Origin of the sequence: Psychrobacter sp. Marseille-P5312 (assembly GCF_900291405.1) — a bacterium.
Lineage (GTDB): Bacteria > Pseudomonadota > Gammaproteobacteria > Pseudomonadales > Moraxellaceae > Psychrobacter > Psychrobacter celer.
On the sequence record NZ_OLML01000001.1, the window covers coordinates 346,030 to 403,700 of the forward strand.

Consider the following 57,671-nt stretch of genomic DNA (forward strand, 5'->3'; position numbering starts at 1 on the left):
TCTCTTGTGTTAAGCACCAAGCCATGGCGGGCTCTGACTTAGGTGATGATCACAAAGAAATCTTCTCAGGTGACAACGCGCTAAAAGCTGGCGGCGAAAAGAACACCATGAACCAGTTCTAATCATCGACTACTTTTAAGTATAGCTGATACAAAAAGCCGTTCTACATACTGTAGGGCGGCTTTTTTATCATCCAGCGCCTGATATCTACATTCTTCTAGGGCGTGGATATCAGGCGTCAGCCATTGTCGCCCAGTATGGCGAACCCCTTGATACCCAACTGTATTAATATCATAATGATTCCATGAAAACGCTCAAGCTACGCATCAAAGACAAACATGCTGCTCAGCTCAATATCTTGGCTGGGGCAGTTAATTTTGTCTGGAATTACGTCAATGAGCTAAGTTTTAAACATTTACAGCGCACTGGCAAATTCTTTTCAGCCTATGACTTGGCCGCTTATACCAAAGGCAGTGGCGAGTATTTAAACTTGCACAGCCAAACCCTACAAGCCATCTCTGAGACCCATGCCAAGGCTCGTAAACAATTCAAAAAAGCCAAACTCAACTGGCGTACCAATAATCCAAAGGCCAAGAGAAGAAGTTTGGGCTGGATTCCTTTTAAAAAGACAGCCGTAAAACACCTATCAACCCGTCAATCAGGCAAGAAAAGCCTTAAATCTACGATTCAGCTAAGCCTCGCTAAAGGCAAAAAACTTACTATAGATCTATGGGACAGCTATAACCTAGCCCTGTACAGCATCAACACCTGTGAGTTGGTACAAGATGCACGAGGCAGATGGTACGCCTGTATCACCGTTAAAGAATTTCCAAAGATTAAGTGTGGTACTGGCGAAGTCGGTATTGATTTAGGCTGTAAAGATTCAGCAGTCAGTAGTAATGGCGATGTTCTAACCACTAAGCTGACCCATCAATATGCTGAAAAACTGGCCACCGCCCAACGTGCTAAAAACAAAAAGCGGGTCAAAGCCATTCACGCCAAGATCAAAAATACCCGTCAAGATCTGATCCATAAATTCACATCAAAGCTTGTTAAAGCCAACAGCCTAATCGTTGTTGGTAAAATCAAATCAACATCATTCACTTCAAGCAAACTGGCCAAATCCGTCTATGATGCTGGTTGGTTTGAAATAAAACGGCAACTGGATTATAAATGCGCGAACGCAGGTTGCCACTATATCGAAGTCAATGAAGCGTACAGCACCCAAACCTGCTCGTGTTGCGGCTCTCGCCAAGACAGTCCGAAAGGTAGATCAGGGCTTGGTATAAGAGTATGGTTTTGTCGTTCTTGTAAAACGACCCATAACAGAGATGTTAATGGAGCAAAAAACATTCTCGTGGTCGGGCTTGGCCGTCTTTAGTAGGAATCCCCTCTGTTTAGGGAGGGGAGGAAGTCAATGTCCTATCATCACGCATAGGATGGTAAACTAATAATCATTCGTCGTCATTATTAGGAGTCATTATGCAAGAGATCGAACTCAAGTTTTTGGTCCCAGAGTCGCGGCTGAAAGGCTTGATGCGTCAAGCAAAAGTCAAATCCTCTCAAACCACACAAATGGCTGCCCACTACTATGACACCCCTGATCAGCAGTTGGCGCAAGCAGGGATTGGCCTACGCATTCGTAAAGAAGGGGATACATGGGTGCAAACCATCAAAGCTGGCGGCGATGGTCTGGCAGCTCGCCTAGAGCACAACGCCACCTTAGACCCTGAGCATGTACAAGCCATGCTCGCTAACAATGCGCTTATGCCTGATTTGAGTATATATAAAGACACCGCCATCGCCCCTGCTCTTGCCGCCTTTAAGCTCAAAAAACTCATCAAACACCTCACTCAGCTGTATGTCACTGATGTCGAGCGCACCACCCGCCTGTTGGTAGAAGACAATGATGAAGGCGCAGACAATCAGCTGGAGATGGCCTATGACTATGGAGAGATTGTCCACGGTAATGATGATGCGCTGCGTGATCGTATTCAAGAAATTGAGTTTGAGCTGGTGTCAGGCGATATTGATTTTTTATTTACGACAGCCAAAGTCTGGTGTAAGCGTTATAAGCTGTGCTTATCTACCATCACCAAAGCCGAGCGCGGTGGTCTATTGATTACAAGACAAGCGCATAACCCCGCTGTCACTGCTGATACTCAGCTTTCTCATATCGACAACCATACCAGCATGCCTGCGTTTGTACGGGCGGCGGTGCATCATTGCCTATTACATATACTGCCTAATAGCAGCGCCATCGTCTCTGGGCGCTATGATGACGCACATGTCTTGCAGCTAGCGATTGGTATCACTCGCCTGCACGCTGCTCTGCAAGCGTTTGCCAGCTTCTCTGATGAACTCAACCCTGATTGGTCACCCATACTGCAGCAAACTCAAGCGCTACTCAGTGACTATCAGCACCTTACTCATCTGGCCTCTACTGTAGAGCCACATTTACAGCAATATGGCGCGCCTGCTGTAGAATGGACGGCTGATATTGATGCTATGAAGGTACGGCCCATGGACGCTGTCTGTGCCAATGACTTTCAATTAGCCTTACTGGAGCTGATTGCTTTTGCAATGAGTGATCCAGCACTTGAGACGCACGCGGACAAAAGCGCAAAAGAGGCGCTAACAGCCGTGCTCCTCAAGCAGCAAAAAGCATTTGTGCAAGCCGAGGAGCGGCTACAACATAAAAGATACACATGCTTAGATGGCTCTGAGTCAGAAGAGAGCGACACCGACGATGCCAAGAAAAACGGCAGCGCCCAAGAGATGAAGGGCGCCCAAGACATGCAAGAGGGTCAGCAAGCCCTACTAGCGTTAAACCAGCAGGTGACGAGCTTATATTATTTCCATGAATTTGCCGCGCCTTTGCTCAAGACAGGCCACAAAAAAAAGAAAGTAACAAAGAAGCTCAAGCGTCAGCGTAAGCACTTGCTCAAAGCAAAACAGGCACTGAGCCACTATGACGACGCCATGCGTTATGGCCAGCACTATCAGCAAAAATCAGCGACAGAGACGCGTGCGCTATTTGGTGCAGGCTGGTTTGCTGCTACCCTAAAGACCCAACATAAACCTCTTAAGAAACGTTTGGCCAAAGTCAAAAAATCGCTGATATCAATCTAAACCATTATGCTACATACAAAAAAACAGCTCATGGTCGATGAGCTGTCTTTTTATCATTGATATTGGTAACACAAGGCCACGTTATCATCAGGCAGGCCTAGGGCGTATGAAAGTACTGGCTCTCTTATAGGCCCAGTACTTTCATACGCTCATTGACCGGCTGATAGGTTTTTTCGCCAGCAGGGGCTTTGATATTACCAAATGGCATCTGCGCTATCAGCTCCCAACTGTCCGGAATAGCAAACGCTGCCGCGGCATCTTCATCTACCAGTGGGTTATAATGCTGTAGGTTGGCACCGATATCCAGCGTACGCAGCTCTGTCCACATGGCATACTGGTGCATGGCTGAGGCGTGCTCTGCCCAAATAGGGAAACGCTCAGCATATAAAGCAAACTGCTCTTGTAATGATTTGATCACGTTTCGGTCTTCATAAAACAAGACAGTACCCGCCGCCGCTCGAAAGCCGTCCAGCTTTTGCTGACTGCCTGAAAAGTCACCGTCGCCGACCGCTGCCCGCAGTTTTTCTTCAGCGATGTCCCACAGCTTTTGGTGCTCGTCACCAAACAACACCACCAGACGCGAAGACTGCGAGTTAAAGGCTGAAGGTGTATGCAAAAGCACTCGCTCTGCCATGTTGATAATCGCTTGCGGCGCGACTGGTAATTCATTGCCCAATGCATATACCGAACGGCGCTCATCAAAAGCTTGTTGCAACGTGACTAGACTTTCTTGAGACATGATCATTATCCTTATCGTAAAAGACATCATAAGTGAGCGATATCTGGCACGACACGCTCACTTTTAATAAGGCAAATATTATATCAATATGCTAAATAATATCTAGTCTCTATAAAGTTAATTTTATCAATCATTCTATAAAGTTATTCTGCTTGATGTTACAATGTATCTGACACGCTTGATTGATCAAAGCCATTATCTGCCCATCTACGCTGCCACGATAGACACAGGCGTACCTTCCTTGACTTGCGCAAATAACGCTACGATGTCGTCATTACGCATACGCACGCAGCCATGCGAGCGCGCAACGCCCATCGGCTCGGTGTCAGGGGTGCCATGAATATAGATATAGCGCTGATAGGTATCACAGCCACCTTGGGCATTACAGCCTTTATTGTACCCTTCCTCGAGACCACTTAACCATAGAATGCGGCTTAGTATCCAGTCGCGCTCAGGATATTGCTTTCCGAGCGCATCATCATAGATCTCCCCAGTTGGCACCCGTCCGACAAACACAGCATTGATCGGCGCATTGCCACCTATTTTTTGAGCAATGACATGCTCGCCAAGCGGCGTACAACCGCTATCTTGCTGGCTGCCGATACCGTTTTTGGCGGTAGATACGGCGTATTGCGCTATTTTTTTATCATATTGGTAGAGTGTTAAGGCTTGCTGAGCAATATTAATCACCAAATGCATATCAAGGTTTTCATGATTTTTCATAGGATATATCCAGCGGTCAGTCATCTAATTGATATCTTTGCCAACCGCGTTGTAAGTCAATGGATTGAATTTTTCTATTGTTAAGGGATTGTGCCGAGACATTTGGCACCGTAATATAGGGGCACACTTTTTGATGCTAGCAGATTATGACGACTATTTCACCGACACGTGTGTCGATGTATGATTTTTTATATCATGATACCCAGCCGATGGTGTCACTTTTGGCAGATGCCGCCCAGCTTTCACTACCGCAGGCGCGTTTAGCGATGGATGCCAGCCTACAAGCTATTGTCAGTGCGCTCCTCGCCTATCAGCAGCGCTATCAAGGACAGGCGGTCAGCAAAAAGCTATTTGGGCGCGGCGCGGTCAAAGAGCTACGCCAATACAACTCGATGAACTTTGCGACGTTAGGGGCGACGTTGTACCATCGCCACGACGCTGCCGATGCGATATTTGGCGATAGTGCCCGAGTCATCAAAGCCAGTGAGCGCATTGCTTCTCAGATAAAAGCCACCTCGCCACAAGTACAAATTTTGCTCACGTCTTTGTGCGTGATTGCACTACGTGAGCTGGCTATCTTAGCAGATTATAGTCAGCTAGATAATGATGAGATCGATAAGTGGTTTGCGCTGCAGCCGCAGTTTTTAGCAGCTGAGCGTTTTGCACAGGCTCATACGTCTAAGACAGTCGCCGCACAAGCGCCGAGCCAACATGACAGTGTAGACACGCCGTCTGCTGCGACAGAAGCATCACCTGTAAATGCCGCCGAGCGCCGTCTATTGAGTAGCGCGCCGCTATCTAGCGTGCCCCCAATTTTTGACCCTTATTGGTATGAGCTGACTGGGTTTAGACCTGACAATCAAAGCCCTGTACAAGATATGCAGCTGGCCACTGGCAACTACCTTAAGGCCATCGGCCGCTCACCTGAAAATGTCCAGCAAGGTCATCACAATGATATGCTGGTCTTTGCCCAAATGCCTGCCATCGCGCTACCGCATCAGCGCTGGCTATTACAGCTAGCAAAGATATCTGATATCTATTTGAGCCGCAATCGCCTACGCATAACTTCCGAGCCTGCCAATCCACCAAAGCCGCCTTTGGTCAGTTTAGGGTTAATCGGCGGTAATAATGACAACACCCCAGCCACCATCAGCGAAAAACCAATTGAATATGACGCGCCCACACCACTTTGGAAAAACCCCGTTATCCTTTTGATCGTCGCTGTGATCGGTGTCCTTGGCGCTCTTGCGATGCTCAAGTATCAAAACCAAAAGTCAGACGGTATGGTGCTGGCAACCGAGGAAGTCATAGAGCAAGACCTCCTAAAAGAGCGTCAGCAGCAAGATGTCGCCATTGTTCGAGTAGACGATGAGGAGACTGCACCCGCAAATGATCAACAAACCAAATAGACAATATTTTTTATGACCACCCCCATAACATCTTCATAATACTGTCATAAAAAAAACAGAGGCCGCTATCGATAGCGGCCTCTGTTTTATATTTTATATAATGACGTGCTTTTTGATGATCAAGTTATCAAAAGCAGCGTAAGCGCTTATTTTGATAAATCACGACCGCGGCTGGCTTCGATGGCCAAACGCAAGCCGTTTAGACGGATAAAACCTTCTGCGTCTTTTTGATCATATGCGCCCGCATCATCTTCAAACGTGGCGATTTTTTCATCAAATAGTGAGTCATCTGACTTACGACCAACCACGCTCACCGCGCCTTTATACAGCTTCACACGTACCGTACCATTGACATACTCTTGTGATTTGTCAATCAATGCCTGTAGCATCATGCGCTCAGGGCTAAACCAGTAGCCGTTGTAGATGATTTTTGCATAGCGCGGCATCAGCTCGTCTTTTAGATGCGCCGCTTCACGATCTAAGGTCAGCGACTCGATACCGCGATGCGCTTTTAGCATGATGGTACCTGCTGGCGTCTCGTAGCAGCCGCGCGACTTCATACCGACATAGCGGTTTTCGACGATATCCAAACGACCGATACCGTGCTTGCCGCCTAGCTCATTTAGCTTAATCATCACTTCATATGGCTTGAGGCGCTCACCATCAATCGCAACGATATCGCCTTTTTCATACTCTAGCTCTAAATACTGTGCCTCGTCTGGGGCATCTTCTGGGCTGACCGACCAGCGCCACATATCTTCTTCTGCCTCGGCGTATGGGTCTTCTAAGATACCGCCTTCATAAGAGATATGCAGTAGGTTGGCATCCATTGAGTAAGGCGATTTTTTCTTATTGCCAGCATAGTCAATGGCAATATCATGCTCTTTAGCATACTGCATCAAGCTCTCACGGCTTGACAAGTCCCACTCACGCCACGGCGCAATGGTCACAACATCTGGCGATAACGCGACCGCACCAAGCTCAAAACGTACCTGATCATTCCCTTTACCTGTCGCACCGTGACTAATGGCATCGGCGTTGTGCTCTTTGGCAATCTCAACCAAACGCTTGGCGATGAGCGGACGAGCAATAGACGTGCCGAGTAAGTACTCGCCTTCATAGATGGCGTTGGCACGGAACATCGGGAAGACATAGTCACGCGCAAACTCTTCGCGCAAATCTTCGATATAGATATTTTTGATACCCATGGCTTGGGCTTTGGCACGGGCCGGCTCAACTTCTTCGCCTTGACCGATATCAGCGGTAAAAGTAATCACCTCAGCATCATAAGTTTCTTGCAGCCATTTAGCGATGATGGAGGTATCAAGACCACCTGAATAAGCCAATACGATTTTATTAATATTTTTTGGATCAAGTTGAGCCATGAATAACTCCTATTATAAAGTTTTGATGATGAGAATTGAGTGGGGATAAAAGCGCTAATCGTAGACAAAAAATAAACCACCTGCTCAGTGTACATCATATTTACTATGGGCAAAAGTACCACTGCCCCGTGCGGCGCGCTTTTGCGTTAAATCTCAAATAAATATATTTTGGCGGTAGTTATTTGGCATGCCAGCTAGGTCGTTGCCCGCCTGTCTCTTCTATTGACTATATCTGGTCACATATTTAGTCAAGTAGGCAAATCTGTTATGATAGTCGGGCAGTATCACTCCCTTTTATTTCCCGTATATGACGATATAGAGCGCGACGACCTTATGACTGATTCGATTAGAGAGTTGACCATTCTTCAGCCAGACGATTGGCACATTCATTTGCGCGACGGCAAGGCACTGGGCACGACCGTGCCACATGCTGCAGGTAGCTTTAACCGTGTCATTTGTATGCCAAACCTTGTCCCCCCTGTCAAAACTGTCGATGATGCCCGCGCGTATCGTGAGCGTATCATGACGCACTTGCAAAACAGCGACATAAGCGCTGAGCGCATTGCAGCGTTTGACCCCCGCATGACGTTATACCTCACAGACAACACCACGCCACAAGACATCGAGATGGCCGCAAAATCCGGTATCGTCCAAGCGGTCAAGCTTTATCCAGCAGGAGCCACGACCAACTCGGCTGATGGTGTCACTGACATCAGTGCGTGCGTCGATGTGTTTGAAGCGTTAGAAAAATACGACTTACCGTTATTGTTACATGGTGAGGTGACGCAAGATCATGTGGATATTTTTGACCGCGAAAAGCGGTTTTTAGACGAGGTATTGGCACAAATCATCGTCAAATTTCCCACCCTAAAAATCGTCGTCGAGCACATTACCACCAGTGACGCCGCTGATTTTGTCTTGGCACAAGGCAACCATATAGCCGCGACCATTACCCCGCAGCATCTGATGTTTAACCGCAATCATTTGCTGGTCGGTGGTATCAAGCCGCACTTTTACTGCTTACCTATCTTAAAGCGTGAAAGCCACCAAAAGGTACTGTTAGACGTGGCAACAAGTGGCAATCCAAAGTTCTTTTTGGGCACCGACTCTGCCCCGCACGCAACCGACAAAAAAGAAGCCACGTGCGGCTGTGCCGGCTGCTATAGCGCCTCTATCGCTTTACCATTATATGCCACCGCCTTTGACAGTGTCGGCAAGATAGACAAGCTAGAAGGATTCGCCAGTCGTTTTGGCGCGCAGTTCTATGGTCTGCCTGTCAACCAAAGCACCATCACCCTTGTAAACACTCCAATGCAAGTGCCAAACGCTTATCCATATTTTGACGGCACTTCTTTGACACCGCTGCTAGCGGGCGAGACGCTCCCTTGGTCGATTAAAGACTAATTCGACTAAAGACTAATTCGATTAAAGACGAAGCCAACTCAAGAATAAGTGGCAGCGGACGCCAAAACCCGCGCTTTTATTTGCTATCCGACGATATCGACGCTACCTTGTTACCTAAAGCGTAGCTGAGATCGTAGGATGGTTTTTTAGTGATTATTTATTCAATATAACAGCACGACTGACAAAAGTGATTTAACGTGATATGACCATTCAAAACGATACCGCCTTACCCCGCAACCCTGAGCACACACCGGCGACTAGCGCAGATAGCACTGCAGGTTCGTCAGATGAGCAAGCACCACTGAGCCTAAAAGACCGGTTTCGTAAATTTTTGCCTGTCGTCGTCGATGTGGAGACAGCGGGGTTTAACGCGCAAACAGATGCGCTACTAGAGATTGCCTGCATCCCTATCTTACTTAATGAGCAGGGCGTGTTTTATCCAGGAGATGCGCTCAACGCCCATATCGAACCCTTTGAAGGAGCAAACCTAGAGCCAAGTGCGCTGGCATTTACCGGCATAGATCCCAAAAATCCCATGCGCAAAGCCATCGCCGAAGACGAAAAGACTGCCTTGCGGCGTATCTTTAAAGGTTTAAAAGAGGTCAGACGCGCAGAGGACTGTCGTCAGTGCGTGCTCATCGGTCACAATGCCCATTTTGATTTGGCGTTTTTAAATGCCGCAGTGCTACGTACCAATAGCAAAAACCACAATCCTTTTCATAACTTTTCGGTATTTGACACCGTGACACTGTCGGCCCTTGCTTTTGGTCAGACGGTACTGGCACGAGCCTGTAAAGCGGCAGGGTTAGAATTTGATGGTAAAGATGCACACTCAGCGCTATACGATACGCAAAAAACTGCCGAGCTTTTTTGTCATATCTTAAACAGCTACCCCATGCTCGCAAACGCTATGGCTACTGAGCCTACCGAAGCTGACACCGCTACGCAAACTGACAAATAAGCCTTTAATCACATATCCTATATTGTTATGCCCTGATAATAATGCTATTGGTAAGACTAGCTGACTTTACCCTCTTGGTGTTTTAGTCGAAAAGGATATGAGAATAAAAAACAGTACGCTGACGAGCCATACCAGCCTACTGCTTAGTGGTCTTATCACCCTACAGATGGTCAAAGTCGCCCACACGTCCTTGCAGTATGTGAGTCATCACTGCAAGGCTTGATAGGAGGGACTCTACTATGGATCCACAGCTTAAGTTATGGGGCACCATCCTCGGTTATATGCTACTAGCCCTGACTATCAGCGCTTGTACCTCTCTATGGATTCGGCATCATTTAAAGCGCAAAGACCTGCATCCGCGCCGTGCTATCAAAAAAAGATATTTAATTTTAAAAAGACGAAGAAAAAGGCTTGACAGAAAACGCAGACGCCATTAAAATACGCACCACTTCAGCATAAATGGTGAAAGCAGCTGAGGTATTGTTACTAGTCCCCATCGTCTAGAGGCCTAGGACACCGCCCTTTCACGGCGGTAACGGGGGTTCGAATCCCCCTGGGGACGCCACTATAAGGCGTCACTTATTAGCCCTTTTGCTTAGCATAACTTTTACTTAGCATAAGATAAGACTGATAAGCGTACCACCAAAAAGCCTGACTCATAAGATATTATGAGTCGGGCTTTTTTTATGTTTGTTTTTTGACTCAATGACTTAGTTTAGCCAAGCCAAGCAAGCCACACCCTTTCCTTCTAACGAGCTACCCTTTTTCTAACTTTTAAGCTCTAGACTCGACGTACTCCCACCATCAAAATCAAACGCTATCTGTCTGATAGATAGTCACAAAAAAGCCAGCAATGGATGCTGGCTTTTTTGTGTTTGCAAGTTTAAAGTTGGCTACACACTGCTTATAGTCCGGTCAAATAAATAAGATATAGCAAAGCTGGGATAAAGGCTGGTATAAATCTTTGCCGTACCCGTCGGCGCAGGCTAACTTCCTACCAGATTTTATCTGATAGCATCAGCCACAACAATGCGACGACTATCATCGAGCCCAATACCGTTTGAATCAAAAAGAACGCTTGGTGTTGACCGACTACTTTACTTAAGGTTACCCCTAAGGTACTGTACTTGATCGGCTGGGCATCAGTATTGCCTGTTCTGATTTGTTCTTCGTAGTAGTTTTGCAAGATATCCAAAAACCTGTGCCACTCATCCACACTCCAGCTATAGGGCTTAAACGGCATCAGCTTTTTCAACACAGGGTCTCTCGTCATCCAGCGCTCAAGTGTGATAGAGCGCAGCGACCAGCTCGAAAAACGGCGCTCATCAATCGCTGAAAAATCCAAAATTTCCATGTCTTTGTGTCGCTCATCTGCCAACAAGCGATTTTTTAGATTGGTCAAAGCTTGCTCCGACCCCTCTACACATTGAAAAAAATACCCATTGCCATAGCAAAGGATACCAGTAATCTCATCCGTTTGGTTACGTTCAATCGCAATCTCTGAGATGTCATTAAGTGTACTGGGACTTGACAGACCAGTCGAAGTAATCCGGCTGATGTACACCAGCTGGCAAAGATCCGTCGTTACTGGATTTGTCGAATCATTGATTATTGACAATCCGCTTCTCCCTATATTTAGGTTAATGTAGCTAAGACAACCATACTAACGTTGAAAAAAATCTAGAGACAAGACAATCAAAAGTCATCAATTGACTTGTTATATTATTGATTTTATAAGTTTTATATCAATTGTATTAAGTTAGTTACATCATAGGCTAGTTTCGTCATTAAAGCAACCTATGTTTACCTTATAAGTTTGGTTATAGATAAATAATGATATATTAGGGTGTGTTGACATATATAGAATAATTGATAATCATAGCGTTATGACTAGATTAACCCTAAGTGATGCCCAGTGGTCAAAGATAGCACCGTATTGTGCAGGTAAAGAGACCGATGTTGGTAGAACAGCCGTAAATAATCGACTATTTATCGAAGCTGTTCTATGGATTGTCCGTACAGGTAGACCGTGGCGAGATTTACCCCCTGAATTTGGTAACTGGAACAGTGTTTATAAGCGCTACCGTCGATGGGTAAAAAGCGATAGATTCAGCAAGCTATTTAATGCTCTGAATGACTCAGATTTAGAGTATGCCATGACTGATGGCACTATTGTTAAGGTACATCGTCATGGACAAGGCGCAAAAGGGGGGCTTGTCATCAGGCAATTGGCAAATCAAGAGGCGGTATGACCACTAAAATCATGGCAATGGTTGATGCGTTAGGCAACCTTGTTGATTTTACTTTATTGAAAGGACAACAGCACGACACGGCTGGCGTTAAACCTTTAATTAAAGATAAAGAGTTTGGTGCACTGCTTGCCGATAGAGCCTTTGACACGGATTGGCTACTGCTAGACTTAGAAGAGCGTGGTAGCAAAGCGGTCATACCCCCTAAACGCTCTCGTTTAAAGCAACGAGATTTCGATAAAGAAATGTACAAGTGGCGTCACTTAATCGAGAACTTCTTCTGTAAGCTGAAAGATTTCAAGAAAATTGCCATGCGTGCTGAAAAAACGGATGAGTCGTTTGCTGCTAATATCTATTTAGCAGCGACGATTATCCATTTACGGTAATTGTCAACACACCCTAGTATGCCATTANTCTTCTGTAAGCTGAAAGATTTCAAGAAAATTGCCATGCGTGCTGAAAAAACGGATGAGTCGTTTGCTGCTAATATCTATTTAGCAGCGACGATTATCCATTTACGGTAATTGTCAACACACCCTAGTATGCCATTATATCCACTAAGACAAATATAATAGAAGTATCGCTTTGTATTTTTTGCAGCGATAATAGACGGTTGTATCAAAAATCAAGGGGGTTAATAAAACTGATGGTTCTAGCGTCTACGTAAAAGCTATCAAGGTAAAAGCTATCAAGTTTGTAGACTCAAGATAGCAGAGAGCAAGGCGGCATCATCAGGATACGTCAATTTGATATTTTGGCGACTGCCAGCCACCAAGCGGATGGGTAACCTCAGAGACTCAAAAGCACTGGCTTCATCCGTGATTGCTATCTGCTGTTCACTGACATGCTGTAGGACTTTTTGTAATTGGTCTAGTCGAAAGACTTGCGGCGTTTGTGCTTGCCATATATTGCTGCGATCAAGCGTTTTCGCAATATAAGTAGGCAGCCCCGCGTCTTGTCCATAGGAGTGTTTGAGGGTATCAGCGACTGGCGTCGCTAAGATGGCGCCATACGGCTCATGCATCGCCGCCGTAATGACCTTATCAATATCACAACTGGGCACCGCTGGGCGCGCAGCATCATGGATTAAGACCAAGTCGGTGTCTGCAGCACCTGACTGCCGAATGGCCTCCACGCCCGCCTGCACCGACTGCCAACGCTCAGCACCACCAGTGGCGTACTGTACCGGCAAGGCAAAATTGAGCATTTGCGCGGTAGTGTCGTCCGCAGCGATGACCAACCAGCACTGCTCGATAAAGGCACTACAAGCGAGCCGCTCCACGCTATGCTGCAGCAATGTCTGGCCTTGAAACAAGGTATACTGCTTGGCCATAGACGCACCAAAGCGACTGCCGCGACCAGCAGCAACGATCATGGCATGTATGCGAGGAGTGGTATTCATGAGCCAAGGCCTATCAAAGAAAAATCACGGGGAGCCATGAGGTGGCACTAAAAAAGGGGAAAAGATAAAAAGAGAGAGATTGAAAAGTGTCTGAATGTCATCGTGGTTATAATGATAATGACAAGACCAAGGTATCGCCAAACGACTGGGCTTAATGTGCCTGCCTTAATAACGACTGTGCGTCGTCGGCGCCGTGGATACCTGTACAAAGGTTTCATTGGGTTTGATAAGACCTAAGTCTAAACGAGCATGCTCTTCTACCGCCTCAAGACCGTTTTTTAAGTCATGAACATCCGTACGCAACAAGTTATTTGCTGATACTTGATTGTCATTTAAGCGCTGCTGCTCTTCGATCTGTGTCAGCAGTTTTTGATGCTCAAAATGGCCATTTTCACCCAGCCAGTACTGATATTGCAGACCTAAGAGTACTGCAACGGCTAAGGCAAGTAGCATAAATTGGCTAAAGTATTTCATAAAGGGTTTGCGCCAAACAAGACAGAGAGGATCAACACAGCTCAGTATGCTGAACGATACCGCAAAAGCAGCCTATCGTCCAGCACACACTTACTTATCGACTGCAACTATAAGAGCGTTTAGCCACGTAGGCCAATGAACTCTTCACGGCCACGGTAGCTGGCGCGTACTTGCTGCTCGATACGTAGCAATTGGTTGTACTTCGCTACGCGGTCTGAACGGCATAGTGAGCCTGTTTTGATTTGACCGGCTGCGGTACCGACTGCCAAGTCTGCAATGGTACTGTCTTCTGTCTCACCTGAGCGATGCGAGATAATCGTCGCATAGCCATTTTTCTTCGCCAGATAAATGGCGTCTAGGGTTTCTGACAGCGTGCCGATTTGGTTAAATTTAATCAAAATCGCATTGGCAATGTGCTTGTCGATACCTTCTTGCAAGATAGCAGGGTTGGTCACAAACAAATCATCACCAACCAACTGAACTTTATCACCGATTTGCTCAGTTAAGTACTTCCAGCCGTCCCAATCTGACTCATCCAGGCCATCTTCGATAGAGATGATCGGATATTGACGCGTCAGGCCTACAAGGTAGTCTGAAAAGCCTTGGCTATCAAAGGCCTTGTTGCCCTCACCTGCCAAGACATATTGTCCGTTTTTATAGAACTCACTGGCCGCACAGTCTAGCGCCAAATGAATCTCTTCACCAGCCTTATAGCCGACCTGCTCGATCGCTTGCATGATGACAGTAATGGCTTCTTCGTTGCTACGCAGGTTGGGCGCAAAGCCCCCTTCATCACCAACCGCAGTATTGAGACCTTGTGATTTTAGGACAGACTTTAGGCTATGGAAAATCTCTGTACCTGCGCGCAGGGCTTCTGAGAAGCTGGTAAAACCAACTGGCTCAATCATAAACTCTTGGATATCAACGGTGTTGTCGGCATGCTCGCCGCCGTTTAGGATATTCATCATCGGTACCGGCATGGTCAATGATGTCTGATTGCGCAAGTTGGCAATGTATTGATGCAGTGGCAAGCTTTGTGACTTAGCAGCGGCTTTTGCCGTGGCAAGAGAGACCGCGAGCATGGCATTTGCGCCAAGGTTGTCTTTGTTTTCTGTACCATCTAATGCAATCATCGCATCATCAATGGCTTGCTGCTCGGTGACGTCTTTGTCCATAAGCGCACTACGGATCTGGCTATTGACGTTGGCCACGGCTTTTTTGACACCTTTGCCCATGTAGCGATCTTTGTCGCCATCACGTAGCTCGAGGGCTTCACGTGAGCCAGTAGACGCGCCACTGGGTGCAGCAGCACGGCCGATAGTACCATCAGCCAAAATGACGTCAGCTTCGATGGTTGGGTTACCGCGCGAGTCTAAAATCTCACGGGCGCGAATGTCTTTAATTGCGGTGACGTTGGTGGTTTCTTCAGCGTACATAATGTCTGTTAATTCCTTTGGTCATGCCAAGTTTGTGGGATAAATAACGGCAACTAGAATACAAAAAAGATAAAATAAAATATCGTATAGCGCAGGTTCAAACCTATCTTGCCTACTTAGTATAATCGGCTGGGTTTGGACAAAACCAAGCGTTTATTTACGGCTTTCATGAGCGGCTATCGTACGTAGCATCATAGCATAAATTTCGCCAAACTTCCCTTCTCTTGCACCGACTGACGCTCATAAAGTCATACAAACGCTCGGTTATCCGCCTATCTGGCTCACGGCGATATCGGCGAAGGTGACTGCTCTAGCAGACTTAGGCACTTGGCAAGCGCTTATCCTCAGTGTGATGAGTAGAGACGGTATTATCTAGCTCAACCTCAGTGCGAAAACGTGTCAAACGTAGCGCGTTCATCAAGACAGAGATGGAGCTCAGCGCCATTGCCGCCGCGGCAATCATCGGGTTTAAAAACCCAAACGCTGCCAGCGGTATGCCCAACGTATTATAAAGAAACGCAAAAAATAAGTTTTGCTTGATATTGCGCAGTGTGGCGTTAGCGATTTTCTGTGCCGCATCGATATGCATCAGCGACTCGCCCATCAAGCGAGCGGAGGCGCTATGCTGCGCGACATCAGTACCCTCAAACATGGCAAAGCTGGCATCGGCAGTGGCCATCGCTGGCGCATCATTGACGCCATCACCTGCCATGGCCACTTTATGGCCGGCAGTTTGCAACAGCGCGATTTGACTAGCTTTATCCCGCGGGCTCATTTGGCCATATGCCTTGTCGATGCCCAGCTGGCCTGCCACGTGATCGACCACAGACTGCTTATCACCACTCATCAAGATGACATGGATGCCGCTCTCTTGTAACGCCGCTATCGCCTGCGGGGTATCTGCCTTTAGATCATCTGCCAAGGCAAAAGCCCCGAGCGGTTCATCATTGATACTAAGCGCTACGGTACTGGCGATTTGCCATACTTTTGGCATAAATTTGGGCAAAGTTAGATTGGCAAATTCTGCCGTGCCGACTTTTACCAGACCCAAGCCTTCGATATTGGCTTGGATACCCGCGCCTTTGATGACGCTGATGTCAGTGACAGTCATCAGTGGCAAATGACGCTCGGCCGCAGCATTGATCAAGGCGGTCGCTAAGGGGTGACTGGCATGCGCCTCAACGCTTGCCGCAATTTGTAGCACATCATCGACAGCAATGGAGCTGTCCACCATGACATGATCGACGATAGACGGCTTACCGACAGTCAATGTGCCGGTTTTATCAAGCACGACCGTGTCGATATTGCCTGCCGCCTCGAGGCTTTGCGCGTCTTTAAACCAAACGCCATGGCGCGCGGCCACGCCCATGCCCGCCATAATAGCCGCAGGCGTGGCCAGACCGAGCGCACAAGGACACGCGATGACCAATACAGACACCGCATGCATCAAGGCGGTATCCACCATGCCGGTCAGCCACCACGTTAGCCCAAAAGTAGCCAAAGCGATGGTCACCACCACTGGTACAAAAACAGCCGTTACTCTATCAGCAAGCCTTGCCAATTCAGCCTTTGAGCCTTGGGCGTCGCTAAGGGCTTTGACCATATCGCCAAGCTGGGTATCGCTGCCTTTGGCACTGACGCGATACAGCAAACTGCCGTTTTCGACCAATGCCCCTGCCAGCAGCTCATCGCCTATTTGTTTTTTTAGGGGCACAGACTCACCCGTCAGATGACTCTCCACGCACCAGCCGCCGCCATCTATGACCACCCCGTCGGTTGCCACACGGCTGCCTTGCTTGGCACGCAGGATGTCACCGACTTGCACCGCCTGCAATGCGACATTATGAAAGTCGCCGTTGGGCTGCTGCTGCTCTACTTCATCTGGCGTCAATGATAACAATAAATCGATACTGTTTAGGCTGTGCTTTTTGGTTCGCTCCTCCAAATACTTACCCGTTCGTACAAAGGCGATGACCATCACCCCGGCTTCAAAATACACAGCGGGGCCATGTCCGCCAGCATATCCACTTTGCAATAGGCTGCTTAACGTGCCATCGCCATGAGTCAACCACAGATAAGTAGAATATGCCCAAATAGTCACCGTACCGATAACCACCAGCACGTCCATATTGGCAAGACCACCTTTGATAGACGCCCACGCACTTTTGTAAAAGGGCAATGCCAGCCCAAATTGGACAATAGTCGCTAAGATAAACTGAATCCAAACCGGTGGCATCCACGCCATACCCTGTCCAACGAGCATGCCTGCCATACCCACTAAAAACGGTAGCAAACAAACCCATAGGGCAATCAAGCGCCACGGATACTCAGTTGCGGTATCTTCATCCGACTTAGCAAACAAACTATCAGCGGCCTGCAAATTGGCCACAAAACCAGTTTTATTCACCCATTCTGTTACCTGCTCAGGTGTGGTTTGCGTTGGATCATAATCGACGTTAGCCGTTTCGCCAGCGAAGTTAACATTGACTTCATAGACCGCCGGCTTCTTATTAAGGACTTTTTCAATGCGAGACGCACAAGCCTGACATGTCATTCCCTCAATCGCCAGTTGCAGGTGCGCACGCTTGGGCGCTATCGCAGTTTTGGACTCAATATCAGTCGCCACCTCATAAGACGGATCAGTACTGGTGCGGGTAGAATCTTTCATAAATAAAACTCGTGGTTGCGTTATAGCGCATTACATAGTCGGTTTACTCTAAAATCGGCCAAGGAATCTGTAAAGGCAACTGCCATCTCTTAACTAACAGGCGCTTCGTTTTGGGTAGGCGGACTATAGCGTTTATAAATGTATAATAAAATCGGTGAAAAAATCTAAATATCAGACGTCAAAATCAGAAAAGAGCGTCTGCAGGCAAATAGACTATGCTGGGGCGTACTCTCATTCTCAACATGAATGATAGGGTCAATCTTAAATAAAAGAAGTATATGGTTTTATCACGCGTGACTGGTATTAATTTTTCTTGCTTGCTGTGCCTACGCAGACAGAGGCTGCGCAAAATTACTCCCAGTCGCACTGTATTTATTTTATAGTGACTCAACGATAAAAATAAGAACACGCCCTAATCTAATGAGAGATAAATCCTACTCAAGCGTGGCTATTGCCTCATACCTAATAAATGGCTACGACTATCCTCTATTCAAGCCCTGCAGCCATGCTTTGCAAAGTTGTCAAAGCAAGTAGACTGACAGCAAGGCTCTCATGAAAAAAACCAGCCATGACAGCTGGTTTTGCGTTAAAGCGGTAAGACTTACGAGTTGGCGACGGTTGCATCAAAACCTGCCTCTTCGATCGCGGCCGCAATGGCTTCTGCGCTGGTTTTGCTATCATCAAATGTCACCGTTGCCAGCTTGTCAGCCAAATCGACAGTCATGGTATCTAAACCGTCGATATCACCTGTGGCTGTATGGACGCTTGCCACGCAGCCGCCACAAGTCATGCCATCGATATTGATAATACGAGTCTGGGTTGCCATGAGGGCCTCCTTATTGTTATATAACTAACCTAGTTTCAAGTAAATACAGTCATTTACTAAGGGCGTGTCCTAGCATAAGCCCTATCAGAGCCAACAACAAGGCGCTTTGGTATGACTTTATTAACTAAGGCCTTCATACTTTATATAGTCGAATCCAAATAAATCAGATACACAGCTGTCACATCGTTTTTATATCGGATTGACTTTATCCAACAGGCGATGCTCGACGCTCACTTTGCGACGCCGTTATCTTTTAGTTATGATAACTTTTAATCATGATAGCGTGGATTTTGCGGCGCATCGATAGGATATGGCTGTGTCACATAATCGACCATGCTAATCGCCGCCGTTAGGGCATGAATACTGGTATCGGTATCATCATAACGCACGGTTGCTATACTGCTTGCCGCATCCAGATCTATCGCGGTCACTCCTGTGATGTTTTTTAGCGCGGTCATCACACTGTCCAAGCCTTTGGCATCATCGATGTTTTCGATGCTGACTTTTGCTGTCTGAATCGCCATTCTCCTATCCTCCTATCATGGGTTCCATTGACGGTATTAGTGAGTATCTAACACCTCAAAACCTTTGACCAAATCATCAATCTGTTTAAGCTGACGCAAAAACGGCGCCAACTGGCTGGTTCTGAGCGCACAGGGGCCATCGCATTTTGCCACCTCTGGGTTTGGATGCGCTTCCAAAAACAGCCCCGCCAGTCCCGTTGCCATTCCTGCACGGGCAAGGGTGGTGATTTGCTCACGGCGACCGCCAGCACTGTCACTGCGCGCGCCTGGCTGCTGCAAACTGTGGGTCACATCAAAAAATACCGGTACGTTCATTTGTTTCATGGTATCAAACCCGAGCATATCCACGACCAAATTGTTATAACCAAAGGCACTGCCGCGCTCACAAAGTATGAGCTTATCATTACCGCCTTCCAAGCATTTATTGATGATATGACGCATTTCATGCGGCGCTAAAAACTGCGCTTTTTTGATATTGATGATAGCATCTGTCTTTGCCATCGCATGCACCAAGTCAGTCTGACGCGACAAAAACGCAGGCAGCTGAATGATATCGGCGACCTCTGCGACCGGTGCGGCTTGATACGGCTCGTGTACATCGGTGATAATCGGTACTTGAAACTTTTCTTTGATTTGCCCCAGCCAGTCGATGCCTTTTTCTAAGCCTGGGCCTCGGTAAGAATGCAAACTAGAGCGATTGGCTTTATCAAAGCTGGCTTTAAACACATAGCCGATGCCCAAACGCTGACATATCTCGACATACTGCTCTGCAATCTCAAACGCCATCTCTTTCGATTCTAAGACATTCATGCCGCCAAACAACACAAACGGCTGATCATTACCGATCGTGATGCTGCTATGACTGGGGGTGGTGAGCGTGATATGCGATTGCGCTGTGGTTAGATTGTCCATACCGCTGTTATCCTCTTTATTATAGTGATGTCTCTGCCTGATATTGTAACCGATAACCCAATGAAAGAAAGTATCCTAGCGTAATTAGACATGACCAAGCATTGTCATTGCCCGACCAGCTAGGCATAACCCCTGCATGTATAAAAGCAAAAAAGACCAATCCGAAGATCAGTCTTTTTATAGTAATGCTGTTATCGCATAGCATTTATGATTGATGCGAGCACAATTATTACCGGGTCACTCATAGCTTTTTTAATAGTAGCAACTCTCTCTACTAAGCAGCGGTTACTTCCTACTACGCTAACGGCTACTTCGTTTCGCTATGGTTTTTTGCCGCTTTGACAAAGCTATTAAACAGCGGATGGCCACCACGAGGCGAGCTGGTAAACTCAGGATGGAACTGTACCGCGATAAACCATGGATGATCTGCAATCTCAACCGACTCAACCAAATGCTGTTTGGCAGAATAACCCGAGATACTCATACCGGCTTGCTCTAGTGGCTCGATGTAACGATTGTTCATCTCATAACGATGGCGATGACGCTCAGTGATGTTTTTGGTGCCATAAATCTGTGATAGCTTGCTACCAGCGACCAATTCTGCTTGCTGCGCGCCTAGGCGCATCGTACCGCCAAGGTCTGAGTCATCGCTACGAATCTGTAGCTCGCCGCGCTCATCTAGCCATTCAGTGATCAGACCGATGATAGGCTCAGCGGTAGTACGATGAAACTCAGAAGAGTTGGCATCGATATGCAGCACATTACGGGCGTATTCAATCACCGCCAACTGCATACCCAGACAGATACCCAGATACGGCACTTTATTTTCGCGGGCGTAAGTGATGGCTCTCATTTTACCAGTGGTACCGCGCTCACCAAAACCACCTGGGACCAAAATCGCATCGGCGTCGTTTAGACGCGCATACAGCTCATCGTCCGTCTCTAGTAGCTCAGCATCGATATAGTCAATTTTGACATCTGACTGATGCACGATACCGGCATGTAGCAACGCTTCGTTGATCGACTTATAAGCGTCTGGTAACTCGACATATTTGCCGACCATCGCCACCGTCACTACCGCTTGAGGGTTGAGCTGGGCTTCGACCACTTTGTCCCAATCGCTCAAATCCGCTTCTGGTACATCAAGACCAAAACGCTCACAGATTAGATCGTCAAGATCTTGCTCATGTAGAATGCGCGGGATTTGATAGATGCTTTGGGCATCTTCACACATGATGACTGCGCGCTCTTCGACATTGGTAAACAGCGCAATCTTGCGGCGGTTGTCTTGCGAGATATGGTGCTCAGAGCGGCAGATGAGAATATCTGGCTGCAGACCGATAGAGCGTAGCTCTTTGACCGAATGCTGGGTCGGCTTGGTTTTGGTTTCGCCGGCACTAGCGATATAAGGCACCAGCGTTAGATGCATGAGCATAGCGCGATTGCGACCAAGCTCTACTTGCATCTGACGTACCGCTTCCATAAATGGCAGCGACTCGATGTCACCGACTGTACCGCCAATCTCGATGATGGCGATATCGTAGCCTTCGCCACTGGCAAGAATCTTACTTTTTATTTCATCAGTGATGTGCGGGATGACCTGCACGGTACCACCCAGATACTCACCGCGGCGCTCTTTGTTTAGCACGTTTTGATAGATACGACCACTGGTAAAGTTGTTGCTCTTACTCATCTTAGAGTGGCGTAAGAAGCGCTCATAATAGCCCAAATCCAAATCCGTCTCTGCGCCATCTTCGGTGACAAACACCTCACCATGCTGAAATGGGCTCATCGTGCCTGGATCGACGTTGATATACGGATCCATTTTGGTCATCGTCACGCTCACGCCACGTGCTTCAAGGACTGCGGCAAGAGAGGCTGCGGTAATACCTTTTCCTAGTGAGGACACTACCCCACCGGTCACAAATATAAACTTGGTCATAGTACTCATCAACAATTGGTAAAGAAGGATTTTACTAAAAATACGGCATAAAATATAGGGCAAAAATGCAAACTGTCTGAAACTCTTATTTTCTACCTCAGCGGTAGACTTTTGTCACAAATAATACATACAACAAAAAAACCCACCCCGAAGGATGAGTTTTTTATTTAGATTCTAATGGTTAGATTAGAATTTGTATTCTAGACCGCCACCGATAGCTAGTACGTCAGCATCAGTATTGCCAAGGTCAGCTGAGTTATTACCAGCATAAGCATGTACAATCATATTATCTTGATAGTAGTATTTACCACCAACAACGATTTGGTCTGAATCAAAGTTGTCAACACCATCTAGGTTGTCAGTTTTGTTGTACTGAACATAAACAGTTGCTGGACGAGCAAAGTTAGATAAGCCTAATGCACCACTAACTACTAGACCTTTCTCTTTTTCGGTATCACCCTCATAGTCAAAATCAGCTACTTGATATAGAGCACCTAATGTTACAGGAGCTGCCATGTATTTACCTAGATCCACAGTCGCTGTACCACGGACGATATCACCATTGATGTTTTGGTCTTTATCGTACGCTACACCAGCAGTGAAGCCAGTACCTTGGTCAAACATTAGCGCAGCACCAAAGCCACTATTACGATCATCACTATCCGTTACAAAGCTTTCGTCAGCACTATACATGACAGAAAGTTGTAATGGTAGGTTATCGTACTTTGGAGACATCCAAATAACTGAGCTGTTGATACGGCTACTATCAGCCATATTCAAACCACCATAGTTTTCGCCCTCTTCAAGTTTATTGCCACCTAGGTTATCCCAATAACCATCGTTAACGACTACGTTATTTACATAATCTAAAGTAGATTGGTTTTTACCAGCACGGAATTCACCAAAGTTTTTGTTCACGACACCAAGATACGTATCACGGTTTTTAAAACCATTGCTATCACCATCAACACTGGTGCCGTACTCTAGCTGATAGATAACGTCAGTATTTGCCGTCATAGCTTCAGAGCCTTTGATACCGATACGTGAAGAGTTAGAGTTGATCTGTACTGAGTCAGACTCTCTGTCTGCACGAGCATCACCATTTGGGTAATCAACTTCGGCATTTACATAGTCAGCAGTAACAAATGCTTTACCATATAAGGTAGGAGCGGCATTGGCTGCAGAAACAGATAGAGCAGCAACGGCTGTAGCTAAAAGTAGTTTTTTCATGGGGTATCTCCACTTTACAATTGTAGTAATGAGCAAGCTATTATTAGCTAGCGCCCATATTGGTATCGTCACAAATCCTCAAAGATATAATGTGTAACTGGCTACCGAGATTAGTCAGAAACAAGTGTGGCGAAGTTTTATTACAGTAAGATGAAAAAACCATGACTTACATAACCAGCATCAAAAAAAGTAACTGTCATGTAAACGTTGGTCTTTATCCTTCTGCTGCGTAACATCCGTTACCAAACTCATACTTCGATTACAAGCATAACAACTTTGACATAATTTGCAACATATTTTTTTGTACTTTTAACGCGATATCTGGCGCACTCCATATCTTTTATAGCGCTCAGGCGTTGAAAAAAATGGCTATACAATGCGCTTAAATACCAATGGTTTATCGTAAGTTTTATGACAAACCATTCGATTATGCCCCCTGTATTGTGTACAAAAATAAAGCACTACTTATTCACTGATAAGTAGCGCTTATAAGCGAAATAGCATTATCGCTATCTACTATCGACACTGGGTCAATATAGCCATGTAGCAATATATACATGCATCGACACAGCTTTTATGCCGATGCAATAGGACAGTGAAGCACAGAGGCTTAGACGTTGGCTTTTAGATCCAAGCGTGCTTGGTGCAATAGTGGCTCAGTGTAGCCGCTTGGCTGCTCGCGTCCTTTAAAGACGAGGTCACAGGCGGCTTTAAAGGCATAAGACTGCTCAAAGTTGTTTGCCATAGGCTGATAGCTACTGTCGCCGGCGTTTTGTTCATCGACGATCTTCGCCATACGCTTCATGGTATCCATGACTTGCTGCTCGCTGACCACACCGTGATGCAACCAGTTGGCGATATGCTGGCTTGAGATACGCAAAGTCGCACGGTCTTCCATCAGGCCCACATCGTTGATGTCAGGCACTTTTGAGCAACCGACGCCTTGGTTTACCCAGCGTACCACGTACCCTAAGATACCCTGCGCGTTGTTGTCCAGCTCTTGCTGCTTCTCTTCCTCTGTCCAGTTGGGGTCTTTGGCCAATGGAATGGTCAAGATATCGTCTAGGCTAGCACGCTCGCGTGATTTTAGGCTGTCTTGTACCTCGGCGACATTGACTTGATGATAATGCATGCTATGTAAGGTGGCGCCTGTCGGTGATGGTACCCAAGCGGTACTGGCACCAGATTTTGGATGCGCCGCCTTGGTCTCTAACATCTCTTTCATCTCATCAGGCTTGGCCCACATCCCTTTACCAATCTGCGCCACACCCTGCAGGCCAGTTTCTAGGCCGATATCGACGTTCCACTGCTCATAGGCGGGCTGCCATGCTTGCGACTTCATCTCGCCTTTTGGTACAAATGGGCCAGCATTCATACTGGTATGCATCTCGTCGCCTGTACGATCCAAGAAGCCGGTATTAATAAAGATAACGCGCTCTTTGGCTTGGCGGATGGCTTCTTTTAGGTTTACCGTCATGCGGCGCTCTTCATCCATGATACCTATCTTGAGCGTATGGCGCTCTAGACCGAGCAAATCCTCTACCGCATTAAACAAATCATTGGCCATTTTGACTTCATCAGGGCCATGCATTTTTGGCTTGACGATATACATCGAGCCTTTGCGTGAGTTTGATAGCGCGTTTTTGCCTTTTAGATCGTTTAGCGTCAACAGCGGTGTAATCAAACCATCCATCAAGCCTTCAAAGATTTGCTCTTGACCATTGCCCAAATCGACCAAAATCGCTGGGTTTTGCATCAAGTGACCAACGTTACGAATCAAAAGCAGTGAGCGACCGGGTAAGATCAGCGTGCCGCCCTCTGGTGTGGTGTACTCACGATCTGGGTTTTGCTTACGGGTGCGGGTTTTACCACCTTTTTCAAACGTCTCTTGCAAATCGCCATTCATCAAACCTAGCCAGTTGCGATACACTTCGACTTTTTCTTCGGCATCGACCGCAGCGATTGAATCTTCGCAGTCTTGAATCGCGGTAATGGCAGACTCTAATAGTACGTCTTTGATGTTTGCTGGGTCATCTTTACCTACTGGATGGCTGGCATCGATTTGAATCTCTGCGTGTAGGCCATTGTTTTTGAGCAAAATACCAGAGGGGCTATCTGCCTCGCCGACATAACCGACGAATTTTTCGGCGTCTTTTAGCTCAGTGCTGCTATCGCCCAGCTTGACTTCCAGCTTGCCATCGACGACTTTAAAGCCTGTGACATCGGTATAAGAGCCTGAGGCTAGCGCAAAATGCTCGTCCAAAAAGGCTTTGGCATAAGCGACAACGGCCGCGCCGCGCGTGGGATTATAGCTGCTGCCTGCTTCTTGACCATTTTCATCGCTGATGACATCGGTGCCATATAAAGCATCGTACAAGCTACCCCAACGGGCGTTGGTGGCATTTAGCGCATAGCGCGCGTTGCGTACAGGGACAACTAGCTGTGGACCTGCAATATGAGCAATCTCGTCATCGACGTTTTGGGTGCTTACCGTAAAGTCATCGCCTTCTGGTAACAAATAGCCAATTTCTTGCAAAAAAGCCTTGTAAGCTGGGAAGTCAATCTCACCTTCTTTGGTAGGATTGTCTAGATGCCATTGATCGATTTGCGCTTGAATGCTGTCACGAGTCGCAAGCAGCGCTTTGTTGCGCGGCGTGAACTCTTTAATAACCTTTTCAAAACCTGACCAATAACTGTCTGAGTCCACACCGACTTTTGGCAGCACTTCGTTTTCGATAAAGTCATACAACTGCTGGTCGATGGCAAGAATACCTTTTTGAATCCGATTGGCGTTAGAAGATTGGCTCATGCTGTTATCCTTATCTATCTGTGATGGGTGTACCTACGAAGTTGCTACCACTATAGCGGTAGTAGATGGCGTGCATTTCTCTAAAATGGCGCGTCCTTGATATGAGCAGGTGATCTGCGTGATGGCTGTGCCTTTTCGTCGATAGTGATATCTGCTTTATATCGCGCTGGCAGTTGTTATAATGTTTGCCATCTCGAGCGGGCGCTCATTGCTCCTTGATCGCTCCTTTATTGAGTCATCAAACAAAATGCCGCCTAAACAAAATATCATCCTACTATCAAATAAAGAAATAAACAAGAAAACACCATTCACCAAGTAAATACTGGGGTTGTATAATAATGATACCCTACAGCCTATCAGCGCTAAGGCTGTTTATCCTCAAATCGTGGTAATCGTTTTCTTAAGCTTTTATATAGTCAGCTCAGTATAAAAATGATACTTAATACTTAATAAGCTCAGGCGGCAAACCCAAACCTGTAAAACAACCTTTTATCTTATCTAATACTTTTTGACCATGACACAGACTATGAGTAAACCGACCATGCCAACCAATTCCCATGCTATAAATGACGACACTACAGTAGAAAGCAGTACAGAAGAAGACAGTGTAGATATCTCGCAGCTGCGCACACCGAACAAAGTAGATTTATCTGCAGTTTATGGTTTTTTGGGCGCACGTACCACGCCAGATTGGGTAGCCGCCGCTATCGCTGACCTACCTTTGATCATTCAAGATCATGCCAACTGCGAAAAAAAAGCCGCTGGCACCGCGATGAACCTACTGTTTCGCTATGAGTTTTCTTATGATTTGCAGCGTAAATTGGCGCAGCTGATACGTGAGGAGATGCTGCACTATGAGCAAGTGCTGGGTATCATGAATGAGCGCGGTCAAGAATGGCGGTACTTGAGTGCGGGGCGCTATGCCAAAGGCATGCTCAAGCATAAGCGCACTTATGAGCCTGCGGCAATGATCGATGTGCTAATCATCGGCGCGTTTATCGAAGCGCGCTCTTGTGAGCGCTTTGCAGCATTGGCTGAGGTGATTAATGATGAGCGATTAGCAAAATACTATCGCTATTTGCTCAAATCAGAGAGTCGTCATTTTGAGGATTATTTGGCATTGGCACAGTCACTATCGACAGAGGCTATCGATGAGCGAGTGGCATTTTTTAGAGAAGTAGAAGCAGAGCTTATCACCAGCCCTGATGCCGAGCTACGGTTCCATAGTGGCTCGCCCGCTTAACTATTTATCGTCTTCCATCAGCGGGCTATCATACTGCTTATGGTCTTTGGCGACGTGATGCGGGTCGTGATCATCTGTGACACGCTCTGCAGCCGCAGGATTGGCTTTTTGCAGCGCATCATCAGGCACGATACCGTCATTGTCGTCAGCATCTTTTAGTTCATGCTGCTGGTGTCTTGGCGATTGCGCTGTCTCTGCTGGTTTTGATGAGTGATCATTGGGGTTATTCATAGCATTTCCTTATGATAGAAAGATCAAAGTAAATCAAGTGAATGAAGGACGTGCCTAGATCATAAAAAAACTATCTGTCTTTCTTTTGGTCTTTTTCGTCAGGGTTTAACACCCGTGTCTGGGCATTATCGACAGTGGCATAGCGATTTTTATTGTTAATCTTATGGCTATCAGGGGCTTCGCTACTGACGGTCCTTTCATTGACGTTATCATCAAACGCAGTACCTTTTTGATCACGTCGATCTGGCTGGCGCGCAGGGTTATCATCGTCATTGACATGCTCTGTCTCTACGATGCCCTCTTCAAAGGTATCTGTGCCTTTATTCTCTGTCGTGTTCTCTTCAATCTCATGATTTTCGATATCATGTTTTTTGCCATTATTGCTCATATCGTGGCGACCAAGCGCGTCTTTATGATCTTTATGATTATCTATGGGCGTTTTGGTTAATGCTGGATCTTTGGTTTGCATCATCTTATCCTTGTCTTTTTTATCGTTATTGTTTTTCATTAATACTTTTTCATTAATACTTTATGGTCGTAGTACTTCTTTTGCATGGCCACAAAATAACATGCTCAACACTCGACCTTATGTCTCACAATAGCTTATATAGGTCTAACCTACATTGACAACGAATTATTCGTTGCCTTTTTGGCTCAAATCATGAGCATTGAGATCAGCCACGTTTTTGCCGCCATCAGGTAGGTTCTCTTCTTTACGCGGGTCGACATAGACCTCGTCTGTCTCCTGTGAGGCTTGCTCTGGCCCATCTATATTTGGCTGGTATTTTCGGCCTTCATAGCTGCCTTTTGGGTTGTCTGGCTGCTTGATGGCAGGGTCGTGGATCGGTACTGCTTCTTCATTATTTGGGCGTGTATTGTCTGACATGCTATATCCCTCACGTATGTATTGGCGTGGACGTGTCCTCAATTCAATCGATAGTCATCTAAATGGGCTAAAAAATGGCTAGATCTGGCCAAACGCTGTCAAATAGCTAACTAATATCTCCATATTACCTGCGCTATCTTCCTTGTTTGACGGCGACTTATCTCATTTTTATCACCATTCTTAACATGACGACACGCCCTACTAAGTGGAATAACTATTTATCCTGTTATTTGTTATCCTCTTATTTATCGGTACGCAAATCCTCTTCGATAAAGGCGGTTTGCTCTTCTTCGCTTAGCTGTTCAGGTGCATCGACTCTCTTATCTTCTTTGAGGTTTTGCTGAATCTTTTGACTGTCTGCCTGTTCGGCTGCTTTTTTGATGTCTGATTTTGTATCAGAATTATCAGGCGTCGTATCGTGATTACTCATAGATGCTTCCTCTTTTCCTATGTTTTTATGATTGACTTTTACGTTTACGTTCTATGCTTTTATGATTGAGTGTATTTTTATTATAGAAACAAGGCTCGGCCAGACACCAGTGTGCTGCGGTATCAATGTGTGAATAAATGTGAGGTTACAAGACAGTTTGTAACTTCCTGCCAGCAGCATGCAAATAACAGTACCCAAATGCACCCACAAAAAAACCAAACGCCAGTATAGCCAGCGTTTGGTTTGAGTCAGTATTAGAGGGCTGTTAAGACGACGCCTCTACCCCGTTGATGAGCGTTAATAAATGCTCTTGGGCAGCATGTGGCGGCGTACCAGCAGCGGGCTGTAGTTGCTGCCAGACGCCGTCGCCATTGAGTGTCCACGCTTGGGTATTGTCTTGTAAGTAGTTAATCAAGCCATCTTGATATATCTGCTGAAACAGTTTTTTATCTTCAATCGGAAACGCCACTTCGACGCGGTGAAACAAGTTACGATCCATCCAGTCGGCACTACCACAATACAGACGCTCATCACCGTTATTATAAAAATAGTAAATGCGCGTGTGCTCTAAAAACCGGCCAATCACCGAGCGTACCGTGATGTTTTCCGACAAACCTTTGACCTGTGGACGCAAACAGCACATTGAGCGCAAAATCAGCTCGATTTTTACCCCTGCTTGAGAGGCGTCATAGAGCTTGGCGATCAGGCGACGCTCCGTCAGAGCATTGACCTTGACCATGATATGAGCACGTTTGCCTGCCTTTGCGTGAGCGATCTCATCATCGATAAAGCTCATCAACTTATCATGCAAGGTAAAGGGCGCATGCAGTAGTTTTTTGAGATTGGCAGGCTTGCCCATACCCGTTAGCTCCTGGAATATCTTGTGCACGTCTTCTGAGATATCAGGATCGGCGGTAAACAAGCCGTAGTCGGTATAGACCTTAGCATTGGCGGCATGGTAGTTACCTGTCCCTAGGTGTACATAGCGGCGAATGCGATCATCCTCGCGGCGTATGATTAGCATCAGTTTGGCATGGGTTTTGTAGCCGACGATGCCATACACCACCACCGCCCCTGCTTCTTGTAGATAATTGGCGACTGCGATGTTTGAGGCTTCATCAAAACGGGCGCGCAGCTCGATGACGGCAGTGACTTCTTTGCCATTTCGAGCAGCAGCGGCCAGCGCTTTGACGATTTCTGAATTGGTGCCTGAGCGGTACAGCGTTTGCTTGATTGCCAAAACTTTTGGGTCGTTGGCGGCTTGCCATAATAGGTTGACGACAGGCGAGAATGAATGAAAAGGGTGATGCACCAGTACATCGCTTTTGCGCATGGCAGCAAACATGCTACTGGTTTTGTCCAGCTTTTTTTCTTCGCGGCGAAACGCTTTGGGTATCGCTTGCGTAAAGGGCTGATAGCGCAGTGCTGGTATATTAAAGTCGAACAATAAACGCGTGAGGTTGACCGGCCCGTTGACACGGTACAGCTGATTGTCGTGCAGCTCAAACTCATTGAGCAGATAGTCGCTGATGGGCGTTGGGCAGTCGGTGGTGACCTCAAGGCGCACCTTATCACCGAAGCGGCGGTTTTCAAGCTCACCCTCTAACGCTTTGGCGATATCCTCGACATCGTCCGCTAGGTCTAAGTCCGCATTACGCGTCAGTCGAAACTGATGACAGCCGGTGACATTCATCCCCGGAAACAGCTCGCCAATATGCTCATGAATAATGGCCGATAGCATGACGTGATGCTCTTTGCCGCCAGTCAGCTCATCAGGTAAGCGTATGACGCGTGGGAGACTGCGCGGCGCGGGAACGATGGCGAGATTGATATCACGACCAAAGGCATCTTTGCCCTCTAGGGTAGCGATAAAGTTGAGGCTTTTATTGACCAAACGCGGAAACGGGTGGGCAGGATCAATACTAATCGGCGTCAGTACAGGCGAGACTTGTTCGGTAAAATAACGCTTCATCCATGCCGACTGCTCGCTATTTAGCTCATCGCGTTTGAGATAACGGATGTCTTCTTTGGCCAGCGCAGGCAAGATGTCTTCATTGAGAATGCGATACTGCTCAGTGATGGCTTCATGTGCCACAGCAGAGATGTCATTGAGCACTTCACTGGGCCGCATGCCGTGCGCGCTGGTCGACACATCACCGATATTGAGCTTTTGCATAATACCAGCGACACGTATCTCAAAGAATTCATCGAGATTCGATGAAAAAATAATGAGAAAAAACAAGCGCTCAAGCAGTGGGTGACGAGGACTGGCTGCCTGCGCTAACACACGCAGATGAAACTGCAACAAAGACAGGTCGCGATTGATATAACTGCTGGGTGAATAACTGCCATCTTCAAACTGCTGCCATGCGATGTGGACGAGATCATCCTCTTTTTTCCCATGCGCCCCATCGTTTATGCTCATCACGGCGGCGCTATTGTCAGTCTGATGCTGCTTATCATTGCTTTTGGTATCTGCCACGTCCCTACTCCTTTTGCCTTCTCGATACGTCATGATGCTGATTGTGGTAAGACTGCATTTTTCATGCGTTTTTTGATGATACGCTGTTTGTTACGTAGCCGTCTATCACCTTGGTTGTTTTCATAGTATTTTGGATTGGTCAGCATACTGATGAGCAGCGCGGACTCGTCACGGTTGAGATTGGCCGCAGTTTTATTAAAATAGTGATTTGCAGCCGCCTCGATACCGTAAATACCATCGCCAAACTCAGCCACGTTAAGATAAGCGGTCAAGATACGCTGTTTGTCCCACAACGTCTCTATCATCACGGTGATAATCGCCTCTTCGCCTTTACGAATATAGGAGCGATGCGCGGTCAAAAACAGGTTTTTGGCCAACTGCTGCGTGATGGTCGAGCCGCCAGCTGTCGTTTTTCCTGACGCTTCATTTTTCTTTTGCGCCTCTTTTATGCCTTTAATGTCGAAGCCATTATGCTGACTGAAAGTCGAGTCTTCACTGACGATCGCTGCTTGCTTGGCGGACTTGGCAATTTGATCATATTCTACCCACTCTTGGGTGACCTCGCCGCCGGTCAGACGATGGGTCAGCATAAACATGCTGTTGTTAATGGGCTGGGTTTTCCAAATCAATAATAGCCCTGCGACCAAAACATGAAAAACCACGACCAACAACATGAACGCCAAAAATACTCGTTTGATAAATGTGCCAAAACTTGCCATGCGCGATATCCAAGTGATTAAAAAGATAAAAGGTAGCCGCTTATCCAAAAACAGCCCAAGCAGTTAACTCAAATAGCAGGTCATCTTACCTAATCTCATAATCGCTGTCATTATTTACCCCATTTCTTTATCATGTCAGTAGCACAATGCAATATAAGCTTTTTACAATAAGCTTTTTTATGACCCATCCAAATAAACGAAGCGGTTGCCACCCACATAAAAACAAGCGCCAGCAGTAGAACGTTAGATATAAACAATAGAGCACGAGTATAAACATGGATTATGATAATAATATAGCAGAGCTGCGGGCACGCATAGTAGCCGCCAACCCTAGCCTTGACACTAGTGAAAATATCGATAACTGGTGGCTACTTGGCACCACAGGCTGCCATCTGTGTGATGTCGCTGAACAAGTCATCGCGCAGTTTCAAACCGTACAACGGCTGACCTATCAGTATGTCGATATTGCCGACTTCGATGAGCCGCTGATGATGACATTTGCCACTACCATTCCTGTGATAATCACACCGACAGTACGCTTAAATTATCCGTTTTCGGTGCTGGATTTGCAGCAGTTATTTATGTCTGCGCCGTCGCAAGACAGCTTGCCATAATAATAACAAGACATCTATAAACGCCTCACACCCAACATTAAAAAATTGCCAGAGTTAAAAAAGATGACTGAATTAAAAAAAGTGACCGATATTGAAAATTTGCGCCGTGTCGCTGAGCGTAGAGTGCCGCGTATGTTCTATGACTATGTCGATTCAGGCTCGTGGACTGAGACCACCTATCGTAATAACGAGACTGACTTTGACCGTATCAAGCTGCGCCAGCGCGTATTGGTCGATATGGATAATCGCAGTCTGGCAACGAGTATGATCGGTGAGCCAGTCAAGATGCCTGTAGCCATCGCCCCAACGGGGTTTACTGGCATGATGTGGGCCGATGGTGAGATACATGCCGCACGCGCCGCTGAAAAATTTGGCGTGCCCTTTTCGTTGTCGACCATGAGTATTTGCTCTATCGAGGATGTGGCAGAAAACACCGCCGCGCCGTTTTGGTTTCAGCTATACGTCATGCGCGATCAAGACTTTATGGCCAATCTGATTCGCCGTGCCAAAGCCGCCAATTGCTCTGCGCTTATCTTAACGGCCGACTTGCAAGTACTCGGCCAGCGCCACAAAGACATCAAAAATGGACTTTCTGCCCCGCCCAAACCGACACTGACCAATATCCTAAACCTAATGACCAAGCCGCAGTGGTGCATGAATATGCTCGGCACCAAACGTCGCACGTTTGGTAATATCGTCGGTCATGCACAAAATGTTGAGGATCTGTCATCACTCTCTGCTTGGACGGCAGAGCAATTCGATCCGCGTCTGAGCTGGGACGATGTGGCGCGTATCAAAGACATGTGGGGCGGTAAGCTGATTATAAAGGGTATCATGGAGCCTGAAGATGCGATACTCGCCGCCCGTAGCGGTGCCGATGCGCTGGTCGTCTCCAACCATGGCGGTCGTCAGTTGGACGGGGCGCTGTCTTCTATCTCTGCCCTCTCTGACATCGTACAGGCAGTCCATGCCGAAAACAGCGACATCGAGGTGTGGCTCGATAGCGGGATTCGCTCAGGTCAAGACGTCCTAAAAGCCATCGCCTTGGGCGCAAAAGGCACGATGATTGGCCGCGCTTTTCTGTATGGGCTAGGCGCTTATGGCGAAGATGGTGTGCGCCGCGCGCTTGAGCTTATCTATAACGAGTGCGATATTAGTATGGCATTTTGTGGTCATACCGATATCAACACAGTCACAAAAGACATCTTAGTAAAAGGCACGTACGAAAACCTCAAAGTGAGCCATGATGGCTGATTGGTTTTTGATACAAGCGCCGTTTGACAAACGGGCACGCTGGCAAACGACTTGCTCTACGCATCGTCTTTGTGCTTTATTTATCGTTATCTCTACTGCTTATTTATTCTATTTATAACTTGTCAATAAAACTGGCGCTTATGACCATACAACAACTGTTAAAGACAGCACCTGTGACCACCTTACTGTTAATCAGCTTTATTGGGCTGTTTCTCCTGCAGGTGCTGACAGGCGTCGATGCCAATAACCCCTCGACTGAGGATTTGCTCAAATGGGGCGCCAATGCGCTGCCCTTTACCATGACTGACGACCCATGGCGGCTGCTCAGTAGTGCGTTTTTGCATATTGGTTTGATGCATCTATTGTTTAATGGGTTTGCCATGTATTTTTTCGGTCAGGTGGCCGAGCCGATGTTTGGCTCCGCGAAGTTTTTGGCGTTGTTTTTATTGGCAGCCATCGGTGGCAACTTACTCAATAACTATGTCACTTGGCAAGGGATTTTAGATGGCACGGGACAGCCTGGCATATCGGCAGGTGCCTCTGGTGGCATCATGGGTATCGGGGCGGCGTTACTCATCGCCGCCTTATTCAAAATCTCAGTCAACAGCCTTGTCCTTAATCTCAAAAGTTTGATATTTATTATGGGTATCAATTTGGTCTATGGTTTTGCTGTCCCTGGTATCGACAATGCTGGTCATATCGGCGGCGCGGTGACAGGTTTGGTGATTGCACTGGCCTTTGCCATTGCCTATCGTCAGCGTGCCAAGGCCACACAAATAAGCCTGCCTTTTGATGCAAGCTTGCACATCCATCCCACTTATCAGCAGCATACAGGGTATAATAACTATCATAATAGTCATCACCCTGCTGACTCAAATAAGGCAAAAAAACCTGCGATACGATGGCAGATGCTCCCTTGGCTTGTGATGCTCGTCATGAGTATTGGCTTTGCCTACTGGTGGCAAGACATGCATCAGCAGCTACTACAAGTGCTCGCCGCCATTGAATAGCGCTCATTGAGTAGCGCGCCGTGGCTATTCGTCACTATGAATAGTGTTGATAACAGCCTGCGTGCCAACAGCTTGTGCAATTTATTCACCAGCACTTTTTTACTTATCTTGCTTATCTTTATTTGCTCAAATTTTGACGATATCGTTTCACCATTTACTAGTCCAACCACTGATGAGAAAAAAACCATGTCTAATGTATCTGCGCTACCCCATGTCGCTACACGTATGACCTTTAACGCTTTGGCAGCTACTGCCTTACTGGCTGTCGCCAGCATGTCTCATGCCGCCATTTTTAAAAACAACTTACCGACCGATCCAGACGCGGTACTTAGCGTCGGCGTCAACGTCATGGCCGTCAATCCAGCCTATGATATGGAAGACAGCACTGATATACGCGTGCTGCCGGGCGTGTTTTATGACAACAACAGAGTCTATGCGCGCGGCGCTCAAGCTGGTGCTTATCTCATCAATGATGGTACCAATCAGCTCTCGGCATACGCGCAGCTGTCTGGTAGCGAGTTTGACCCTGATGATGCCCGCGGCGCGCTACAAGGACTAGATGAACGTAAAGCCTCGGCAGCGGCAGGTTTGACGTATTTACGTCGTACGCCAGTTGGGGGTTTTCGTGCGCAGATCGCAACAGACGTATTGGATCGTAGCGGCGGCAACACAGCGCGGCTGACTTATCTGGCGCGTATCACTCAAGGTAAGCTCACCGTCTATCCGAGTGCAGGATTTGAGTATCATGATGCAGATTACAACGAGTATTATTATGGCGTTAGTGAAGAAGAATCTGCCAAGACCGGCATTGCTGCTTATAAATCCAATTCAAGCTTAAACCCTTATATCAATATCAGTGCCAACTATGACTTCAATGAGCGCTGGGCAGGCTTTGCCAACCAAAACTTAAGCTATCTGCCAAATGAGCAAAAAGACAGCCCAATGGTCAACTCGCGTACTGATGCTACGACGACGCTTGGTTTGCTTTATAAGTTTTAGGGATTGATGTTGTAAAAACTTAATTAGGAAAGGCTGAGCATTTTGCTTGGCTTTTTTGTGAGAAATACAAGATAAATTTTATGATTCTAACTCTTGAAATTCTATAGCCCATCTTTATATATATAGTAGGTAAGATAAACAACAACCAATCCATGATAAGGAGCATGTTATGAGTAAACTAGTCACACGTAATTCAATCTTTGACAACTTCTTTGATGAGATGGCACCTAGCTTTTTAATGCGTCCACTTCACGGTGATGCTCTTCCTAACGCTAGCCAGATCAAGATTGATGTTGGTGAAAAAGAGGATGCGTTTTATGTCAATGCTGAAATACCTGGCGTTGCTAAAGAAGATATCGATCTGTCGATAACTGGAGATATCGTCTCAATCAGCGCGGAGATTGCACAAAAAGATGAGCAAAAAGACGGCGATAAGATACTGCGTAGTGAGCGCTACTTTGGCTCAGTCTCACGTAGTTTCCAGTTGCCTTCTAAGGTAAAAGTAGAGGCGGCAGAAGCATCATACGAAAATGGCATTCTTAAACTGGTACTACCAAAAGAGACCAGCTCAGAGCGCAAAAAGCTTGAGATTAAATAAAAATAGTTAAGTATGAAATAAATTTTTGAGTAAGATATTTAGGGCACATGAGTGATTCATGTGCTCTTTTTTGTGTCACCCTGTTTAGGTCATTTGTTGAGTGTCGCAAGCTCCACACCAACCTACGAATTAAACCCTTTTAAGCTTTATAAAAAATCAAAATCTAAACTACGCTACCTGTATGTAAAAACGAGATGTCACCGCTAGCCCTGAGCGAGGAAACAACGAAGTACTACTTCGTCCGAGTGCAAGGGGATTTACATTTTCGTAAATCCCAACGAGTGGGAATAGCTCCAAAAAGCATAAAGCATAAAAAAGACCTTGCCACATTCTCATATCAGGGGTGGCAAGGTCTTTTTCGTTGAAATCAAGTTGGTGGGTTACACTGTTGCTAACCCACCCTACTCACTTATACAAAACAAAATCTAAATTAAGAAGGATGCACCATATCCGCTGGCGTGACCCACTCATCAAACTGCGCTTCGGTCATTAGATCGAGCTCAACCGCGACTTGCTTCAACGTTTTGTTTTCCTTATACGCCGTCTTAGCGATTTTCGCTGCGTTTTCATAACCAACATGACGGTTCAATGCGGTCACTAGCATGAGCGAATTATGCAAGAAGTCATCGATTTTTTCTTTAACAGGCTCGATACCAACCGCACAGTTGTCATTAAAGCTATTGCACGCATCGCCTAATAATTGGATGGACTGTAGTAAGTTAAAGGCAATCACGGGCTTATAAACGTTGAGCTCAAAGTTACCTGACGCGCCCGCCATGCTGATAGTCGTGTCGTTACCCATCACTTGCGCCACAACCATGGTCATTGCTTCTGACTGCGTTGGGTTTACTTTACCTGGCATGATAGATGAGCCTGGCTCGTTTTCTGGAATGGTCAGCTCGCCAAGACCACAACGAGGACCTGAAGCGAGCCAGCGTACGTCGTTAGCGATTTTATTGAGGCTACCTGCTAGGGTTTTGAGTGCGCCAGAAGCAAATACTTCGGCATCACGAGCAGCTAGTGCTTCAAATTTATTCGGGGATGTGACAAATGGTAAGCCCGTTAGCTCAGCTAATTGCTCAGCTGCTTTTACTGCGTAATCAGGATGAGCGTTTAGACCCGTACCAACCGCTGTGCCGCCTAGTGGCAATTCATATAAGCCTTGTAGTGCGTTGTCTATACGAGTCAACGCGTGGTCAAGCTGGCTGACATAACCGCTGAACTCTTGGCCTAAGGTCAAAGGCGTCGCGTCTTGTAGATGCGTACGACCGATTTTTACGATGCTGTCGAACTCTTTGGACTTTTTATCTAAGGTATCACGTAGCGCTTTTACCGCTGGGATAAGTAGGCTATTGATCTGACGCGCAGCAGCGACACGAATCGCCGTTGGGAAGCTGTCATTGGTAGACTGAGCGTGATTGACGTGATCGTTAGGATGAATCGGTGCGTAAGTGCCACGCTCAGAGCCTGCGATTTCATTGGCACGGTTGGCTAGGACTTCGTTCATGTTCATGTTCGACTGCGTACCAGAACCCGTCTGCCAAACGACTAATGGAAACTGATCGGTAAGACCGCCGTTGATGACTTCGTCAGCGGCTTGCACGATCAAATCGCGCTTATCGCCTTCGATACGCTCTAGGCTAGCATTAGTAATCGCAGCGGCCTTTTTGACTAATGCCATCGCTTCAATCATCGGACGCGGCAAGGTCTCGCCACCGATTTTGAAGTTTTCGCGGCTACGCTGGGTTTGCGCGCCCCAATAAGCGTCTGCTGGGACTTCGACATTGCCCATGGTATCTTTTTCGGTACGGGTGGCCTGATTTTGTGACATAACGATCCTCTTTTATTAGTAGTTAATAAATGGTTTATCATAAAAAGTGCAACTAAAGCTGCACATAAGGAAAATAGGCTGTAAAGTGAGGTTATGATAGCATGGCTTATCATAAATTTCTCCAAGCCGATGCGAGTATTTATACTTACTAGACACTGAACAAATAGATACTAAGTAAAAGTGATTGATCGCCACATATCTTTTTAACCAATACTGTAAATACTATTATGACAACCAATCCACCTAGACGTCAGTTTACTCGCCTGCGCCGCCAACTAACAGATGGTGAGTGCAGACAATACGCACGCATGGCAAGTTTGCACTTGGTTAAATTGCAACAACGCTTGCCTCCGCGTGCTCGTATTGGCTTATATTATGATGGCTTTGGTGAGCTTCCTACTCAGCCACTATTGGACTGGTGTCAGCGCTCAGGCTACCGGGCATATCTGCCAGTGGTCGGCTCGCTCGGTCGTGACAATAAAGGAGACGACGATAAACGCTTGCGCTTTGTGCCTATTTATCACTCAAAACTTATCAACGTACCGACCTATATTCATCGTTTAGGGATGCCGCAAAACCGACATCGGCATTTATTATGGGCAACAGAACTGGACGTCATAATCTGTCCACTCGTAGCGGTAGATAAACAAGGCAATCGTATGGGCATGGGTGGTGGTTTTTATGATACGACTCTTGGAAGAAGCTATCAGTCTGGCGCTTCAAGGCCGCTAAAAATTGGCTGGTGCTACGACTTTCAAGTGGTTGAACAATTAGCGCGTCAGCCGTGGGATGTGCCATTAGATGGCTTAATTACGCCAAACGGCATAAGGTGGTTTAAACCCACTCATATTGATGAGTCTGAACTAGAAACCTCTAGCGCCGATACGGTTGATACTTATTTACAAACACTAGGTAATGATGACGCTAGGGAAATGCTTTATTACAGTCAAGAACAAAACTTTAGTTCTGATGAGCTATCAAGCGTTATTAATGAGGCGCGTTTGAATGAGCTGCTAGCGCAGAGTGACGAGTTCTTGAATAGTTTGGGTAATGAGATAGGGGATTTTGATGAGGGTGACAATAGATGAGGGTGATAATAACAGTGAAAAATGACTTACATCGAACAGCAGACTGAAAAATGTAAATTAAACCTTTATAAAAAATCAAAAAAGGCGAATGATTATCAAATCACTCGCCTTTTTTATATCTATTGCCAAAGTTTAGATTATGAATTAAAGCACCATCGCTGCAATCCAGCCAAACGCCAGTAGCGGTATATTGTAATGAATAAAGGTTGGCACCACGCTATCTCTGATATGGTCATGTTGACCATCAACGTTTAGACCAGACGTTGGCCCAAGCGTCGAGTCGGACGCGGGCGAGCCAGCATCACCTAACGCGCCAGCCGTACCAATAATAGCGACGGTTGCTAGTGGTGAAAATCCTAGTGACATACATAGCGGTACATAGATCGCCGCCACAATCGGAATGGTCGAGAACGACGAGCCAATACCCATGGTCACTACTAAGCCAATCCCTAGCATAACAAAGGCAGCAATCGCTTTATTTCCTGCAAACAGGTTAGTCGCACCATCAATCAGCGGCGCAATCTCCCCTGTCGCTTTCATCACTTCAGCAAAGCCTTGCGCGGTAATCATAATAAAGCCAATCATCGCCATCAGCTTGATACCGTCGTTAAACACGCTATCGGCTTCACGCCATTTGACCACACCCGTCGCCATAAATACCGCAAAACCAAACATCGAGCCTAAGAGCAGCGAGTCGGTATACAGCTGCACCACAAAAGCGGTAACAATAGCCGCTAGCGCGATAAGCGTTTTAAGTTTGCCTTGCGTGGGCACACGTGTGGCAGTTTGACTCAAATTATCGCTAATGGACTCTTTATCGATCACAACATCGCGAGCGTCTTTATCTATCGTTAATTGCTGATACTGGCGCGGCTTACGATAGCTGATAAACACCGCAGTCAAAAGGCCAAGAAACATACCGAGCGCTGGAATCGCCATCGCCTTAGTGACGGAGATATCGCTAATATCGATACCGGCTTCACCGACGTTTTTGAGCATGATCTGATTGAGATAAATATCACCAAAGCCATACGGGATAAACATATAAGTGGTGACAAGGCCAAAGGTAATCAGACAAGCAATAAGTCGGCGATCTATCTGCATACGATTAAAGGCGAGCAATAGCGGCGGCACGAGCAGCGGTATAAAGGCAATGTGAATGGGAATGAGGTTTTGGCTAAAACAGCTCATCATCACTAGGCCGGCAAACAGCAGGTACTTAATCATCGCGCTGGTGCCACCAGCATCGATACGCTTAATGACCGCTCCTGCGAGTGACTGCGGCAATCCAGAGTGAGCAATCGCCACGGCAAAAGCCCCAAGCAGCGCATAGGACAGCGCGATTTGCGCGCCATTGCGGATACCTTCTTGAAAGGCATTGAGGGTATCGGTCATACCCAGACCTGCGATGAGCCCACCTGCCAGCGCGCCGATTAACAAACTGAGTACCACATGGACTCGTGCCAGTGACAGCCCAAGCATGATGACTACCGCCAACAGCACTGCATTGATGGTCATATTCTCGCCCCTTACCCTATGTTTTTAGCCTTGTGATGGCGCTTTTGCATTTTACCCGCTCTGCCTTATAGATAGCTTTGACTGCCGATTGCGGCTAAGACGCGCGTCATTTTACCTGATTTTGCCCACAAAACCCACGCGCAGAACCCCGCAGATAAATAAAACCGAGCAAATAAAGAGACAATATCCTCGTTTCTGTTGGCAATAGAGCCTTGCAATTTTGTATAGCAGCACCATTTATCTAAACATGAAACACTAACTTGACTGAACAAGTTTAGTGAATAAGGAATGAATATATGACTGACTATAATATTGATAAAGACAATATCGACATCGATGTGTCAGCAGCAACGCCTGATACTGATGAACAAAATGTTGATAAAAACACTGCCGATAATGGCTCAGACAATCATTTGCCACTATTGGCACTACGCGATGTGGTGGTCTATCCGCACATGCAAATTGCTCTATTTGTCGGTCGCGCACCCTCCGTTAAAGCCGTCGAATTGGCGCAGGCGGAGTACGGCAACAAAGTACTGGTCGTGGCACAAAAAGATTCACTCACCGAAGACATTGATCAAGACAACTTGTATCAATACGGTACCGTGTGCCGCATCGTCAGCACCATGCCGCATGATAGCGATGAAAACTGCATCAAGGTGCTGATCGAAGGCCAATATCGTGCCCGCGTCGATGCTATAGAAAACCATGCAGACAGCCAAGACGACGTCTTGATGGCGACTTTTGAGCGTGCTGATCTCGATGTCAGTATGGATGAGAGCCAGCAAAAAAATACCATTCAAGCCTTAACCACGTTGTTTGAAGGCTATGCTGATTCTCGTCTGCGTAATGCGCGTGAGCTAACTCGCGTGGCCAAACGCATCGATGATTTGCTTGAACTGGTCTATTTCATCTCAACCCGCGTGTCGATGGATCTTGAGGTTAAGCAATCGTTTTTAGAAGAAGACGATATCAAAACCCATATCAATACCTTGACCGAATATCTCGTCAAGCAAAGCGCTGAGCAGAATATCGAGCAAGATATTCAAGATGCCGTGCGTCAGCAAATGGAAGACAATCAGCGCGAGTACTTCTTAAACGAGAAGATGAAAGCGATCAAAAACGAGCTGTCAGAGATGAATGACGGCGCGTTCGATGGTGAAGATGATGTCGCTGAGCTAGAGCAGCGTCTAGAAGATGCTGACTTGCCAGAAGATGTGCGCAAAAAAGCAGAGCAAGAGCTGAAAAAACTCAAAATGATGCCGCCTGCATCGAGTGAATCATCAGTGGTGCGCAACTATATTGAGTGGATTTTGGACACGCCGTGGAATGCGACGACCAAAGTTTCGATTAATTTAGACAAAGCCAAAACCGTCTTAGACGAAGATCATTACGGCTTGCAAGATGTCAAAGATCGCATCTTAGAATACTTAGCCGTACAATCACGAGTGAAAAAACTGCGCGGTCCGATTCTTTGTTTAGTCGGTCCTCCGGGTGTTGGTAAAACCTCGTTGGGTGAGTCGATTGCGCGCGCAACGGGTCGTAAATTTGTCCGTATGGCGCTTGGCGGCGTGCGTGATGAAGCGGAAATCCGCGGTCATCGCCGCACTTATATCGGTGCGATGCCGGGTAAAATCGTACAGTCACTGGCGAAGGTCGAAGTTAAAAACCCGCTATTCTTATTAGATGAAATCGATAAAATGGCGCAAGACTTCCGCGGTGATCCAGCATCAGCGTTACTTGAAGTGCTAGATCCATCACAGAACGATACCTTTAACGACCATTATCTAGACATGGATTTAGATTTATCGCAAGTGATGTTTATCTGTACTGCCAACAGCATGGATATCCCGCCTGCCCTGCTTGACCGTATGGAAGTCATTCGTCTACCGGGTTATACCGAAGAAGAAAAGGTCAATATCGCGCAGAAATACCTTGTACCAAAAGCGATTAAAAATAATGGCCTTAAAGAAGGTGAAATTGAGATTGTAGAAGCAGCACTGCACAGCATCGTGCGTAGCTATACGCGTGAAGCGGGTGTACGTAACCTTGAACGCGAAGTCAATAAGATCTGCCGCAAAGTGGTACGCGGTTCGGTCGAAAATCATGGCGCCCGCGCACCGAAAAAAGCAGAGCGTGAGCTGGTGGTGGTCGATGACAAAAACATCGATGATTATCTAGGCGTCCATCAGTACGACTACGGTCTGGCAGAAGAAGAGCCTGAAATCGGCCGCGTGACTGGTCTTGCGTGGACACAAGTGGGCGGTGAGCTACTTACTATCGAAGCGGTGGCGATGAAAGGCAAAGGTGAGCTGAGCTTTACAGGCTCACTCGGCGATGTGATGAAAGAATCGATCCGTGCGGCCATGAGTGTGGTGCGGGCGCGTGGCGACAGCCTAGGTATCGACTACGAAACCGTCAAAACCACTGATATCCACGTCCATATGCCAGAAGGCGCGACGCCAAAAGATGGGCCATCGGCTGGTGGTGCGCTGACCACAGCGCTGGTCTCTGCCTTGACGGGTATTGCAATTCGTCCAGATATTGCCATGACAGGCGAGATTACCCTACGCGGTAAAATCTTACGCATCGGCGGTCTCAAAGAAAAGCTACTGGCTGCGCATCGCGGCGGCATCAAGCATGTGTTGATTCCAGAGAGTAATGAGCGCGACCTAGCTGATATCCCCGACAACGTCAAAGAAGGCTTGACCATTCAGCCAGTTGCGACAATTGATGAGATATTAAAAGTAGCGCTGGTCAGTATGCCAGTGCCACTCAAGCCTGCCAAAGTAACGGTCGATAAAACCTCAAGTAAAGCGCTGCATAACTAATCTGATTCGTTACTAATCCCGTCTTACAAATTAAAGAGCCGCTCATCGTCATGATGGGCGGCTTTTTTGCCTCATGCTTTTTAAACCCATACGATACTTACATTTATTAACTGATTGTTGCGCATTTGATGAATAACTATACCTAATGCTTGGCTATACTGATTGCGACATTCAGCAATGCTTGAGCAATTAAGCAGTGTTTGAGGACAGTTTTTGAGTACAGTGTTTAAGTACTCAGAAAACATGAGTACTTTGAGAAAACAGTAGACATTCATCACAACGAATAAATATAAATGGAGAGAATAATGAATAAGTTAATGCTTAGTGGTGCGCTATTATGTGGTTCGGCTCTTGCCATGACTGGCTGTCAAACGGTCGAAGGTCAAATGAAAACAGGCAATCCTGTCAATCAGCCAGCACTAAAATCTACCATCAAAGCCGTCGCTGGTAATCAAAACGAGGTCGGACAAGTATTCTTACGTCCAGTAGATGGCGGCGTACAGGTATATGGTAAGCTGATGAACTTGCAGCCTGGTAAGACCGTATCGCTTCATATCCACGAGACAGGCAGCTGTGCCAATATGGGTAAAGCGGCAGGCGGTCACTTTAATCCAGACAACAAACCGCACTCAAACCCTGATGACATGAATGGCCATGCAGGCGACCTGCCCAACTTGACAGCAAACGAAGATGGTGTCGCTACCATCAACTACGTCAACAAAAAAATCTCTGCGGCAGAAGCTGGCAAATACAGTGTCAACCGCTTAGCCTTTATCGTGCATAGTGGGGTTGATGATTATACCAGTCAGCCTGCGGGTAATGCAGGTGACCGTGTGGCATGTGGTATCATCGAAAAGACCTAATCGCAGTAGTTCGGTCGTAAAACATAGCTGTTTGCTAATAAAAAACCTCTTAGATCATCTAAGAGGTTTTTTTATAGGCATTAACATCGCAAGGTATGATCGAATCCAGATAAATCAGATACGCGGCTATTAGGTCGCTCACTGTATCGATATCGAAGATTGGCTATCGTTTGGACTGGTATTGATTACTCCTCAACCCACTCGCCATTGCGCCAGTACACACCCCAACGCGTGGCTTTGCCGTTTTTTTCAGAGCCGATGTATTGCTCTTTTTTCTTACGTGACCAGCGCAGTATCGTTGGATTGCCATCTGGATCTTCATCTGGCCCGTCAAACAGATACTGGAATTTATCTTCCATCTTATCCTTGATAGGTCGCAGCTCAGCCAGCTTGGGCGCACGAGTTTCGCGCACTTTTGGAAACTTTGAGGCGGCGAGGAACATGCCTGCAGCGCCTTCACGCAAGATAAAATAGTCATCATGCTTGGTTGATTTGAGCTCTGGCAGATGAATCGGATCCATACGCGGCGGTGCAGCTTCACCGGTTTTTAGCACTTTGCGGGTGTTGTCGCACTGCTGACAGGCAAAATAAGGGCCAAAGCGTCCGGTCTTTAGCTCCATTTGTCCATCGCACTTATCACAATCAATGGTTGGCGCATCTGAGCCTGGGACTTCAAACTTACCTTCTTCTAAGATATAACCGTCGCAGTCAGGATTGTTACCGCAGATATGCAGTTTCAGGCCGCCATCGACGATATAGCCGTTCATCGCTGTACCACATTTGGGGCAGCGTTTTTTCTCCATCAAATCTTTGACTTCTGCCGCTTCGTCATCACCTTCTGCATCATCTAAGTTGGCAAAAGCTTCGACTGGCATCAAGTTTTTGGTGCCTTTGCAGCGCTCTTTTGGCGGTAAGTTATAACCGGTGCAGCCTAAGAACACCCCCGTCGAGCCGGTACGCAGCTGCATTGGACGCGAGCATATATCGCAGTGCACGTCTGGCACATCGGTCGGGTCATTAGGGCGCATGCCGTCTTTTTCTTTGGCGCGCTCGAGCGTCTTTTTAAAGTCGCCATAAAAGTTATCTAGCACATCTTTCCAGTCTTGATCGCCTTCTGCGACGTGATCTAGTTTGTCCTCTAACGCGGCAGTAAAGGTATAGTCCATTAAGTCTGGGAAGCTTGCGGTCAATCTATCGGTGACTATATCGCCCATTTTTTCGGCAAACAAGCGCTTGTTTTCGAGCTTGACATAGCCGCGGTCTTGAATGGTGGAGATGATAGAGGCATATGTCGATGGACGGCCGATGCCTTTTTTCTCCAGCTCTTTGACAAGGCTGGCCTCAGTATAGCGCGGTGGTGGCTTGGTAAAGTGCTGGCTTGGGTCGAGCTTATCTAGGGTCAACTGATCGCCTTTTTTGACATCAGGCAGTAGCGTATCGTCCGTCTTGGCAGGCGGCATGACTTTGGTATAGCCATCAAACACCATGGTACGGCCGCGGGCTTTTAGCTCGACATCGCTTGCCGCCACAAATAAATTCACCGATAGATACTTTGCTGGCAGCATCTGACAGGCGACGAACTGACGCCAAATCAGCTCGTACAGACGTATGGCATCGCGCTCAACGCCTTTGAGCTGAGTGGATTTCATATGGACATTAGATGGGCGAATCGCCTCATGCGCCTCTTGTGCGCCTTGTTTGTTGCCATAAAAATTTGGTTTTTCTGGCACATATTTATCGCCATAACTGTCTTCGATATAGCCACGCACAGCTGCCAAGGCATCACCAGACAAAAAAGTCGAGTCGGTACGCATATAGGTAATGTGCCCCGCCTCATACAGGCGCTGCGCCAAAATCATGGTCTTCTTCACTGAAAACCCTAAGCGTGTGCTGGCCGCTTGCTGCAAGGTCGAGGTGATGAACGGCGCACTCGGACGCGACTGCGTGGGTTTTTCTTCACGCTCTTTGACGATAAAATCGCTGGTTTTGAGTACTGCTAAGACTTTATCGGTCTGCTCTTTATTGGCCAGCTTAAGCGTTTTGCCGCCTTGTTTGGTCGCCTCTAGGCGAATCGAGCTTTGCTCAGCATCTGTCGGTTTTTTGGCATTACTAGCAGTAACGTGGGTATCGGCATGGATCTGCCAGTATTCCTCTGGAATAAAAGCGCGAATCTCATGCTCACGCTCGACCACCAAGCGCATCGCAACCGACTGCACACGGCCCGCCGACAGACCACGTGCGATTTTTTGCCATAGCAGCGGCGATACCATAAAGCCGACGACACGGTCTAAAAAGCGCCGCGCTTGCTGGGCGTTGACACGGTCGATATCGAGCTTTGATGGCTCTTTAAACGCATTTTGAATGGCGGATTTGGTAATCTCATTAAAAACCACACGCTGGTATTTGCTATCAGGGCCGCCGATGACTTCTTTTAGATGCCAAGCGATGGCTTCCCCTTCTCTATCCATATCCGTGGCCAGATAAATTTTGTCAGCGTCTTTGGCCAGTGCTTTTAGCTCTTTGATGACTTTGGTTTTGTTTGGCAGCACTTCATAGACGGCCGCCCAGTCATGCTCTGGATCGACACCCATACGGCGCACCAGTGCTTGCTGCGCTTTTTCTTCTTTGCTCAGCGTCTCATCTTTTTTGGCAGCGGTTGTCTTTTTTGCACTTTTACTGGCACTAACGGGCAAATCACGGACATGACCGATACTTGAGCGTACGATAAAGTCATCACCAAGATATTTATTAATGGTTTTTGCTTTGGCGGGTGACTCGACAATCACCAACGACTTGCCTTTTTTTGGGTTATCGGTCGCGGATGCTGGAGTTTTTTTGGTTGTGGTTTTTGCCATATGTGACGACACCATAATATAAGTAGATGAAAAGTAGGTTTAAATTCAGCAGCATGGCAATTTATAGTAGCTAAGTATATTCGCTCAGCGATTTATTGTAGTAATGGCTGCCAATAAAAACGGTTATGAAACAAACACTAACCATAATACAAAGCGCAGGTTATAAGGACGTTACACTGCTAAGTATTAAGCTGTCAACTGCAAATGACTGAGAGTTTGCCAAAAGTGCTTGCATATTGCTATTAAATGGAGACGAAAAATTACTTTACCAGCTTTAGGGTTTTTTTTGCATTTGTCGCGCCCATTTGTCTAGGTTTGCCTTTAGGACTAATAGATCAGTCTCAATCATTTTTTGTTGATAGGCGGGGTTGGTTGCTGGACGCACATAGGCGATATCTTCCCAGTAAATCACGATGCTATTGGCTTTGGTCAACAGTCCTTTGATAAAAGGCTCGATGCTCGCAGGCAAGTCCAGCGGCGCTCTGTCCAAAGCAAAGTTGGCCGGTTTGATGACAGGCTTGCTATGAGTCGAGCGAATCGCACTTGGCACCACAAGCTTGCTGTCATCTACACTTGTATCGACAAAGCTCCTATCTGGTCGCCACTGTCCATCAATCACTTGATAGCGCGCATGGGGCAGCTGGATATCGTCCAGTATGAGGCAGTACTGCCCAAGCATGCCGCGGCCATACTCGTTGTCACGGCCTTTGATCCAATCAGGGCAACTGACCAGCTTTGGGTTGAGCTGCAAGCGGCGCGCAGTCATGCGCAGCTTATCCAAACGCTGATCAATACCGTTCGGTTTGAGCGCCATCATACTCCCTAACACAAATAGTACAATGATAACGCCGATCAATATTCCCATGATGGTGTGGCCTTTTGACTAAAAACAATGATATGAAAAATATAACGCTCACGACTGGCGGCTAAAAAGCGCGCGGATAGACACTTATAATGCGTATCAACGCCTAAAAATCAAGCAAGTCATACACAGTAGCCGCAAACGCTTGTAGCTCGCCTCCGTGCTACCACTCTTATGGATTCACTGGTATATCAATTACTTATCGATATATAAAAACACCAATACTCACAAGATACAAAAAGCTGGCGGCTCTAAAAGGTGCTATGATAAACCATAATTTTAAACGCGCGCAGGTTTATTATGAATTATCTTCTTCAGCAAAACTCATCGAGCACCGCATCACGCCGCAAAGTCGCCATGCTAGCAAGCGATATACAAAACAGCCAACACGGTATACAAAAAAGCCGAGCAGGCCTGAGCTTGGCGATGATAGGTACGGCCGTGCTACTATTATCAGGCTGCGCCACGACCCAGAGCCTAACGCCGCAGCAGTGCCAAGCCAGCAACTGGCAGGAGGTCGGCTACGCAGATGGTATCCGTGGCCGTTCAGGAGCGTACTTTGGACACTATACCAATCAATGCGCAAGCGTCGGCGGTGCGATGCCCAATCGCATCCAATGGGAGCAAGGACGCCAGCAAGGCCTAAAAACCTACTGCACCGAGCTCAACGCCTATAAGCTGGGCCGTGAAGGCTACGACTGGCAGCCTGTTTGTCCGTTGGAAGGCATTGAAAAGCTAGAAGAGGCCTACTCGCAAGGGCGCTACTATTATATTCGTCAGCGCGACCTCGACTATCTGCGCACGCCTTATCCATTCGGCTATGGATTTGGACGCTTTGACTATGGTTATCGTCCTTTTGGTTACGCTTGGTAATAGGGCCTACCAAGCCCAAAATAAAGGAAACCTCGCAAGGTTACCCGAGCGAGGCTGGAGAAAGCATTTATTATTTTGATTTTTCTTATTGTTGTTTTGGTGGTTTTTCTGTTGATCAGCGCCCTGCTACTTTTTACCAATCTGCTGCTATAACTGCCCGCTTACTCGCACTTTATACCGCCTACTTTATATGACCTACCTTATATAGGCTACTCATTGACAAAGGCTATCTTGGTCAGTCCTGCTTGGCTAGCGGCGGCCAGTACTTGTGCCACGGTATCGTACTTGCTGTCTTTGTCAGCACGTAGCTGTACCGAAGGATCCTCGCCTGTTGCACTTTGCTCTTGTAGCTTTGCCTCTAGCGCGTCCATACTAATCGGATCGCTGTCCCAAAATATGCCCGCGTCTTTATCAATACTGATTTGAATGGCTTTTGGTGGCGGCTCAGTGACTGCTGCGCTGGTTTTTGGCAAGTCCAATGGTACCGTTGGATTGAGCACCGTCGCCGTCAATAAAAATATAATCATCAAGACCAGCATGATATCAATCAGCGGAATGAGGTTCATCTCATTCATACTCTGACTATCATCATCACCCAGTTGAAATGCCATAACTATCCTCAATACGTTTGGTTATTGATGCACCGTTTGTACTCGTTTGGCGCCCTGCTGCCCATTTATGTCCCAACAGCGACTATCCCTGTGATGGGGCTGAGTTGCGATAGTGCGCGGTGTGCTGTGCGTCTTTTTGAGTGTCCTGCTGATCTTTTGCCACCTGTGCGGCGGGTACGGTACTTGGACGGCTATTGGTCGCTACCTGTTTAGCAGATGTCGCCAACAAATCATGGGCGCGGTCATTGGCATGGTACATCACTCGGCGATTGATACGCACCGAGAGGTTATAAAACACTACCGCTGGGATGGCAACGGCGATGCCAAGGCCTGTCATAATCAGCGCCTCACCGACAGGCCCCGCCACTTGTCCGAGTCCTGCCTGTCCGGTCATGCCGATATTGTGCAGCGCATGAAAGATGCCCCATACCGTCCCAAATAGCCCGATAAAAGGCGCAATCGCAGCGGTCGTTCCAAGAATAGGCAGGCCGCGCTCACTGGCAAAGCGGTAGCGGCCGATATGCTTGAGCAATGTCTGCTCGGTGACTAGGCGACGCTGCGCGGCATCACAGCCGGCCAGCTCAGGCTGCTTAGCGGTAATCTGCTGACTCAAATCGTCTGCGACAGTAGCGGCCAGTTTTCGGCTTTGTAGTACGCGAATAACCCCCGTCACCCAAGAGACGATAGACAAGATAAATAGCAAAAAAAACAAGGTTTTGGTCACCATGTCGCTGATTTGCCAGTAATGCATAAAGTCCATGCCAGACTCCTTAATGTTTAATATCATCCTATGATAGCGCGGCGTATATCACAGCTCGCCTTATCATAAAGAATCGTAAAATTATAAATATCTTTTAAAATTAATGAGATGAATTCAATAAAATGCGCGCTAAGGTACAGCGTAGCTAACTGTTAGTGTTACATTGCCCACCACGGGCACGCCGTTTTGTGTAAAGGGTGTAAACTTGCCAGAGCGAACTTGACGCTGCGCTGCTTTATCCACACTTGGATTGCCGGACGGCTGCGACACTCGTACACTATCAATGCCGCCTTGCTTGTTGACCCTCAACACCAACACCACATTAAACGTATCACCTGATTGAGCATTTCGAGCAGCACGCTTAGGAAAGCTCAATCTCGGCGGCGATGCCCAATCAGCATTACTGGCAGTAAAGTTCACTGGCGTATTGCTTGCTGCAGCTTTTGCTTTGGCTTGTGCCGCAGCCTCAGCAGCTTCTTTAGCCGCTTGCTCTTTAGCCGCTTTCTCTGCTGCCAATCTCTCAGCCTCTTGCGCTGCTGCTCTATCACGGGCTTCTTGCTCGGCCTTCTGCTGTTCTTGCTCTCTTATACGACGCTCCTCGGCTCTGCGACGCTCCTCAGCTCTGCGTTGTTCATCAGCCGCTTGGGTATCGACTTTAGGCTCAGCTGCCGGTATTTTTGGCGCTTCTGTTTTAATGATATCAGGCTGCTTTTCTATTACTTTTTTAGGCGGCGTTGCTTTCTTCGGTGGCGTTGCTTTAGGCGGTTTTTCTTTGATAACCGGCTCTTTGATCGGTTTTGGTTGAGCCTTGACGATAGGCGCGGCTTTAGGTTTTGGCGGCGCTGGCTGCACTTTTGGCGCCTCTTGCTCTTCCACGGCGACAGGCTCTTTTTGCGGCAATGTCACAAGCTCTATCTCAATGGGCGGCGTTTGGATTTTTGCTTCTACTGGTTTTTCAGGCGCTTTCATCGCCACTAGCGCAGCGACAGTCAAGGCATGAAGGCCGACGACGACCACGGCAGCGGCGAGCGTCAGTTTGGGAGATGGCGCGTCTAAAATCGTTGAACTCATAACACTCTAATATTCAGTGACCGAGGTAGAATGATGTAGATGATAGTGCAAACGATAATTATTATCAATAATAAATTGTGTTAATTTTATTAGACAAGCCTAAATCAGTCGCACTCGATAAAATAACGTGCTTGTTTTGTTTGTAATTGGCAATACGTTAATAAAAACCATTATCATTTATATTGATACTAAGTCTCAATTAATTTATCATGACCGATTATCTATCCGATAAGACCGCTTGAGTACACTTAACTTACAATATCAACATCAACGAGACTTACAATATCAACATCAACGAGCGCTTGGATAGTGAATGTACGAATGATAATAATACCGCTGAGCATCGTCCTGCCTATCACCCTATGTGATACATCCTGCAAGACCAGCTCTTTTTTTTATATGAGCCGTGTAGTGACTGTGATGGTTTTCAGACCGTCGTTGATGTTTTACAAGCTGATTACTTTGTCTATACACCGCTCACCCAGCTGATTTACCGAGTTATTTATGTCTACTACTGTATTATCCAACCGCCTCTCTAGCACTTTTTTTAAACGTCCCTTATGGACGGCGATGGCCACCGCCCTTGCCGCGACGATCAGCGTGGCAGGCTGCAGCTCTCCTGAGTCCAACGACTCAGAGCCTGCGGACGCTCAGACCGAAAACCCAACCGCTGACCATGCCGAAAACGTCGCCAATAACGATGCTGTCTCGACGCATACCGTTACTGTCGATACCGCCAGAGGGGATATCGATCTGGCAATGAATCCATCGCCATTGGTCGTCTATGACATGACCTTGCTACAGGATTTGGCGGCGCTGGATGTAGCTGTCGATGGGGCGCCAAGTGACCTGCCTTTAGACAACTTGCATTCAGAGACGCAGCCTGATCCTGAAGAGGTGGGTACTTTATTTGAGCCCGATCTTGAGGCCCTAAACGCCATGCAGCCACAAGCGATTTTAGTCGGTTCGCGTATGGCGGAAAAATACGATGAGCTCGCAAACATCGCGCCAACCTTAGATATGACTATCGATACGGCTAATATCTATGAGTCCAGCAAACAGCGCCTGCATGATTTAGGTGCACTATTTGGTAAAAGCGCGGAAGCGGCCAAATTACAAAACGATATCGACAGCCTAATCACAGAGGCCAAAGCTGTCACCAAAGACAGTGGCACCGGTCTGGTGGTGATGGTCAATGGCAATAAAATGTCTGTCTATGGCGCTGACTCACGCTATGGCTTTATTCATAATGTCGTCAATGTGCCGATCGCTGACGATCAAATCAAAGACGGGCGTCATGGTCAGCCGATCTCTTTTGAATATCTACAAAAGACCAACCCTGATTGGCTATTCGTCGTCGATCGTAGCGCCGCTATCGGTGAAGACAGCGTGGGTGCCAAAGCAGTCTTAGACAATCCGCTGGTCGCCCAAACCACCGCGTGGCAAAAAGACCAAGTGGTTTATCTAAGCCCAGATTCTTATCTCGCCTTTGGTGGTTATTATCAGTGGATACAAGATCTGACCACGATAAAAAATGCGTTTGCAAGCGCAAAATAAACGCGGCAACCATACCAGCTATTTTTTGACCTATTATTTAATGAGCCAGTAGCCGTTATGTCGTTATTTTCATCGCGTGCCCAGGCCCGCGCCAATAGTCTTGAGGCCAGTCCCGCTTTGTCCACATCATCACCTTGGCAAAGCGGCAGCAAGCCTCTGAGCCTCACGCGTCGGCATGCGGCCCTACCGCCATGGCTTATCAACACAGCCAGCCTCATCATGATGGGGCTTTTGGTGTTATTAAGTTTGTCCATTGGGGTGGCGGATTTTTCATGGTCTGGTATTTTTCATAGCCTCATCAACCATAGCGCCAACTCAGACAGCTCGCTGATGCTGGTCAGCCGCATACCGCGTACCATTGCCATTATTTTGACCGGTGTCGCCATGGCGGTGGCAGGGATGATTATGCAAGTGGTGCTAAAGAACCGCTTTGTTGAGCCATCAATGGTAGGTGCCACCCAAAGCGCAGCACTGGGATTGCTGGTCGTTAGCCTGCTGTTCCCTGCCAGTGCGCTACTGGTCAAAATGAGTGTCGCCACTGTCTCAGCTGTGTTTGGCATGATGTTATTTATGCTCCTTATCCGCCGCATACCGCCGACAGATTATTTGATGATTCCGCTCATCGGTATCGTCTTTGGCGGGATCATTGAAGCGGTGACGACCTTTATTGCCTATCAGACCGAGACGTTACAGATGCTCAGTGTTTGGCAATTTGGTGACTTCTCTGGCGTTTTGGCAGGGCGTTATGAGCTGCTATGGCTAACGGGCGCGCTGTGCGTGCTGGCTTATATCATCGCTGATAAGCTAACCATCGTTGGGCTAGGCGATAATATCGCGCTAAACTTAGGCATTAGTAAGCGGCAGGTCACTTGGCTTGGCGTCGGTATGGTGGCGATGATGAGCGCGGTCGTGGTAGTCACAGTCGGGATGATTCCCTTTATTGGCTTGGTGGTGCCAAATATCGTCAGCCGACTGATGGGCGATAAGCTGCGCCGTAGCTTGCCAGCTGTCGCGCTACTGGGTGCATCGGCAGTATTGCTCTGCGATATCATCGGGCGCTCTATCCGCTACCCCTTTGAAGTGCCGGTCGCCACGGTGTTTGGTGTGGTCGGCACGGTGCTGTTTTTATGGTTGTTATTGCGCGCGCCTGCTGAGCGATAAGGCGTTTTGTAAGTAATAAGGCACCTCATAACAATGTAACGCATAATAACGCATCTGGCCATCAAGCAGCTGACTCACCACCATCGACCCTTTTCTTTATTTACTCGTCCTGTTGTCTGCTTAGATAAGCGTGGCGTTGTTACTATTACAGGTAGCATAGTAGGATTTACGTATGTTTTCATCGTCTAAGCATGGCTCTATAACTGGCCGCTCTACAAAGACTGACTCAGCGAAGCGTCGTTTAAAAAACAATAATTTAAATAACGAGCACCACGCAGCCCCCTCTAGCCAGAATCGCTTGGCTCAGCTTTGGGCATGGATCAGCAACCATCCAAAATCGATTGCCGCTGTTATTTTGCTGGTCTCGATGACGCTGTTTTTGACGCTCAATGTCAATGGTCATTGGGATTTTGCCCTACCACTAAGAGGTAAAAAACTGCTGGCGCTCATGGTGGTCGGCTATGCGATTGGCGTATCGACTCTGCTCTTTCAAACCTTAACACACAATCCTATTTTGACCCCTTCTCTACTGGGCTTTGACTCGCTTTATGTTCTACTCCAAAGCTTATTGGTGTTTTTTTTGGGGGCGATGAGCTTTACCAGCATCAATCCTATTGCCAAATTCACCCTTGAGATTGTCCTGATGTTTGGCGCGTCGTTATTATTGTTTCGAGTGCTGTTTTCAAAAAGCAGTCAGGATTTGACGCGGCTGATACTGGTGGGCGTTATCTTTGGGGTGTTGTTTCGCAGCTTATCAGCACTGATTGCGCGCCTGATTAACCCCGATGATTTTGTCGTGGTACAGTCGGCCAGTTACGCGCAGTTTAATACCGTCAACCCGCAGCTATTGGGGATTAGCTTTATTATTTGCACCATTAGTGCGCTGTGTATTTGGCGCTGGCGCTATCAATGCGATGTCTTGATGCTCGGTAAGGCGCAAGCGATTAATTTGGGCATTAATTATCAACGCCTCGCATTTGGGCTATTGACGGTCATTGCGGTATTGGTTGCGACGGCGACAGCACTGGTCGGGCCGGTGACTTTTTTTGGCTTACTAGTCTGCGCCTTGACCAATCGTATCGCACGGCATATGTATCATAGCGAGCGTTTGATATTGGTCAGTTTGGTAGCGATGATTTGTTTGGTCCTCGGTCAGACGCTGTTTGAGCAAGTATTGGGTATGGCGGGAGTGTTATCCGTGGTGATTGAACTGGCGGGCGGCTTGGTGTTTTTGCTACTGATATTTATGACCCAGCGGCGTTGATGACATGTCATATTGACCTATATAAAAATCATAAACTATTTAAAACTGATTAAAATTTATCTAAAAAATAAGAATTATTATGATTAAACTCGATAATATCTCCCACCATATCGGCAAACAACAAATCCTGCATGACATCAGCTTGTCCTTACCAAGCGCCCAAGTGATTGCCCTAATCGGCCCCAACGGCGCGGGCAAATCCACCTTATTTTCGGTCATGGCAAGGCTACAACCGCTACAGTCTGGGAAGGTGATGTTTGGTGAGCATGATATTGTCAGCTGCCCTGCGCGCACTTTGGCTAAGACGGTGGCGATGCTTGGGCAAGACAACCAAGTGCAAGGTCGCCTGCGCGTGCATGAGCTGCTGATGTTTGGCCGCTACCCGTATCATCAAGGACAGCCGAGCGCACAGGACGAGCAAAAAGTACAAGAAGTGATCGCGCGTTTTGAGCTTGAGCCATTAGCCGAGCGTTTTTTATCGACGCTCTCTGGTGGTCAGCGGCAACGCGTGCTGATTGCGATGATTGTCTGTCAAGATACGCCGTATCTACTGCTCGATGAGCCACTAAACAATCTGGATATGTACCATGCAGGGCGTCTGATGCGTGAGCTGCGCGAGCTTAGCTGCAGTCAGCAAAAAACCGTGGTCATCGTCCTACATGATATCAACCAAGCCGCGCAGTTTGCCGATACTGTGGTCATGATGAAAACTGGCCAAGTGATGGCGGTTGGGCAGCCTGTCGATGTCATCACTAAAGATACCATGAAAGACTTATATAACGTCGATGTTACGGTACTTAACCATCAAGGTCGGCCAGTGATTGTCGATACATTGTTATAGTTAAGCAGGACTGTGGCTACGTCTCCTTATAACCCTAATGCAGCATCTTCGCGTTTGACGATTTTATGCTCATCTTCATTGCTATCAAGTTTCCAGTAGCTAGAGATATAAAGATGACTCTTAGCCACTTCTTTTTGTTTGAAGTACTGGCGCAGCGCTCGCATACTATTGAACTCGCACGCCGCCCACACTGCCACCTCACCAGCCGGCCAGCCTAGCGTCTTAATACGCTCAAGAATGGGGTAATGACTGCTGCTTGCTTCGGCATTGATTACCCACTCAAGCATTATATTCTTCGGCTTTTGTAGCGGCTGGATATCATCCTCACTCAGCACCTCGATGACGGCATAGCCCTCGGCATCCTCGGGCAGCTGTGCTAAGTTTACCGTGATGGCGGGCAGCGCGGTCATGTCTCCCGCCAGTAAAAACCAATCCGCCTCGTGATTGATAAGCTTTTTGGCACCAGGCCCACCGATCAAAATAGTATCACCGATTTGTGTGGTTTTGGCCCAATGTGAGGCAGGGCCTTCAGCGCCTTTGTGGTTGAGACCATGCAAGACAAAATCGACATCGATTTCATCGTCACGTTGCTGGATAATGGTATAAGTGCGCATGATGGGCTTTTTTCCTGCCTCCCCTGCAAACATCAGTTTGATATAGGCGCTTTCTTGCTCGATTGGGAAGTCTTGCATGCCCGCTCCACCAAGTGTAATGCGGCGCATGTTTGGGGTGATATCGGCAATGCCTTTTACTTCTAATACTCTTGGATTAGGTTTGGTCATTTTTTATCCTTTTAGCTGTCTAGTTAACCCACTTTAAAAATGATACAGTGCTACTGGGATGAATTTTGTGCAGCCTCTGTGTAAGCAGCACGCAAAGAAAATTTATACCAGTAGCACAGTCATACAGCCATCTTGGTGAGGTCTAAAATTACGATAAGAAAAGCCAGCTCTCCTCGTCAGACAGCTGGCTTTTTATTTTTCATCAGTCACAC

At 47.2% G+C, this 57,671-nt stretch carries 49 protein-coding genes and 1 tRNA gene (1 of these 50 running past the window's edge); 22 read left to right on the forward strand and 28 right to left on the reverse strand.

Annotated features, from left to right (window positions below; all coding sequences use genetic code 11):
* The 3 genes from C6W44_RS01495 to C6W44_RS01505 all read left to right on the forward strand — a co-directional run.
* Positions 1-122, forward strand: the 3' portion of a protein-coding gene (locus tag C6W44_RS01495) for an isocitrate lyase (protein ID WP_105243940.1). 1,465 nt of this gene lie to the left of the window's left edge; only the last 122 of its 1,587 coding nucleotides appear in the window; its start codon lies beyond the left edge, outside the window; it ends in the stop codon at positions 120-122.
* Between the two features lie 182 nt (positions 123-304).
* Complete coding sequence (locus C6W44_RS01500) at positions 305-1,381, forward strand: RNA-guided endonuclease TnpB family protein (RefSeq protein ID WP_105243941.1); 1,077 nt, start codon at positions 305-307, stop codon at positions 1,379-1,381.
* 101 nt (positions 1,382-1,482) lie between these two features.
* Positions 1,483-3,132 carry a CYTH and CHAD domain-containing protein gene (locus C6W44_RS01505; protein WP_105243942.1) on the forward strand — a complete coding sequence of 550 codons (1,650 nt, stop codon included), beginning with the start codon at positions 1,483-1,485 and terminating at the stop codon, positions 3,130-3,132.
* Positions 3,133-3,256: 124 nt separating this feature from the next.
* Here C6W44_RS01505 and C6W44_RS01510 read toward each other — a convergent pair whose 3' ends face one another.
* On the reverse strand, positions 3,257-3,871 hold the full coding sequence (locus C6W44_RS01510; RefSeq protein ID WP_105243943.1) for a nitroreductase family protein: 615 nt from the start codon (positions 3,869-3,871) through the stop codon (positions 3,257-3,259).
* A gap of 207 nt (positions 3,872-4,078) precedes the next feature.
* Entirely contained in the window at positions 4,079-4,594 is a 516-nt protein-coding gene (locus C6W44_RS01515; RefSeq protein ID WP_105246361.1) for a L,D-transpeptidase, read from the reverse strand.
* A 146-nt stretch (positions 4,595-4,740) separates the two neighbouring features.
* Here C6W44_RS01515 and C6W44_RS01520 point away from each other — a divergent pair, with 146 nt between their 5' ends.
* Entirely contained in the window at positions 4,741-6,003 is a 1,263-nt protein-coding gene (locus tag C6W44_RS01520; RefSeq protein ID WP_105243944.1) for a hypothetical protein, read from the forward strand.
* Between the two features lie 146 nt (positions 6,004-6,149).
* Here C6W44_RS01520 and C6W44_RS01525 read toward each other — a convergent pair whose 3' ends face one another.
* Positions 6,150-7,388, reverse strand: coding sequence for an argininosuccinate synthase (locus C6W44_RS01525; RefSeq protein WP_075100583.1), 1,239 nt, complete (start codon positions 7,386-7,388; stop codon positions 6,150-6,152).
* 333 nt (positions 7,389-7,721) lie between these two features.
* Between C6W44_RS01525 and pyrC the strand changes: the two genes are divergently transcribed.
* The 3 genes from pyrC (at position 7,722) to C6W44_RS01540 (ending at position 10,318) form a co-directional block, all read left to right on the forward strand.
* The gene (gene pyrC, locus C6W44_RS01530; RefSeq protein WP_105246363.1) at positions 7,722-8,792 is read left to right on the forward strand and encodes a dihydroorotase; all 1,071 of its coding nucleotides are present in this window, start codon (positions 7,722-7,724) and stop codon (positions 8,790-8,792) included.
* Between the two features lie 202 nt (positions 8,793-8,994).
* Positions 8,995-9,753 (forward strand): ribonuclease T, encoded by a 759-nt coding sequence (gene rnt, locus C6W44_RS01535; RefSeq protein ID WP_075100582.1) that lies wholly within the window; start codon positions 8,995-8,997, stop codon positions 9,751-9,753.
* 489 nt (positions 9,754-10,242) lie between these two features.
* Positions 10,243-10,318, forward strand: a tRNA-Glu gene (locus C6W44_RS01540).
* Positions 10,319-10,747: 429 nt separating this feature from the next.
* Here the strand turns inward: C6W44_RS01540 and C6W44_RS01545 are convergent.
* Complete coding sequence (locus C6W44_RS01545) at positions 10,748-11,371, reverse strand: BLUF domain-containing protein (RefSeq protein WP_105243945.1); 624 nt, start codon at positions 11,369-11,371, stop codon at positions 10,748-10,750.
* A gap of 268 nt (positions 11,372-11,639) precedes the next feature.
* On the opposite strand from C6W44_RS01545, the gene C6W44_RS01550 reads away from it, so the two are divergent.
* Positions 11,640-12,388 (forward strand): IS5 family transposase gene (locus C6W44_RS01550; protein WP_105243946.1). Its coding sequence is split into 2 segments (ribosomal slippage): positions 11,640-11,970 and positions 11,970-12,388, totalling 750 coding nucleotides; the frame shifts between segments, so codons are not numbered across the junction.
* Between the two features lie 302 nt (positions 12,389-12,690).
* Here the strand turns inward: C6W44_RS01550 and ispD are convergent.
* From ispD to C6W44_RS01600, 10 genes are all read right to left on the reverse strand, one after another.
* Positions 12,691-13,404, reverse strand: coding sequence for a 2-C-methyl-D-erythritol 4-phosphate cytidylyltransferase (gene ispD, locus C6W44_RS01555; protein ID WP_105243947.1), 714 nt, complete (start codon positions 13,402-13,404; stop codon positions 12,691-12,693).
* A 165-nt stretch (positions 13,405-13,569) separates the two neighbouring features.
* On the reverse strand, positions 13,570-13,878 hold the full coding sequence (locus C6W44_RS01560; RefSeq protein WP_100749800.1) for an FtsB family cell division protein: 309 nt from the start codon (positions 13,876-13,878) through the stop codon (positions 13,570-13,572).
* Between the two features lie 119 nt (positions 13,879-13,997).
* Positions 13,998-15,314, reverse strand: a complete 1,317-nt coding sequence (eno, locus tag C6W44_RS01565) for a phosphopyruvate hydratase (protein WP_105243948.1) — start codon at positions 15,312-15,314, stop codon at positions 13,998-14,000.
* 319 nt (positions 15,315-15,633) lie between these two features.
* A complete protein-coding gene (locus C6W44_RS01570; RefSeq protein ID WP_105243949.1) occupies positions 15,634-17,982 on the reverse strand; it encodes a heavy metal translocating P-type ATPase in 2,349 nt (782 codons plus the stop codon).
* 601 nt (positions 17,983-18,583) lie between these two features.
* Positions 18,584-18,808: a heavy-metal-associated domain-containing protein gene (locus C6W44_RS01575; RefSeq protein ID WP_100749802.1), complete on the reverse strand. Its 225-nt coding sequence runs from the start codon at positions 18,806-18,808 to the stop codon at positions 18,584-18,586.
* 269 nt (positions 18,809-19,077) lie between these two features.
* Complete coding sequence (locus tag C6W44_RS01580; RefSeq protein ID WP_105243950.1) at positions 19,078-19,332, reverse strand: heavy-metal-associated domain-containing protein; 255 nt, start codon at positions 19,330-19,332, stop codon at positions 19,078-19,080.
* A 36-nt stretch (positions 19,333-19,368) separates the two neighbouring features.
* Positions 19,369-20,244 carry a 3-deoxy-8-phosphooctulonate synthase gene (gene kdsA, locus C6W44_RS01585; protein ID WP_105243951.1) on the reverse strand — a complete coding sequence of 292 codons (876 nt, stop codon included), beginning with the start codon at positions 20,242-20,244 and terminating at the stop codon, positions 19,369-19,371.
* A 307-nt stretch (positions 20,245-20,551) separates the two neighbouring features.
* Positions 20,552-22,186, reverse strand: a complete 1,635-nt coding sequence (locus tag C6W44_RS01590) for a CTP synthase (RefSeq protein ID WP_105243952.1) — start codon at positions 22,184-22,186, stop codon at positions 20,552-20,554.
* A 186-nt stretch (positions 22,187-22,372) separates the two neighbouring features.
* Complete coding sequence (locus tag C6W44_RS01595) at positions 22,373-23,416, reverse strand: porin (RefSeq protein ID WP_105243953.1); 1,044 nt, start codon at positions 23,414-23,416, stop codon at positions 22,373-22,375.
* Between the two features lie 610 nt (positions 23,417-24,026).
* Entirely contained in the window at positions 24,027-26,225 is a 2,199-nt protein-coding gene (locus tag C6W44_RS01600; RefSeq protein WP_105243954.1) for a malate synthase G, read from the reverse strand.
* A 541-nt stretch (positions 26,226-26,766) separates the two neighbouring features.
* Between C6W44_RS01600 and C6W44_RS01605 the strand changes: the two genes are divergently transcribed.
* Positions 26,767-27,468: a tRNA-(ms[2]io[6]A)-hydroxylase gene (locus C6W44_RS01605; RefSeq protein ID WP_413772329.1), complete on the forward strand. Its 702-nt coding sequence runs from the start codon at positions 26,767-26,769 to the stop codon at positions 27,466-27,468.
* Here the strand turns inward: C6W44_RS01605 and C6W44_RS01610 are convergent, their stop codons facing one another.
* The 6 genes from C6W44_RS01610 to mtgA all read right to left on the reverse strand — a co-directional run bounded on the left by C6W44_RS01610 (position 27,469) and on the right by mtgA (position 32,216).
* Positions 27,469-27,699, reverse strand: coding sequence for a hypothetical protein (locus C6W44_RS01610; protein WP_105243956.1), 231 nt, complete (start codon positions 27,697-27,699; stop codon positions 27,469-27,471). It abuts the gene before it with no gap.
* A 70-nt stretch (positions 27,700-27,769) separates the two neighbouring features.
* Positions 27,770-28,207, reverse strand: coding sequence for a hypothetical protein (locus tag C6W44_RS01615; protein ID WP_227526320.1), 438 nt, complete (start codon positions 28,205-28,207; stop codon positions 27,770-27,772).
* 126 nt (positions 28,208-28,333) lie between these two features.
* The gene (locus C6W44_RS01620; RefSeq protein ID WP_100749811.1) at positions 28,334-28,585 is read right to left on the reverse strand and encodes a hypothetical protein; all 252 of its coding nucleotides are present in this window, start codon (positions 28,583-28,585) and stop codon (positions 28,334-28,336) included.
* A 241-nt stretch (positions 28,586-28,826) separates the two neighbouring features.
* Positions 28,827-29,015, reverse strand: a complete 189-nt coding sequence (locus C6W44_RS01625; protein WP_105243957.1) for a hypothetical protein — start codon at positions 29,013-29,015, stop codon at positions 28,827-28,829.
* 265 nt (positions 29,016-29,280) lie between these two features.
* Positions 29,281-31,440, reverse strand: a complete 2,160-nt coding sequence (gene ppk1, locus C6W44_RS01630; protein WP_227526459.1) for a polyphosphate kinase 1 — start codon at positions 31,438-31,440, stop codon at positions 29,281-29,283.
* 86 nt (positions 31,441-31,526) lie between these two features.
* Positions 31,527-32,216, reverse strand: coding sequence for a monofunctional biosynthetic peptidoglycan transglycosylase (mtgA, locus tag C6W44_RS01635; protein ID WP_105243958.1), 690 nt, complete (start codon positions 32,214-32,216; stop codon positions 31,527-31,529).
* 275 nt (positions 32,217-32,491) lie between these two features.
* On the opposite strand from mtgA, the gene C6W44_RS01640 reads away from it, so the two are divergent.
* The 5 genes from C6W44_RS01640 to C6W44_RS01660 all read left to right on the forward strand — a co-directional run bounded on the left by C6W44_RS01640 (position 32,492) and on the right by C6W44_RS01660 (position 36,691).
* Complete coding sequence (locus tag C6W44_RS01640) at positions 32,492-32,830, forward strand: glutaredoxin family protein (protein ID WP_105243959.1); 339 nt, start codon at positions 32,492-32,494, stop codon at positions 32,828-32,830.
* Between the two features lie 63 nt (positions 32,831-32,893).
* On the forward strand, positions 32,894-34,084 hold the full coding sequence (locus C6W44_RS01645; RefSeq protein ID WP_105243960.1) for an alpha-hydroxy acid oxidase: 1,191 nt from the start codon (positions 32,894-32,896) through the stop codon (positions 34,082-34,084).
* A gap of 140 nt (positions 34,085-34,224) precedes the next feature.
* Positions 34,225-35,094 (forward strand): rhomboid family intramembrane serine protease, encoded by an 870-nt coding sequence (locus C6W44_RS01650; protein WP_105246367.1) that lies wholly within the window; start codon positions 34,225-34,227, stop codon positions 35,092-35,094.
* A 186-nt stretch (positions 35,095-35,280) separates the two neighbouring features.
* A complete protein-coding gene (locus C6W44_RS01655; protein ID WP_105246369.1) occupies positions 35,281-36,093 on the forward strand; it encodes a MipA/OmpV family protein in 813 nt (270 codons plus the stop codon).
* 169 nt (positions 36,094-36,262) lie between these two features.
* On the forward strand, positions 36,263-36,691 hold the full coding sequence (locus C6W44_RS01660) for an Hsp20/alpha crystallin family protein (protein ID WP_105243961.1): 429 nt from the start codon (positions 36,263-36,265) through the stop codon (positions 36,689-36,691).
* A 430-nt stretch (positions 36,692-37,121) separates the two neighbouring features.
* On the opposite strand, the gene fumC is transcribed toward C6W44_RS01660, so the two are convergent.
* Positions 37,122-38,522 carry a class II fumarate hydratase gene (fumC, locus tag C6W44_RS01665; protein ID WP_105243962.1) on the reverse strand — a complete coding sequence of 467 codons (1,401 nt, stop codon included), beginning with the start codon at positions 38,520-38,522 and terminating at the stop codon, positions 37,122-37,124.
* Between the two features lie 227 nt (positions 38,523-38,749).
* Here fumC and C6W44_RS01670 point away from each other — a divergent pair, with 227 nt between their 5' ends.
* On the forward strand, positions 38,750-39,610 hold the full coding sequence (locus C6W44_RS01670; RefSeq protein WP_227526321.1) for a 5-formyltetrahydrofolate cyclo-ligase: 861 nt from the start codon (positions 38,750-38,752) through the stop codon (positions 39,608-39,610).
* 144 nt (positions 39,611-39,754) lie between these two features.
* Here the strand turns inward: C6W44_RS01670 and C6W44_RS01680 are convergent, their stop codons facing one another.
* The gene (locus C6W44_RS01680) at positions 39,755-41,128 is read right to left on the reverse strand and encodes a Na+/H+ antiporter family protein (RefSeq protein ID WP_105243963.1); all 1,374 of its coding nucleotides are present in this window, start codon (positions 41,126-41,128) and stop codon (positions 39,755-39,757) included.
* Positions 41,129-41,583: 455 nt separating this feature from the next.
* Between C6W44_RS01680 and lon the strand changes: the two genes are divergently transcribed.
* Together lon and C6W44_RS01690 are read left to right on the forward strand one after the other, a co-directional pair.
* The gene (gene lon, locus C6W44_RS01685) at positions 41,584-43,959 is read left to right on the forward strand and encodes an endopeptidase La (protein WP_413772330.1); all 2,376 of its coding nucleotides are present in this window, start codon (positions 41,584-41,586) and stop codon (positions 43,957-43,959) included.
* Between the two features lie 305 nt (positions 43,960-44,264).
* On the forward strand, positions 44,265-44,822 hold the full coding sequence (locus C6W44_RS01690) for a superoxide dismutase family protein (RefSeq protein ID WP_105243964.1): 558 nt from the start codon (positions 44,265-44,267) through the stop codon (positions 44,820-44,822).
* A gap of 185 nt (positions 44,823-45,007) precedes the next feature.
* Here the strand turns inward: C6W44_RS01690 and topA are convergent, their stop codons facing one another.
* On the reverse strand, positions 45,008-47,677 hold the full coding sequence (topA, locus tag C6W44_RS01695; RefSeq protein WP_105243965.1) for a type I DNA topoisomerase: 2,670 nt from the start codon (positions 47,675-47,677) through the stop codon (positions 45,008-45,010).
* A gap of 274 nt (positions 47,678-47,951) precedes the next feature.
* A complete protein-coding gene (locus C6W44_RS01700; protein ID WP_105243966.1) occupies positions 47,952-48,542 on the reverse strand; it encodes a hypothetical protein in 591 nt (196 codons plus the stop codon).
* 297 nt (positions 48,543-48,839) lie between these two features.
* Here C6W44_RS01700 and C6W44_RS01705 point away from each other — a divergent pair, with 297 nt between their 5' ends.
* Positions 48,840-49,412 carry a DUF2799 domain-containing protein gene (locus C6W44_RS01705; RefSeq protein WP_226941268.1) on the forward strand — a complete coding sequence of 191 codons (573 nt, stop codon included), beginning with the start codon at positions 48,840-48,842 and terminating at the stop codon, positions 49,410-49,412.
* A 209-nt stretch (positions 49,413-49,621) separates the two neighbouring features.
* Here C6W44_RS01705 and C6W44_RS01710 read toward each other — a convergent pair whose 3' ends face one another.
* From C6W44_RS01710 to C6W44_RS01720, 3 genes are all read right to left on the reverse strand, one after another.
* Entirely contained in the window at positions 49,622-50,023 is a 402-nt protein-coding gene (locus C6W44_RS01710) for an ExbD/TolR family protein (RefSeq protein WP_105243967.1), read from the reverse strand.
* Positions 50,024-50,105: 82 nt separating this feature from the next.
* Positions 50,106-50,783: a MotA/TolQ/ExbB proton channel family protein gene (locus C6W44_RS01715; RefSeq protein WP_105243968.1), complete on the reverse strand. Its 678-nt coding sequence runs from the start codon at positions 50,781-50,783 to the stop codon at positions 50,106-50,108.
* A gap of 129 nt (positions 50,784-50,912) precedes the next feature.
* Positions 50,913-51,854, reverse strand: coding sequence for an energy transducer TonB (locus C6W44_RS01720; protein WP_105243969.1), 942 nt, complete (start codon positions 51,852-51,854; stop codon positions 50,913-50,915).
* 504 nt (positions 51,855-52,358) lie between these two features.
* On the opposite strand from C6W44_RS01720, the gene C6W44_RS01725 reads away from it, so the two are divergent.
* From C6W44_RS01725 to C6W44_RS01740, 4 genes are all read left to right on the forward strand, one after another.
* Positions 52,359-53,411 carry a siderophore ABC transporter substrate-binding protein gene (locus tag C6W44_RS01725; RefSeq protein WP_105243970.1) on the forward strand — a complete coding sequence of 351 codons (1,053 nt, stop codon included), beginning with the start codon at positions 52,359-52,361 and terminating at the stop codon, positions 53,409-53,411.
* A 219-nt stretch (positions 53,412-53,630) separates the two neighbouring features.
* Positions 53,631-54,572: an ABC transporter permease gene (locus tag C6W44_RS01730; protein ID WP_105246377.1), complete on the forward strand. Its 942-nt coding sequence runs from the start codon at positions 53,631-53,633 to the stop codon at positions 54,570-54,572.
* 172 nt (positions 54,573-54,744) lie between these two features.
* Positions 54,745-55,836 carry an iron chelate uptake ABC transporter family permease subunit gene (locus C6W44_RS01735; RefSeq protein WP_105243971.1) on the forward strand — a complete coding sequence of 364 codons (1,092 nt, stop codon included), beginning with the start codon at positions 54,745-54,747 and terminating at the stop codon, positions 55,834-55,836.
* Between the two features lie 79 nt (positions 55,837-55,915).
* Positions 55,916-56,677, forward strand: coding sequence for an ABC transporter ATP-binding protein (locus C6W44_RS01740; protein ID WP_075102779.1), 762 nt, complete (start codon positions 55,916-55,918; stop codon positions 56,675-56,677).
* Positions 56,678-56,703: 26 nt separating this feature from the next.
* Here the strand turns inward: C6W44_RS01740 and C6W44_RS01745 are convergent, their stop codons facing one another.
* Entirely contained in the window at positions 56,704-57,459 is a 756-nt protein-coding gene (locus tag C6W44_RS01745; RefSeq protein WP_105243972.1) for a siderophore-interacting protein, read from the reverse strand.
* Between the last annotated feature and the right edge of the window lie 212 nt (positions 57,460-57,671).

What these genes read in the sequence shown, in the direction of transcription:
- C6W44_RS01705 (WP_226941268.1), top strand. Translation starts at nt 48,840, where the DNA reads ATGAATTATCTTCTTCAGCAAAACTCATCGAGCACCGCATCACGCCGC.
- C6W44_RS01500 (WP_105243941.1), top strand. Translation starts at nt 305, where the DNA reads ATGAAAACGCTCAAGCTACGCATCAAAGACAAACATGCTGCTCAGCTC.
- lon (WP_413772330.1), top strand. Translation starts at nt 41,584, where the DNA reads ATGCAAATTGCTCTATTTGTCGGTCGCGCACCCTCCGTTAAAGCCGTC.
- C6W44_RS01590 (WP_105243952.1), bottom strand. Translation starts at nt 22,186, where the DNA reads ATGACCAAGTTTATATTTGTGACCGGTGGGGTAGTGTCCTCACTAGGA.
- C6W44_RS01680 (WP_105243963.1), bottom strand. Translation starts at nt 41,128, where the DNA reads ATGACCATCAATGCAGTGCTGTTGGCGGTAGTCATCATGCTTGGGCTG.
- ispD (WP_105243947.1), bottom strand. Translation starts at nt 13,404, where the DNA reads ATGAATACCACTCCTCGCATACATGCCATGATCGTTGCTGCTGGTCGC.
- C6W44_RS01510 (WP_105243943.1), bottom strand. Translation starts at nt 3,871, where the DNA reads ATGTCTCAAGAAAGTCTAGTCACGTTGCAACAAGCTTTTGATGAGCGC.
- C6W44_RS01715 (WP_105243968.1), bottom strand. Translation starts at nt 50,783, where the DNA reads ATGGACTTTATGCATTACTGGCAAATCAGCGACATGGTGACCAAAACC.
- C6W44_RS01610 (WP_105243956.1), bottom strand. Translation starts at nt 27,699, where the DNA reads ATGAATAACCCCAATGATCACTCATCAAAACCAGCAGAGACAGCGCAA.
- rnt (WP_075100582.1), top strand. Translation starts at nt 8,995, where the DNA reads ATGACCATTCAAAACGATACCGCCTTACCCCGCAACCCTGAGCACACA.
- C6W44_RS01690 (WP_105243964.1), top strand. Translation starts at nt 44,265, where the DNA reads ATGAATAAGTTAATGCTTAGTGGTGCGCTATTATGTGGTTCGGCTCTT.
- C6W44_RS01595 (WP_105243953.1), bottom strand. Translation starts at nt 23,416, where the DNA reads ATGAAAAAACTACTTTTAGCTACAGCCGTTGCTGCTCTATCTGTTTCT.
- C6W44_RS01700 (WP_105243966.1), bottom strand. Translation starts at nt 48,542, where the DNA reads ATGGGAATATTGATCGGCGTTATCATTGTACTATTTGTGTTAGGGAGT.
- C6W44_RS01745 (WP_105243972.1), bottom strand. Translation starts at nt 57,459, where the DNA reads ATGACCAAACCTAATCCAAGAGTATTAGAAGTAAAAGGCATTGCCGAT.
- C6W44_RS01505 (WP_105243942.1), top strand. Translation starts at nt 1,483, where the DNA reads ATGCAAGAGATCGAACTCAAGTTTTTGGTCCCAGAGTCGCGGCTGAAA.
- C6W44_RS01625 (WP_105243957.1), bottom strand. Translation starts at nt 29,015, where the DNA reads ATGAGTAATCACGATACGACGCCTGATAATTCTGATACAAAATCAGAC.
- C6W44_RS01655 (WP_105246369.1), top strand. Translation starts at nt 35,281, where the DNA reads ATGTCTAATGTATCTGCGCTACCCCATGTCGCTACACGTATGACCTTT.
- C6W44_RS01735 (WP_105243971.1), top strand. Translation starts at nt 54,745, where the DNA reads ATGTTTTCATCGTCTAAGCATGGCTCTATAACTGGCCGCTCTACAAAG.
- C6W44_RS01640 (WP_105243959.1), top strand. Translation starts at nt 32,492, where the DNA reads ATGGATTATGATAATAATATAGCAGAGCTGCGGGCACGCATAGTAGCC.
- kdsA (WP_105243951.1), bottom strand. Translation starts at nt 20,244, where the DNA reads ATGGACAATCTAACCACAGCGCAATCGCATATCACGCTCACCACCCCC.
- C6W44_RS01520 (WP_105243944.1), top strand. Translation starts at nt 4,741, where the DNA reads ATGACGACTATTTCACCGACACGTGTGTCGATGTATGATTTTTTATAT.
- C6W44_RS01660 (WP_105243961.1), top strand. Translation starts at nt 36,263, where the DNA reads ATGAGTAAACTAGTCACACGTAATTCAATCTTTGACAACTTCTTTGAT.
- C6W44_RS01580 (WP_105243950.1), bottom strand. Translation starts at nt 19,332, where the DNA reads ATGGCGATTCAGACAGCAAAAGTCAGCATCGAAAACATCGATGATGCC.
- C6W44_RS01650 (WP_105246367.1), top strand. Translation starts at nt 34,225, where the DNA reads ATGACCATACAACAACTGTTAAAGACAGCACCTGTGACCACCTTACTG.
- C6W44_RS01600 (WP_105243954.1), bottom strand. Translation starts at nt 26,225, where the DNA reads ATGAGCCAATCTTCTAACGCCAATCGGATTCAAAAAGGTATTCTTGCC.
- C6W44_RS01645 (WP_105243960.1), top strand. Translation starts at nt 32,894, where the DNA reads ATGACTGAATTAAAAAAAGTGACCGATATTGAAAATTTGCGCCGTGTC.
- C6W44_RS01615 (WP_227526320.1), bottom strand. Translation starts at nt 28,207, where the DNA reads ATGAAAAACAATAACGATAAAAAAGACAAGGATAAGATGATGCAAACC.
- eno (WP_105243948.1), bottom strand. Translation starts at nt 15,314, where the DNA reads ATGTACGCTGAAGAAACCACCAACGTCACCGCAATTAAAGACATTCGC.
- C6W44_RS01525 (WP_075100583.1), bottom strand. Translation starts at nt 7,388, where the DNA reads ATGGCTCAACTTGATCCAAAAAATATTAATAAAATCGTATTGGCTTAT.
- C6W44_RS01605 (WP_413772329.1), top strand. Translation starts at nt 26,767, where the DNA reads ATGCCAACCAATTCCCATGCTATAAATGACGACACTACAGTAGAAAGC.
- C6W44_RS01725 (WP_105243970.1), top strand. Translation starts at nt 52,359, where the DNA reads ATGTCTACTACTGTATTATCCAACCGCCTCTCTAGCACTTTTTTTAAA.
- C6W44_RS01730 (WP_105246377.1), top strand. Translation starts at nt 53,631, where the DNA reads ATGATGGGGCTTTTGGTGTTATTAAGTTTGTCCATTGGGGTGGCGGAT.
- C6W44_RS01560 (WP_100749800.1), bottom strand. Translation starts at nt 13,878, where the DNA reads ATGAAATACTTTAGCCAATTTATGCTACTTGCCTTAGCCGTTGCAGTA.
- C6W44_RS01740 (WP_075102779.1), top strand. Translation starts at nt 55,916, where the DNA reads ATGATTAAACTCGATAATATCTCCCACCATATCGGCAAACAACAAATC.
- C6W44_RS01670 (WP_227526321.1), top strand. Translation starts at nt 38,750, where the DNA reads ATGACAACCAATCCACCTAGACGTCAGTTTACTCGCCTGCGCCGCCAA.
- C6W44_RS01720 (WP_105243969.1), bottom strand. Translation starts at nt 51,854, where the DNA reads ATGAGTTCAACGATTTTAGACGCGCCATCTCCCAAACTGACGCTCGCC.
- pyrC (WP_105246363.1), top strand. Translation starts at nt 7,722, where the DNA reads ATGACTGATTCGATTAGAGAGTTGACCATTCTTCAGCCAGACGATTGG.
- C6W44_RS01515 (WP_105246361.1), bottom strand. Translation starts at nt 4,594, where the DNA reads ATGAAAAATCATGAAAACCTTGATATGCATTTGGTGATTAATATTGCT.
- mtgA (WP_105243958.1), bottom strand. Translation starts at nt 32,216, where the DNA reads ATGGCAAGTTTTGGCACATTTATCAAACGAGTATTTTTGGCGTTCATG.
- fumC (WP_105243962.1), bottom strand. Translation starts at nt 38,522, where the DNA reads ATGTCACAAAATCAGGCCACCCGTACCGAAAAAGATACCATGGGCAAT.
- ppk1 (WP_227526459.1), bottom strand. Translation starts at nt 31,440, where the DNA reads ATGAGCATAAACGATGGGGCGCATGGGAAAAAAGAGGATGATCTCGTC.
- C6W44_RS01575 (WP_100749802.1), bottom strand. Translation starts at nt 18,808, where the DNA reads ATGGCAACCCAGACTCGTATTATCAATATCGATGGCATGACTTGTGGC.
- C6W44_RS01710 (WP_105243967.1), bottom strand. Translation starts at nt 50,023, where the DNA reads ATGGCATTTCAACTGGGTGATGATGATAGTCAGAGTATGAATGAGATG.
- topA (WP_105243965.1), bottom strand. Translation starts at nt 47,677, where the DNA reads ATGGCAAAAACCACAACCAAAAAAACTCCAGCATCCGCGACCGATAAC.
- C6W44_RS01570 (WP_105243949.1), bottom strand. Translation starts at nt 17,982, where the DNA reads ATGAAAGATTCTACCCGCACCAGTACTGATCCGTCTTATGAGGTGGCG.
- C6W44_RS01620 (WP_100749811.1), bottom strand. Translation starts at nt 28,585, where the DNA reads ATGTCAGACAATACACGCCCAAATAATGAAGAAGCAGTACCGATCCAC.